Consider the following 57,671-nt stretch of genomic DNA (forward strand, 5'->3'; position numbering starts at 1 on the left):
CGGGGCGGAGGTGTCTGCCGCCGAGTTCCGTCTCCCGTGTCACGGTGCGGAACAGGCCCTGGACGGGGGACTCGTAGCGCAGGGTCTCCTCGACCATCGTTTCGGCGGATGCCTGGCCGCTGCGCAGGGCGGCGAGCTGGGCCGGGTTCTCCAGGAGGGTGACGAGGCCGTTGCCGATGGCGCGGGTGACGGTGACGTGGCCCGCGATGATCAGGTTCATCACGATGCGCATGAGTTCCACGTGGTCGAGGCGTTGCTCGATGCCGTACCGCGCCAGGGAGGAGACGAGCGAGTCCTCGCCGGCCCGGTGCGGGTCGTCCAGCAGTGCCATCACGTAGTGCTGCATGGCGACGACGTCGCGGGCCCAGTCGACGCGTTCGGCGGGTTCTCCGGTGCCGACGGACAGCTTGAGCCAGTTGGAGCTCCACTGCCGCAGCAGCGGTACGTCGCGGGGCGGTACGCCGAGGATCCGCGCCATGACCATCAGGGGCAGGGGCCAGGCGTAGCTCTCGATGATGTCGGTGGAGCCGTCCTCGGCGAACCGGGCGATCAGGTCTTCGGCGGTGTCCCGGACGAACGGTTCGAGCGCTGCCACGCGCCGTGGTGTGAAGACGCGGTTCACCGCCACCCTCAGCCGGGTGTGTTCCTCGCCGTCGCTCTCGGTCAGGTTCGGTGTCAGTGACCAGCCTTCGGCCAGGACCTGTTTCACTTCGTCGGATTCGGGTCCGGCGGTGATCCGTACGGCGCTCTCGGAGGAGAACGTCTCGGGGTCGTGGACGACGCGCACCACGTCCTCGTGGCGGGTGAGGATCCAGATGTCCCGGTCCTGGTCGTGGAGGACCGGGCACTGGGCGCGCAGCCGCGCGTAGAGGGGGTAGGGGTCGGCCAGCTGGTCGTCGGAGGTGGGGTCGAAGGTGGGTGTGGCGGTCATCGGGGGCCCTTCGGCTGCGGCCTTCCGGTGGTGCCGCGCGGTGGCGGCCCGCCCGTGCGGCCGGGGTCGCGGCGGTTGGCGCACATCGGTGTTCTCCCTCGTGGTGTGGGGGCCCGGGTCACTCGGCGGCGGCCAGGGCGGGCACCGCGCTCCGGAGCTGCCCGGGTCCGGCGGCCAGTGGCCGGGCCGGGCCCGCGTGGTCCGGGCCCGCCGGGTGGGCCAGGGGGGTCACCGGCTCGGACAGGAAGGTGTCGTGGACGATCTGGGTCGCCGCGGCCAGGTCGCCGCTGCCGGTGAGCACGCTGAGCCGGTTGGAGGTGACGTGGAGGTCGGTGCGGGCGGCGCCGGCCGAGCGCAGGGCTTCGAGGAGGCGCAGCGGCGCGTACGGGTGCCTGCCGATGCCCAGGCCGACGACGCAGAGCCGGGCCAGGTTGGTCGTCCAGTGCGCTTCGTCGAGGCGGATGCCGTGGTCGGTGTCGGCCAGCAGTTCCCGCATGTCCTCCACGCTGTCCTCGGGGAGGGTGAGCGCGATGTCGCCGGCGTCCTCGGTGCCGAGGTTGCCGTAGCGGCGCAGTTCGACCTCGGTCTCGCGTTCGGCGAGTTCGCCGAGCAGGCGCAGGACGTGGTCGGTGGTGATGCGCCGCAGTACGCAGCGGACGAGGCCGGAGCGGCCCGCGACCCCGGCGATGGGGCGGCTGCGGCCGGCGGGGGTCCAGGGCTGCCCGGTTGCCGCGCCCGCTGTCCGGCGGCCGTCGCTCACCCAGGTCTGGGGGCCGGTCGCGGCACTGTTGGAGCGCACCTTGAGGTCGACGCCGTGGGTGCGGGCGTAGTCGACCGAGTCGGATGCGAGGACCTTGGCGCCGCTGACGGCCAGTTCGGCCATCTCTTCGTAGAGCAGGGCGGTGTGCCGGCGGGCGCCGACGACGGTGCGGGGGTCGGCGGTGTAGACGCCGGCGACGTCGGTGACGATTTCGCAGTGGTCCGCGCCGAGTGCGGCGGCGAGGGCGACGCCGGTGGTGTCGGAGCCGCCCCGGCCCAGGGTGGTGCGGGCCCCGGTGGTGATCGACCGGCCCTGGAAGCCGGCGACGACGGGGATGCTTCCGCCCGCGAGTTCTTCCCGCAGCCTGTGCGGGTCCACCGCCACGATCGTGGCCCGGCCGTGGCGGTGGTCGGTGCGGATGCCTGCCTCGGGGCCGCTGAACGAGCGGCTGGCGACGCCCTGGTGGTTGAGTGCCAGCGAGAGCAGTCCGGCGGACGCGGCCTCGCCCGTGCAGAGCAGGGCGTCGAGTTCGCGTGCGTCGGGGCGGGCGGTCACCTCGGATGCGAGGCGGAGCAGTTCGTCGGTGGCCCCGCCCATGGCGGACACGACCACGACGACTTGGTTCCCGCCTTCGCGCGCCGCCCGGATCTGCCGTGCCGCTTCGATGACCTTTTCAGGTGTGGCGACCGATGTTCCGCCGTATTTCTGCACTATGAGCGCCATCTCACGCACTCTCTTCCTTCAGATCCGTGGGACGTGGAAGGCGTGGTCCGAGCGCCGCGCCGGCCGCCGGTCCCGGGGCGGCCGGATGGCCGGCTCGGGCTCACTGCTCGTGGAGGAACTCCCGGATGGCGTAGCCGACGTGCCGCTGGTCGGTCATGGTGTGGCCGAGGATGACGTCGCCGGGCCGCAGCTCGGTGAAGTTGTGGACGCTGCCGCCGGGGCCGAGCGCCCGGACGTGCCAGTCGTCCTGGCCGACCATGTCCACGAGCTGGCCGCCGCGGGTACGGGCCTCGATCCGCAGCATCGGGCGGGACTCCATCTTGATCCGGCCGACTACCACGGTGCGCACGCTGCCGTCCGTGCTGACGGCGAGGATCTCCGATCCGCAGTGCAGTTCGGACAGGTACTGGGTGCGGTTGCCGGGCGTCAGGGTGTAGGAGGACAGGGCGGCCGCGTTCACCCGGAACGGGCGGGTGGGCATGTACGGCAGCGGGTGGGTCTCGCTGCTGACGAGCACCAGTCCGGTGGAGTACGAGCCGACGAGGATGCCCTCGTTGGGGCGCAGGTGGGAGCAGGTGTCGACGCAGACCCGGTCGCCGAGGCCGAGGTGGGTGAGCTGGACGATCTCCAGCTCCTCCATCTCCAGTGCGGTGGCCTCGCCCCGGGTGACCTGCACCAGTTCGGTGGCGTCACCGACGCGCTTGGGGGACATCAGCACGGCGTCGGAGCCGCGCTCCAGCACGCCGATGGTGGTGGCCGCGTCCTCGACGTCCTCGACGACGGTGACGATGGAGCCCTTGGCCTTGTCGGCGGCGGCGAGCAGGATCTCCAGCGGGATCTTGCTGGGGTCCTGGCGGAACTCGACGAGGGTCAGCTCCGACTCGTTGGCGATCCGGCAGGCGAGCTCAAGGGTCTGCTCGTCCAGCACCTTGATCAGGACGCCGGAGCGCAGGCCGGGGCGGATGCCCTCGAACTTCTCGGCGATGCTGTGGTCGGCGATCAGGATGTCGACCACGCCGACGAGCTGGTCGATGAGGGTGGTGGGGGTCTCCCCGGTGACGACGGCGGCCTTCTGCACGTTCGGCGGGACCTTGCCGGCCAGTTCGGGGTCGTCCAGCACGATGGTCTCGATGCCGATGTGGGTGCCTTCTTCGACGATGGCGGTGGCGAGTTCGGCGGCGGTGCCGCGGAGGTCGAGCCATGCGGATTTCATGTTCGCACCTTTGGTTGTGGGTTGCGTGCCTGTCGTGGTCGCGCTGCACGTTCCGGCCGGTGACGGGTCGTCACGGTGTGCGGTGGGGGGTCGGCGGGCAGGGGCCGCCGGGGGATCGCCGGGTGGGGATCGCCGGGTGGGCCGCCCGTCAGAAGGTGGCCTCGGACAGTTCCTGGCGCAGGGCGGCCAGGGCTTCCAGGGACCGGGGTCCGGCGTGGACCCGGTGCGCCACCGCGCGGGCCAGTCCGCCCGGGTCCTGGGCCTGGAAGATGTTGCGTCCGACGGCGACGCCGAGCACGCCGGACTCCATCGTGCTGTCGATGCGGCCGAGGAACTCCCCGGTGTCCTCCAGCACGCCGCCGCCGGCGGTGACGACCGGGATCGGGCTGGCCGCGACCACCTCGCGCATCGTCAGGGGCGAGCCGGTGTACGGGAGCTTCACGATGTCGGCTCCGAGGTCCGCCGCGACGTTCGCCGCGTGTGCCAGCAGGACCGGATCGGCCGGATCGGTGATGCGCGGGCCGCGCGGGTAGACCATCGCGAGCAGCGGCAGACCCCAGCGGGCGCAGCTCCCGGCGATGTTGCCGAGGTCGGTGAGCTGGGCGGCCTCGGTGGTCGATCCCAGGTTGATGTGCACGCTGACGCCGTCGGCTCCGAGTGCGACCGCTTCTTCCACGGCGCCCACGAGGATCTTCGCGTCCACGTCCGGGGCGTGCTGCGTGCTTCCGTTCAGGTGGACGATCAGTGCCAGCTCTCCGAGTGCTTCGGTCGGCAGGAACCGGACGCGCCCCTTGTGGACGATGATGCCGTCCACCTCGTTGGTGGCCATCGCCTCGACGAGCCCGGCGAATCCGGCGGCGGAGGCCACCGGTCCGTCGGCCAGGGAGTGGTCGAGCGGAACCAGGAACGTGGTCCCGGAGGCCGAGTGGAGAATGCGCTGGACCCGACGGTCCTTTCCGGCCCAGCCGTATGAATCTGTCATCTCTCAACACCCCGTCCCGAACCCGGATAACCAGATCGGTTGTCCGGTGCGCATTTCGATGCGCTTTCTGTGGAAGTTTTTTTCGGTATTTCCGGTGTTGCTTCAACGACAAAACCAATGAATTCACTGAACCGTCAAGCCCCGCGCTTTTTCTGCCTTTCGGGGTTTACCGCCTGCCGCCTCTGTTCGGCCGGCATCGCCCGGCGCTGGGACAGCCGCGTGGCCAGGTCCTGCCAGGTCTGCACGCTCGCCTGGGCGAGTTCGGTGACGAAGTCGAGGCAGTGGTCGGGCAGGTCGAGGACGAGGCCTTCCTGCGCCTGTGGGTCGATGGCGGCCACCGCGAGGACGCTCAGCAGCAGGCGGCCGGACTGTTTGAAACGTAACGAGGGGTCGGTGCGCAGGGAGCGCAGCAGCGCGGTCGACCTGTCCAGCCCGGCCGGCCCCGGTGGCGCGGCCTGCCCGCCCGGCGTCTCCGTGCTCCGTACGGGTGGGGTGCGCCGGGGCCCGGGGGCCGCCGCCCCGTTCGCCCGGTTGAGCTGGTCGCGTACGTCGCGGACGGTGCCGGTGGACACGCCGGCGACCGCGCTCACCGCTCGCAGGGAGGAGGCGGGTTCCCGCAGGAGCATCTCCTTGGCGCGCTCGCGCCCGGCGGCGGTGCTGACGGGCCGTACGCGGCCGTCCCGGCCGATCCTGGTCTGTCCTCCGGGGCGGCCGACCGCCTCGCGCAGGGCGGCGATCGTCTTGGGCGACAGCCCGACGGCCGACGCGATCGCGCGGTTCGACCAGTCCTCCTGCTCGCACAGGATGCGCGTACCGGCGGCTTTGCGGTCGGCCAGCGACAACGGCAGGCCGTGCCGCACGTTCAGCCGTACCGCCAGGACGAAGGCGCTCGCGTCGTCGCCGTCGAACCAGCGGGCCCGGATGGCCGGTTCGCCCCGGAGCTGGGCGGCGCGGACCCGGTGCACGCCGTCGACCACCCGGCCGGTGCCGCGCTGCACGACGATCGGCGGCAGGTCGGTCTGCGATTCCGCCAGGACCCGTATGTGCTCGCCGCTCTCGCCCGCGGAGCGCGGCGAGTGGGACAGGTCGAGCGTCGTGATCGGGATCCATTCGGCGTCCGCGCCGGCGTCGGGGTCGGTGTACTTCGCCTCAACGTCCAAGCGCTCCGGCGGGTGGACGTGCGCGTCCCGCTGGAGCGTTGTTTCGCTGTTCGTCACGTTCGACCACTCCTCAGCCACACCCGCCGCGTTCGGTCAGGGGCGTCAGAGTCTGCGCGCACTCCGACCGACCCGGCGTAAGAATACCTACGACAAGGTATTTTTCTGCAACCGTCATGCAGCACTCCTCGCGATGTGCAACCGGGGAAATCCCCGGTTGCACATCCGGTGACCGGGCGGACGGCAATCCCGGGGACGCGGCGGTCCCGGGCGGGGCGTCGGTGCGGACGCGTCGTGCGTGTGCGTGGTGCGTGTGCGTCGTGCGGACACATCGTGCGTGATGCGTGTGCGTGGTGCTGTACGGACGCTGGTGCGGTGCGCCGTGGTCCCCGGCGGGAATCCCGTACGGTCCGCGCGGGCGGAATACCGGCCGGAATCGCGCACGCTTTTCCCCCGCCGGTATCCCCCCCCTTTCTTTCCCCGCGATACGCTGGCCGCGCTTTGGCCTCCGGAGCCCTCTGCTCCCATGCGCCGGCCTCGGCCCTTCGCGGCCTTCTTCGGCTTTCGGACGGGCTCATGTGCCGGAAAGAATTCGCGGTCACAGAAAGGCGTGGTCATGGGTAATGACTCACCGGGCACCTCCACGCGAGCGTCCGTGCGGAAAAGCCGGAAGCAGCGTATCGACGCGTTGTTCCGTGCCGAGCCGGAGCTCGCCGGCAGCATGCCGGTGGCCGGCGTCTTCGAGGAGGGCGCCGGGCGCGGGCCGCGCCTGTCCGAGATCGTCAGGCGGACCCTTGCCGCGTACGCCGACCGGCCCGCGCTCGGCGAGCGGGCCAGGCAGTACGTCGACGTGGACGGACGCGTCACCCGGCAGTTGCTGCCCCGGTTCGACACCGTCTCGTACGGCGAGCTGTGGTCGCGGCTGAGCGCGGTCGCGTCCGACTGGTACCACCATCCGCAGCACCCGCTGCGCGAAGGCGACTTCGTGGCGATCCTGGGCTTCGCCGGAACCGACTACACCACGGTCGACCTGGCGTGCGGTCAGATCGGGGCGGTCGCCGTGCCGCTGCACGCCAACGCCTCGGTCGACCACATCCGCCACCTGGTGGCGGAGGCCGCCCCGCGTGTCTTCGCCACCAGCGCCGACCGGCTGGCGACCGTGCTCGAAGCGCTGGCCGGGCAGACCTCCGTGCGCCGGATCCTCGTCTTCGACCACCACCCGGAGCCGGCCGCGCACCGGGAGGCGCTGCCGGCCGCCGGACAGCCGGCGGCCACGACGGGTGCGCCGATGTCGCTGGAGCTGCTGTCCGACGTCATCGGCCGGGCGGGCTCGCTGCCGCCGGTACCCGAACTGCCGCCGGACACCAGCGCCGACGGGGCGCTGTCGGCGCTGGTGTACACCTCCGGCAGCACCGGCACGCCCAAGGGGGTGATGTTCCCGGAACGGACGGTGTCGCTCATGTGGCGCCCGCCCACGGGACCCGACAACGCCTACCCGCTGATCACGGCCAACTTCCTGCCGCAGAGCCACCTGGTCGCCAGGAGGCTGGTGATCAAGACGCTGGCGACCGGCGGCACCGCGCACTTCGTGGCCGACAGCGACCTGTCCACGCTCCTGGACGACCTGGCGCTGATCCGGCCGACCGAGATCGCCATGGTGCCGCGCGTCTGCGAGCTGCTCGCCGAGAGCTACCACGCCCGGCTGGGCCGGGGCGCGGCAGGCGGTGAGCCGGGCGACGCCGACCGCGCCGAGGTGATCGCGCACCTGCGGGACCACGTGCTGGGCGGGCGGATCATCCACGCCCCCTGCGGGTCCGCGACGCTGGCCCCGGAGCTGGCCGAGTTCGTCCGCGACGACCTGGACGTCCCGCTCCTGGACAGTTACGGCACGACCGAGGCCGGTCTGGTGATGCTGGACCACCGCGTGCAGAGCCCTCCGGTGCTGCACTACAAGCTCGTGGACGTGCCCGAACTGGGCTATTCCACCGCCGACTCCCCCCACCCGCGCGGCGAACTGCTGGTCAGGACCGCGCTGATCACCCCCGGTTACTACCGGCGGCCCGAGGACACCGCCGAGGCGTTCGACCGGGACGGCTACTACCGCACCGGCGACATCATGGCCGAGACCGCGCCCGGCGAACTGGCCTACGTGGACCGGCGCAAGAACGTGCTCAAGCTCTCTCAGGGGGAGTTCGTCGCCCTGTCCAGGGTGGAGGCGACGCTCGTCGCCAGCCCGCTGGTGCGGCAGGTCTTCGTGTACGGGAACAGCTCCCGCTCCTACCTGCTCGCCGTGGTCGTGCCGACCCCCGAGGCGGTCGCGCGGGCCGGCGACGGGGCGGCGCTGAAGGCGGCGCTCGGCCGGTCGCTCCAGAGCGTCGCGGCGCAGGCCGGGCTCGCGCCGTACGAGGTCCCGCGCGACCTGATCGTGGAGACCGTGCCGTTCAGCCAGGACAACGGCCTGCTGACCGACTCCACGAAGCAGCTGCGCCGGCGGCTGAAGGAGCGGTACGGCGAACGGCTCGAACAGCGCTACGCCGAACTCGCCGAGGGGCAGGCCGCGGAGCTGCGCGCGGTGTGGCAGGACCGCGACCGCCCGGTCGCCGAAACGGTGGCCCGCGCTGCGCAGGCGCTGCTCGCGGGGCTCGACGCCGAGCCGGGGCCCGAGCAGCGTTTCACCGACCTGGGCGGGGACTCGCTGTCGGCGCTGTCCTTCGCCAACCTGCTGCGGGAGGTCTTCGGCGTCGAGGTCCCGGTCGGAACCATCCTGGGTCCGGCCAACAGCCTGGGCGAGATCGCCGGCCAGGTGGAACGGCTGCGCGGCGCGGCCCCGGCGCGGGCCACCTTCGCCTCCGTCCACGGCGAGGACGCCACGACGGTGCGGGCCGGGGACCTCACTCTGGACAAGTTCATCGACGCCGCCACGCTCGCCGCGAGCACCGCGCTGCCGGGGCCGGCCGGTGAGCCGCGCACGGTGCTGCTCACCGGGGCCAACGGCTACCTCGGCCGGCTGCTGTGCCTGGAGTGGCTGGAGCGGCTGGCCCCGGTGGGCGGCACGCTGGTCTGCCTGGTGCGCGCGGCCGACGACGGCGCCGCGCGGCGCCGTCTTGAGGAGGCTCTGGACAGCGGGGACACCGTGCTCAAGAGCCGGTTCGCCGAGCTCACCGCCGGCGGTGCGCTGCGCGTGCTGGCGGGCGACGTCGGTGCGGCGCGGCTGGGTCTGGGCGAGCGGGACTGGCGGGAGCTGACGGCCTCGGTGGACCTGATCGTGCATCCGGCGGCGCTGGTCAACCACGTGCTGCCGTACCGGCAGTTGTTCGAGCCGAATGTGGCCGGCACCGCCGAGGTCGTCCGGGCCGCCCTGACCACCCGGCTGAAGCCGGTCGTGTACGTGTCCACGGTCGCCACGGCCTCTCACGGGGCGGCCGTGGACGAGAGCACCGACATCAGGGCGGGCATCCCGCAGTACGCGGTCGACGGGGGCCACGCGGGCGGTTACGCCGCCAGCAAGTGGGCCGGTGAGGTGCTGCTGCGTGAGGCGCACGACCTGTGCGGGCTGCCGGTGACCGTGTTCCGTTCCGGCATGATCCTGGCGCACGCCCGGTACACCGGGCAGCTCAATGTGCCGGACACCTTCACCCGTCTGCTGGTGAGCCTGATCGCGACGGGGATCGCGCCCGACTCGTTCTACAGCGAGGCGCGGGGGGAAGGGCCGCGTGCGCACTACGACGGGCTGCCGGGCGACTTCGTCGCCGCCGCGGTGGCCGCGCTGAGCTTCGGCGTTGCCGGGTTCCGTACGTTCAACGTGGTCAACCCGCACGACGACGGTGTCTCGCTGGACACCGTGGTCGACTGGCTGGCCGAAAGCGGGATCGCCGTCCGCCGGGTCGGCGGCCACCGGGAGTGGCGCGAGGAGTTCGAGGCCGCGCTGTCGGCGTTGCCGCGGGCGCGGCGTCCGTACTCCCTGCTGCCGCTGATAGCTGCCTGGCGGGAGCCGCTGGTGCCCAGCACGACGTCGGCGCTGCCCGCCGGGCGGTTCCGGGCGGCGGTGCGTACGGCCGGTGTCGGCGCCGAGCGCGACATCCCGCACCTGACCCGGGCTCTGATCGAGAAGTACGTGGGGGACTTGCGGTCTCTGGATCTGATCTAGTACACCGGGTCTGATCCAGTACCGCACCGTCGCGACCGTGTCGCCCGTCGCCCGATCGGCTCGGGCGACGGGTTCCGGCCCCGAACACCGATGTCCAGTCGTCCCGGAACACATGGGCAGCGGGACGTCGCCATAAAATATACCTTTGCGAAGGTTTTTTCTCTGAACGGAGAATCCGTGTGACTCAGGGGCGTGCAATCCGTACCCGGGAACAGGTGCTCGACGCAGCGGCGGAGGAGTTCGCCGCGCATGGCTACATGGGGACGACGCTGCTCGACGTGATCCAGCACACCGGTATGACCAAGGGTGCGCTGTACGGGCATTTCTCCTCGAAGGAGGATCTGGCGGTGGCGCTGATCGAGGAAGCCGGGGCCGAGCTGAGCGCACGCGCGGCGCGGACCGGCGGGTCCGGCACGGCGGCGGTGCGCACGTTGCGGGAGACCGTGCTCGGTCTTGCCCGGCACCTCCGCCAGGACAGACGGGCCCGGTCCGCGCTGCGGCTGGCGGTGGAGACCCCCCATCTGGACCGGCACGACATTGGGCTCGTCCAGCGGATATGCCTGCCGCTGACCCGGGCCGTCACACAGGCCCAGGCCGGTGACGGGGGCATGGGCGGGTACCCGCCGGAGGCCGTGGCCCGCCTGTTGGTATCGGCCTTCTTCGGGGTCCCCCATCCCGTGCCGCACGACGACGCCGACGCCGGGCGGCGGTTCGACGACCTGTGGGCAGCCGTGTCCGGGCCGCAGAAGGACGAGCACACCTCCAGCCGGCGGGAGCCCTGAAGTGCCGGCCCCCGCCCTGCCGGCCACCCCGCTCCGGCCCGGAAGACGGGCGGGCCCGGCCAAGGACGACGACGGCTGCCCGAACGGCCGGTCAGGAGCTGTCCCCGAGGAGCCCGGCGCCGACCGCCGGCGCGGGCGGGGCCAGGACAGCGGTACGGGGGTGCAGCGCCCGCGCACGCGGCAGCCGCGCCATCAGTTCCGCCGAGCCGCCCACGACGACGGGATGTCCCACCTCCGCCAGCATCGGCAGATCGGAGAGGTGGTCCCCGTACGCGTAACACCGCGCCGGGTCCACGTCGGGACAGCGCCGCAGCGCGTCACGGACCGCCGCCCGCTTCGCCTCCCCGATACAGGGATCGCCCACGAGCCCGCCGGTCAGCACGCCGTCCCGGGTCGCGGGGACCGAGCACAGCAGGCGCGCCGCCCCCACCTCGGCGGCGATGGGCGCGAGCACCGCGGGGAACGATCCGGACACCAGGATCACCGTGTCCCCCGCGTCGCGGTGCAGTTCCAGCGCCCGGCGCACGTCCGCCAGATAGAAGCCCGGCGCCCTCGACCGCTCGGCGTACCAGGCCCGCGCCCACCGGGCCACCCGGGCGGCGGGCTCACCCTCCCAAGTCCGGTAGTACAGGCGGTTCATGGCTTCCCGGGACGCGCCGGCGGCCGTACGGCGGGACAGGTCCCGGCGGACCCGAGCCGCCAGCCGGGCGCCTCGCGCCCCGTCGGTGCCGCCGAAGTAGTACGCGAGAAAGTCGAACATCGACTTCTCCGCGATGAGCGTCTCGTCGACATCGCTGAAGACCAGGCGGGCCGGCCGGTTCACCGCGCCCCCGACGGCACCCGCGCCGCCCATTCGCCCTCGCTCCAGGCGGCGTACGCCCCGGCCGATGCGTCCAGCCGCAGCGCACCGTGCGCCGCCACCGTGTGCGTGTCCCGCCAGGCCCGCTGGACCTCGCTGGTGTCGTCCCTGGCGTGGACACCACCCGTCCTGAACAGCCGCTCGACGGCCTCCACCAGCAACTCGGCCGCCACCGCCGCGTCGCGCCGGTTGACCGCCTCGACGCGTGGCGCGGCGGGCTCGGCGTCGGCGCCGGCCCCCGCCCGCTCCAGCAGCAGCGCCACGGCGTCGATCTCGGCGGCGGAGCGGGCCAGCACCCGCTGGACGGCCGCGTCCCCCAGAGCCGCCGGGCGTCCGGCCGGCGGGGTGGCCGCCCAGCGGGTCCAGGAGCGCAGAGCGAGCCGGGCCGCGCCGAGCGCCGGGGCGCAGAACATCGGGCCGCCGGCCAGATGCGCGGGCGCCCGGCGGGCCGGGGACGCGCCGGGCTCGGCCACGGCGGCCAGCACGTCACCCAGCGGACAGGCGCGCCGGTCGGGGACGAACACCCCGTGTGCCTCGACGGAGTTGCTGCCGGTGCCGCGCAGCCCGGTGCTGCGCCAGGTGTCGCGCACGGTCACCTCGGAGCGCGGCACGGCCAGGACCCATGCCACGCCGTGCGCCGGAGCGGTGACGGGGGCGCCGGATGCGGCCGGGGTGTGGTCGGACAGGGCCGCGAGCAGGATCCACGGGGAGAAGTCCACGCCGCTGACACAGTCCCAGCGGCCGTCCAGCAGCCTGCCGCCCGGTACCGGGCGGGCTGTCGCGGTGGGCGGGGCCAGGGCCGCGGCGATCAGGGTGTCGGGGCCCCTTCCCCACAGTTCGCGCTGTCCTTCCTCGGGCAGCCTGGCGGCGAACCGCCCGTGCGCGGCCCAGAGCATGCCGCACCAGGCGGCCGAGGGGCACTGTCCGGCGATCAGCGCCGTGGCGTTGATCAGGTCGGCGAAGCCGCCTTCCCGGCCGCCCCATCGGCGGGGCACGAAGTGCCGTGCGAATCCGGCCTTTTGGAGCGCGGTCACGACCTCGGGAGCGAGCCGCCGGTCCCGGTCCGCCGCAGGGGCCGCACGCCCCGCCGCCAGGGCGGCCCGCAGTACGGCGTCCTCGTCGAGCGTGCTGTCCGTACGCTCCGGTAAGGAAAGGCCGGATCGCGTCCTTTTTTGCGGCTCAGCATGATTGAGCACATTCAGCTCCTTGTCGAGCCGGACAGAAATGGTAAAAAATACTTTCCCAACGGTTTGCCATTTGGAGGTGCGGATGCCACCAGGACAGGAACACCCCCCGCGTGCACCGGGATTCGGCGGGGCCCCGGCCCCCGCGTACGCCACAGGCCGCGGCCGACGAAGGCCGGCCGGACCGGGCGCCCCGCTACACCGCCGCGCCGGAGCCGACCGCGCCACGGGAGAAGGTGATCCCCCCGGGCGCGGCGGGCCGGGTCCGCAGCAGCCATTCCATGGTGACCGTGGCGACGGTCTCCTCCCGCTGTACGGCCGTGACGCGCATCCGCGTGAGGTCGGGAGCGGTCCCGCGCGGCCGCAACTCGGCGCACAGCCGCACCGGTTCGTCGAGGTCGGCGAAGGCCGGGCAGTCCATCCGGACGGCGCGCAGTACCGCTGCTCCCACGGGGGCGCCGTGGCAGTGGCTGACCAGGCGGTGGCCGAGCTGGCGGGCACCTTCCAGGGTGACCATCAGCGGTATGTGGTCGCCGGGGTGGTCGAAGAGCACGGCATGGTGGAGGTCGACCAGCAGCCGCCACTCCCCCGTCTCGGTGCGGCCCAGGACGCTGTCCTTGGCCCGCAGGCGTCCGACTTCGGCCGCGGGCAGGCGAGTCGCGGCGGTGTGTCCGGCGGGGACGGCCCCGCCGCCGCCCGGTTCCTCGTTCCCCCGCCAGCGCAGTCGCCGGTACAGCCGCTCGTCGACGGCGTACACGCTCAGCCCGGCTCGGGCACACGCCCGTCCGGCCACGGACACCACCACGTCCACCTGCATGCCGAAGCGCCGGGGCGGCCGGTTCGCCACCCACGACCACTGGACGTCCAGGGTGACGTGCAGCGGGGTGTCGCCGACCGCGAGCGCCTCGTGGTCCGTGATCTCGAAGTGCGTGTCACTGCCGACGAAGCGGTGTCCCAGCGGGATTCCGCAGTACTCGTGTCCCAGGTAGACCAAGGCCTGGCGCACCGTCTCGGTCAGCAGCAGCGGGTCGGACACACCCTGGGCGTCGGGGTAATACAGTGCGTGGTCCCGGGGCCACTGGGCTCCCACGAGGAACCGGCTCTCGCTCACCGGCAGCGCGTCCGTGATGAAGACCTCCGCGACCGCGGCCCGGTGGACCAGTTGTCGGGAGACGGGTTGAAGAAACTTCAGCGAGGTATCCACTACTGCCGTGCCCGGTTCACCTGGGACCCTGGTCGACAGTCCATACAACTGGTCCATGGTCTCTCCCCCATTGGGTTCGGAAATACCGTGGTAGCGCGACGTGAAAATATACCTTCGCAGAGGTATCTTGCAAGGGAACTATCTCGTGCGGGCCATTCGCACCAGGCACCGTCGAAGCGTACGGAAAAGGAATCATGAACAACTCGAACAGCGGTCTGCGTACAGCTTCCGGAGCCAAGGCCGTCTCCCCGCGCGAACTCAAGCAGGAACGTGCCGGCCGCACCCGCAGGCAGCTCCTCGACGCCGCCGCCGCGGCCTTCGCCGAGAAGGGGTTCCCCGCCGTCACGCTCCAGGACATCGCCGACCGTGCCGAGGTGACGAAGGGTGCCGTCTACTTCCACTTCACCAACAAGGAGGCGGTGGCCGTCGCGGTCACCGCGGAGTTCTACACCCACCTGCCCACCATCGCCGAATCGGTCACGGCCAGGCGTCTCCCGCCGCTCCACGCGGTCGCCGAACTCCTCCTGCAGACCGCGGTGGCCCTGCGGGACAATCCGGTGATGCAGGCCGGTGCCCGGTTGCAGATCGAGCGGAACCTCGTCGACGCCGATATGCCGACGCCGTTCAGCGAGTTCACCCAGCTGATCGCCGAGCTGCTGGCACAGGCCCAGGAGGAGGGCACTCTGCGGCCCACCGCCAACATCACCTCCATGGCCCGGGTCGTTGTCGCCGCGTTCTTCGGCAGCCAGCACATCTCCTGGATCCAGCACAATCGCGAAGACCTCATGGACCGCGTCCAGGAGATCATCGACGTCACCCTTCCCCTTCACACATGATGTCCGCCCCCTTCCCGGCCTTCGGCGCCACACAAGGAGAGCCCCTGTCATGTCTGCCCTTACTCTCCCCGTCGTTCCCCTCGGCACCAAGGGCCCGTTGGTCGGCGCCCAGGGCCTGGGCTGCATGGGCTTCAGCGAGGCCTACGGGCCCGTCGCGCCGGACGGGGCGCGGGAAACGCTGCGGGCCGCACTCGACGTGGGCGTCACCATGTTCGACACCGCGGACCTGTACGGGGACGGCGGGAACGAGGTGCTGCTCGGCCCGTTCGTCCGCGCCCACCGCGAACGGGTCTTCCTCGCCACGAAGTTCGGCATCGTGCGGGAGCCGGGCCGGCGCACCTGGAACCAGGTCCGCGGCGACCGCGCGTATGTACGCCAGTGCGTCGAGGCGAGCCTGAAGCGGCTCGGTATCGACACGATCGACCTGTACTACGCGCACCGCCGCGACCCGTCGGTCCCCCTGGAGGAGACCGTCGGTGCGATGGCGGAGCTCGTCCAGGAGGGCAAGGTCCGCCACCTGGGGCTCTCCGAGGTCACCGGTGCCGAACTGCGCGCGGCGCACGCCGTCCACCCGATCGCCGCGTTGCAGTCCGAGTGGTCGCTGTTCAGCCGCGATGTCGAGGCGTCGGCGGTCCCCACGGCCGCGGAACTCGGCGTGGCGTTCGTCGCGTACTCGCCGCTCGGGCGCGGCCTGCTCACCGGGGCGTTCTCCGATCCGACCGAACTGACCCCGGGGGACGGCCGGTTGACGATGCCCCGGTTCGCCGACGAGCACGTTCGCGCCAATCACGCGCTCCTGGGGACCGTCCGTGAGATCGCCGCCGGTCACGCGGCGACCCCCGCACAGGTCGCGCTGGCCTGGCTGCACCAGCAGTCCGGCGTCCACGGCCTCACCGTCCTGCCCATCCCCGGCTCCCGCAGGTCCGCCCGGCTGAGGGAGAACGCCGCGGCGGCGGCCCTGACCCTGTCCGCGGCCGAACTCACCGCGCTCGAACCGCTGGCGGCGCGGGTGGCGGGTGCCCGTTACGCGGACATGAGCAGCACGGCGGCGGCCCGCGAGTGACCGACGGCCCCGGTCGGTGGCGTGCGGGGTTACGGCCCCCGGCCGGGGCCCCGCAGCGACGTCACGCGCTCCGGCCGGCCGGCGGGAGCGCCCCGAGGACCGCCGCGAGGCCTCCCGGGTCGTGACGTGCGATGTTGTGGCCGACGGGGATGTCGTGGACCTTCCAGCCCGCGCGGTGGCGCAGCCGTTCGGTCAGGTCCACGAACGGGCTGCCCGGCCAGGCCCCGCCGCTGATGAAGGTGCGGCCGACCGCGTGTGCGGGGTCGTTGCCCGGCCTGAACGACTGGAGGAAGCTGGCCAGTGGGTGGGGCCGCGCACGCGGGTCCGCCCCCTGGGGGACCGCGACCCAGCGGCCGTCTTCGCGGGCCCCGGCCATGAACAGGTGCCGGAACCGGTCGCTGGTCAGGGACCAGCACGAGTCGCCGTCCTCGGGGACGTAGGCGTCGATGAAGACGAGCTGGCCGATGCGGTCGCCGAGCCGGTCCGCGGCTCCGGCGATCACCATGCCGCCGTAGCTGTGCCCGCACAGCGCGAGGGGCGTGTCACCGCCGCGGTCGATGATCCCGGCCACCTGGTCGATGTGGGTGTCGAGGTTGGGCGGCCGGTCCACGTCGAGCGGGCCGTCCGGCTCCAGCCCCGCCAGGGTCACCGCCTCCACCTGGTGACCGTCGCGGCGCAGCTCGGCCGCCACCGCGTCGAACGCCCATCCACCCTGCCAGCCACCTGGCACTATCACGAACTTCACCGCCCCATCGTAGGCGAACCACCACCCCGCGCGTCCGCCCTGTGACGGCACGTCACGACCGGTCCCGGGGGCGGTGGATACGCGCCCTGCCGTCGCGGCGGGCCGCCCTGTGGCGGTGGTGACGGGGCGCCCGGTCATACTGATGCGCGATAGAACAGGGCGGGCCGCAGGCGGCGCATGACGTACGGGGTGGACGGGTGGGTGTGCCGGAGCGCGTTGGCGCTTATGCCGTGGAGCGGGAGCTGGGGGCCGGCGGTATGGGCACGGTCTATCTGGCCCGCTCGCGCGGCGGGCGTCCGGTGGCCGTGAAGGTGGCGCGGCCGGAGCTCGCGACCGATCCGCATTTCCGGGCGCGTTTCCGCGCGGAGGTCGTGGCCGCCCGCCGGGTGGGCGGTTTCCATACGGCTCCGGTGGTGGACGCCGATCCCGAGGCGGAGGCTCCCTGGCTGGCCACGGCCTACATCCCCGGACCCACGCTGTCCGCCCTCCTCGCCTCCGGGGGGCCGATGGACGAGGAGCGGCTGCGGCAGCTGGGGGCGGCGCTGGCCGAGGCGCTGGCGGCGATCCACGGCTGCGGTCTGGTGCACCGGGACCTCAAGCCCGGCAACATCATCATGGCCGCCGACGGCCCGAGGGTCCTGGACTTCGGCATCGCGCGGGCCATGGAGTCGACCCGCCTGACCTCCACCGGTATGGCCTTCGGGACCCCGGGGTTCCTGGCCCCCGAGCAGGCCATGGGCGAGGGGGTCACCGGGGCGGCCGACGTGTTCGCGCTCGGGGCCGTGCTGGTCGCCGCCGCCGGGGGCAGTGCCTTCGGCGGGGGTACGCCGATGGGGCTGATGTATCGCGCGGTGCACGAGTCGGCCGATCTGTCCGCGGTGCCGCCCGGCCTGCGGCCAGCGCTCCTCGCGTGCCTCGCCAAGGACCCCGCCGAGCGGCCCGGCCCGGAAGCGCTGCTGGACCTGTTCGCGCCGATTCCGGGCACGTACGCCCCGGCGGACGCCGTGCCGCCGCCCCCGGTGGATGCCGTGCCGCCGGCTCCGGTGGATGCGTTCCCCGTACAGCCGCCGATGGACGCGGTCCCCCCGTCCCTGCCGCCGACCGCTCTCGCGCCGCCGCCGTTCCCGCCGGCCTATCCCCCGGCCTATCCCGCGGCCGCCCCGGCGCCCGGACCGGTGGACGACGTCGTCTTCACGGCGACGGACGCCACCTCGGCGGTCCTGATCGATGCCGATGGTGTCGCTTTCGAGTCGGACGTGCGGTACTTCCAGTTCGGCTGGGACCGGATCAGCTCGGTGGAATACGGGGCGGCGCCCCAGAAGTACCTCTGGGTGACCGTCCGGCTCCACGACGGCACCTTCCACCAGCAGGCGGTCAGGGCCCGCAGGGCGTCCCTGCTCCGCACGTGGTTGCAGGACCTTCCGCTGATCATCGCCTGCTTCCGGTAGCCGGGCGCGGGAGGCCTGCCGCCGCTCACGCGGGGCTGTTCGTACGGCCCAGGCGCATGGCGGAGACGAGGAAGAAGACGCCGCCGAGGAACGCGTAGCCGGCCAGGTTCGTCAGCGAGGCGTCGCCCTTGCCGGCCTGGGCGATGAACGAGGTTCCGGCCAGGGTGGAGATGGCGCCGCCGGCGATCATCGGCCACTGTCCGCCCATACCGCGCCGCAGGACGCCGACGATCAGCTGGACGAGCCCCGCGGTGATGGCCCAGGCGCCCCAGACCCGCAGCACGGCGGGGATGCCGTGGCCGGCGGCGGCGGCCAGGCCCGCGGCGGTGAGGGTGCTCAGCGCGACGTTGGCGTAGAGCCCCCGCACCGGCCCCCGGCCGGCCTTGGCGGACCTGATGTCCACGACCGCGCACCCGACGTCGAACAGGGGGTAGGCCACCAGCAGCGTGGTGCTCAGGGCGCCCAGACCGAAACGAGGGAGAACGTTCGGTCTCTCCTCCCTTTCCATCTAAGGGAGCCCGCATTCCCCTGTCAAGACCGAACGTTCTCCCTCATCGGGCTGTTACGGTGTCCCCATGAGCGCGCGCACACAGGCCGGGAGCACGTCGGAGGCTCGGTCCCGGCTGCTCGACACAGCGACCAGGATTTTCTACGCGGAGGGGATCCACTCCGTCGGCGTCGACCGGATCATCGCGGAGGCCCAGGTCACCCGCGCGACCCTGTACCGGCATTTCAAGGGGAAGGAGGAGCTGATCCTCTGCTACCTCCAGCAGGCCGACCAGGGCATCCGGGGGCAGGTCGCCGCCATCCGGGCCCAGGGGCTCGCACCGGCCGACACGGTCCGGGCCGTCGGCCGGTCCATCGTGGAGGGCATCCGGTCCTCCGGATTCCGCGGGTGCGCCTTCCTCAACGCGGCTGCCGAGTACCCCGACCCGGAACACCCCGTCCACCGGGCGGTCCTGGCCCACCGGCAGTGGTTCCTGGAAACGGTCACGGAACTGATGGCCGAGGCCGGCCGCACACCGGCCGACGCGGCGGGCCGCCACTTCGTCATGCTCCGGGACGGCGCGATGGCGGCCGGCTGCCTCTCCGATCCGGCGCTGGTCTCCGAGACGTTCCTGCACGGCGTCGACGGCATCCTGGACGCCGGCCCGGGGCCGGCCCCGGGCTGACGGCCGGGGCGCGCGACGCGGTCAGCCGAGGATGAGCGGAAGCCTCGCCGCGCGTGCGCCCAGTTCCGCCGTCTGCGCGGCGGTCGGCGTACGCCGCCCCGTGCCGATCCGCAGCGCGTCGGCGTCCGGGAACGACGCGGGGAACGCGGCACCGGCGAGATCCTCCAGCGCGGTGCGCGCCACCGCCAGCGTCTCGGCGGGCGGCGCGGGGGCCGCCGGCAGATGCGCGACGAGATCGAGGTGGTGCAGGGTCCACTCAAGGACGTACGCCGACAGGTAGTCGCCGACGGTGAGCACCTTGTCCTGGGTGGAGACCCGGGCGGCGGGGTCCGCGAGTACGGCGGCCCGGCCCGCGGCCGAACCGACGTCGTCCAGGTGGAACTTGAGCCACCGCGGCTCGCCGTACGCCGCGGCGAGCCGGGGGATCAGCGCGTCGAGCGGGTCGTCACCGGCCGGGGGTTCGGCGAGGAGGTCCCAGTAGCCGGCCGCGTCGGCCGTGGGTTCCGCTTCGGCCGGGGTGACCAGGGTGATCAGGACGTCCTGGGCGTCGATGACCAGATGGCACACCAGATCCCGTACGAGCCAGCCCGCACAGCCCGAGGGCTGCGCGAAGTCCTCGTCCGGGAGACCGGCGACGGCGGCGAGCAGCGCCGCCCAGGAGCGTGAGAAGGGATGCACGTCCTCACGGTAGGGGACGTGCCGCGCGAGCGGGGCGGGGGTCACGCGTGATGGCGTGGTTCCGGCTGCCTGGTGCCCGGACGCGGCGGAGGTACTGGCGCGGGTGGGCAGCGCGTAGTCGAGCACGTCCGGGTCGTTGGTGTCGGTGTCAGCGGTGCAGGTAGTACGTGAGCGCCGTGTCCAGGTCACGGTGCCACTGCTCGACGCGGGAGGCCCGGCGGGCGTTGATCTCGCCCTCGAAGGTGGAGCCGTCGTGCAGCGTGAGCGTGACGTGCATCCGGGACTTGCGGACGGTGCGATGGCGGACGTCGGCGATCTCCGGCCAGGACCATTCGACCTCCGTACCCCCGCGGTCCAGGTCCTCGTCGGTCTCGATCTCGTCCAGCGGCAGCCCGTGGAGCGTCAGCAGTACCCCACCCGCGTCGACCACGACGTGGGAATCGGAGTCCGCCGCGATGAACGCCTCGTCGTCGGCGGCGGCGGGCTCCCCGCCGGGGCCCCGGCCGGGTGCGGCGTCGGCGACCGTGGGCACGTACGAGGGCATGGGCGGCTGCGGAGGCTCCAGGCGGTACGACGTCGCCGCTTCCGTCAGTTCATCGAACCGGTCGAGGAGCCGGGCCGGGTCCGGCCGGCTGCCGGGGTTCTTGTCCAGACAGTCCGCCACCAGTCCCCGCAGCCGGGGCGGGACGGCGGTCAGGTCGGGTGCCTCGTGCACCGCGCGGTACATCAGGCCCATCGGCGTACCCCCGCCGAACGCGCTGCCGCCCGCCGCCGCCACCAGGACCGCACCCAGCGCGAACACGTCGGCGGCTGCCGTGACGTCGGCGGCTCCCGTCGCCTGCTCGGGTGCGAGGAATCCGGGTGTTCCGAAGGCGTGGCCGGTGGCCGTCAGGCGCGTGGACTCCACGGCCCGTGCGATCCCGAAATCCAGCACGCGGGGCCCGTCCGCGGCCATGATGATGTTGCCGGGCTTCAGATCGCGGTGGACCAGGCCGCAGCCGTGGATCGCCACCAGGGCCTCCGCGAGCGCCGCGCCGAGCCCCTTCAACTCCTGTGTGTCCATGGGGCCCTGGGAGTGGATGCGTTCGGCGAGTGTCGGTCCCGGCACATACGCGGTCGCCAGCCAGGGAGGGGTCGCGTCCGGGTCCGCGTCCACGACCTGGGCGGTGTGGAAGCCGCCGACGGCCCGCGCCGCGGTCACCTCCGCACGGAACCGGGCGCGGAAGTGGGCGTCGCCGGCGAGCTCGGCCCGCGCGACCTTGACCGCCACGGCGCGTCCGCCGCGCGACCGGGCCAGATACACCGTCCCCATGCCGCCCTCGCCGAGCCGGCGCTCGATCACGTAGGGGCCTATACGCGCCCCGTGTACCGTCTGCCCGTCGGCTCCTCGCCGCCCCGTCGCGCTCACTCGATCCCCCGGGCCTCTTCGGTCGACCATCCTGCCGGAGGGATCATCTCACTCACGGATTCACGGTCCGGCTGTCACGCGCACGGGCGTGGTTCGGACCCCGTCGCGCCCCACGGGTGGCGGGGGTCCGTGCGGGCGTGGATATGGCCGCCCCACACCCTGGCCCCTGTACGGCTCAGGCGCGTTCATGGTGCTGCGCGGCCGGGCCAGGCCAGGTCGTCCACCGCGAGGAACGGTTCGCGGGCCACGGTCGCGGGGGTGGAACCGGTGAACGCCATGACGTCGCGGTGCAGGTGGGACTGGTCGGCGTAGCCGGTGTCGGCGGCCACCCGGGCCGCGGCCTCGCCCGCGACCAGGCGGTGGGCGGCGTGGTCGAAGCGGACCAGTTTCGCGGCGCGCTTGGGCGGCAGGCCCAGCTGCGAGCGGAAGCGGGACCACAGGCGCTTGCGGCTCCATCCGACCTCGGCGGCGAGATCCTCGACCCGGACCAGGCCGTGGCCGGTGAGGGTGCGGTGCCAGGCTCGGGCGACTTCCGGGTCCACCGCCGGCCCCGCCGCGAAGCGGCGGGTCAGCAGCGCGTCCGCCAGCGCGAAGCGGGCCTGCCAGCCGGGGAGTTCACCGAGCCGCTCGCATATCCGCGACGCCTCGCGGCCCCACAGGTCGCCGAGCGGTACGACGGCGCCGTCGAGTTCGGCGGGCGAGACGCCGAGCACGGCGCGGGCGATGACCGGCGAGAGGCGCACCTGTACGCACTCGACGTTCTCTCCGCGCACCCGGACCGCGCCCCCGGAACCGAGCCCGGGGCCCGCGACGAGGCTTCCGCGCCGCTGTTCTCCGGGGGCGGAGTCCAAAACCGGGGAACCGGCGCCGAATTCGAGGAGCAGGGTCACGTTCGGGTGGGGGACCATGCGCAGCGTGTCCAGGTCGTGCACGCGGAACCCGGCCATGGTGACTCCGGCCACCCGGCTGGGCCGTCGCGGGCAGGCGACGTCCCACTCGGCCGTTCCGTGCGTGAACGTGTGCACGCTTCCATGCTACGAGAACCACGAGAGCGCCGGGCGCCGGGAACATTCGTCCAATACCTCGCCGCGGGCGGCGGTGACAGTGGGTCCATGACTGCTTCCGAGACCTCCGTGTTCTCGTCGCCGGCGCCCGGCGACGGCGACATCCATGTGTGCCAGGACGGGCCGCGTGACGCCCCGGCGCTTCTGCTCATCCACGGGTCCGCGTCCTCGGCGCGCTCGTGGGACGCGCTGGTTCCGTTGCTGGCCGGGGCCCATCGCGTCGTACGGATCGATCTGCTCGGGCACGGCCGGTCGGCCAAACCGGACGACGGCCGTTACACGATCCCGGACCAGGCGCGCCGGGCCGGTGAGGTGCTGGACCGGCTCGGTGTCGGGCGGGCCGTGGTGGTGGGGCACTCCAGCGGCGGGGTGGCCGCCACCGCGCTCGCCGAGCAGCGGCCCGAGCTGGTGTCCGGCCTGGTCCTGATCAACACCGGGCCCGGCCTGGGCGCGTTCATCGCCCAGGGGTCCGGCGCGGCCGGGCCCGCGCAGTGGCCGCCGAGCGACGAGCAGCTGCGGCAGTTCGCGGGCACGGGCTTCAGCCGGCCGGGGTACCAAGTGCCGGACGCGCTGCTGGACGAGGTGCGCGCCATGACCTTCCATACGTTCACGGCGACAATGGCGGGCACCCGTGCGTATCTGGAGCAGCGGGCGTTGCCGGACCGGCTGGCGGTGCTCGGCGTGCCGTTGCTGGTCCTCTTCGGTGCGGACGACCGCCGGTGGCGTTCCTCGTCCGCCGCCGATTACCGCGTCGTTCCGGGTGCGGAGGTGGAGCTGCTGCCGGGGCTGGGGCACTCCCCCATCCTTGAGGACCCGCCGCGGGTCGCCGCGCCTCTGCTCGCCTTCGCCGCGCGCCACGGCGTACGGGCCGGCTGAAAGGCGTCGAGCCGGCCGCGGGCGGTCGCGGAGGGGACCTCGTGGACGTGGGGGTGCGACAGATCCGCACGGCACAGCCCGCCCGGGCAGGACCGGGCGGGCTGTAGAGGGGGACCCCGGTCGTCATGACCCGTGTGTCGTGGGTCCGAGGATGCCGTACGTCGGCATGAACATCGCCACAGAGCCGCCGGAGCGCGGGTGGAGCGGCGGCGCGGGGGCCGCTCCCGCCTTCGCCTCCATCCAGCGTTCTGGCAACATCGGCGGGCCCGCACGGCCTCTCCGTAACCACCCCGACCTGCGACTAAGGCGAGACTCAAGCCGGTCCGGAGAGTCTTTCGAGCGTTTTCTGCCAACGTCTTGGCAATGTCTTGCCAAGACGGAAGCCGCTGTCGAAGGAGTGCGCCAACGATGTCCCTCTCCGGTCTCATCGAACAGCAGGTCGCCGCACGCCCCGACGCGATCGCCGTTCACGCCCCCGGACACCCGGGTGACCAGGTCTCCCTGACCTACCGTGAGCTGAGCCGGGCGGCCGACCGGCTCGCCCGGACCCTCGTGGCGCGGGGCATCGGCCGGGGCGACCGGGTGGCGACGGGTCTGCGCCCCGGTCCCCGGCTCGTGACGGCGCTGCTGGCCGTCCTGCGGTCCGGGGCGGCGTACGTGGCGCTCGACCCGGCCGATCCGCTCGCGCACCGCCGGTTCGTCGTACGCGACAGCGCGGCCCGTGCCGTGCTGGCCGAGGCCGCGGACGCCTCCGACTACGCGGGGCTGCCGGCCGCCGTCCTCGGCCCGCGCCCGGCGGGCTCCGACAGCGGTGCGCCGGCCGGTGGCGGCGGCCCGTGCTCCGGGGACGACCCGGCGTACGTCTGTTACGCCTCCGGGCCCGGTGGCGGACCGGCGGCCGGGGTCGTCGTACCGCATCGGGCGCTGGACGAACTGCTGCGGCCCGGGGCGGCGTTCCGGCCCGGCCGGGACGAGGTCGTCGCACAGGCCGCGAGCCCCGCGTCCGCCGCGAGCGCGGCCGAGATCTGGCCGACGCTGGCCGCGGGCGCCCGCCTGACCGTCCCGCCCCCGGCCGCCCACGCCACCCTGCCCGCGCCGGGGCCGGCGGCGGGCGCGTCGCGCGGGACGCCTCCGGGCACACCGGTCCAGGAGATCGTGCGGGACCTGTTCGCCGAGGTGCTGGGGCTGCCGCGCGGGCTGATCGGCGCCGACTGCGACTTCTTCGGCATGGGCGGGCACACACCGGCGGCGGCCCGGCTGCTGGACCGGGTGCGCGAGACCCTGGGCAGCGGCCCGGCCGATCCGGCCGCGCTCCACGCCGCGCCGACCCCGGCCGCGCTGTCCGCGCTGCTGGGCGAGGACCCCGCCACCGCGATCGGACCGGACCCGTCCGCGTCGGAGTCGGAAACGGGCGCGTCCGGCACGGAAAGCGTCGAGCTGGTGTTCCGGCTGCGCGGGCCGCTGGACGTACGGACGCTGGACAGGGCGCTGACCGTCCTGGGCCGGCGGTACGGGGCGCTGCGCAACTCCCTTACCGGGAACGCCGGGACCAGGCTGAGGTCCCTGGGACCGGACGACCACCGGCTGGAGCTGGCGCTGCCCGCCGCCGATGTGGATCTGTGGTCGCAGTTGCCGCTCGCGGCCGATCTGGCGTGCGTCTACCAGGAGTTGGCCGCCGGCGGCACCCCCTCGCCGGTCCGGGACATCGTGCGGTACGCGCCTCGTGCCCCGTACGGCGACCGGGCACCGACCCAGCTGCCCGGCAGCGGCTCCACGGGCTTCGACACGGCCCCCGGCCGCCTGGACCTCGACCTGGACGAGGCCCTGCACGCGCGGCTCACCCGGTTCGCTGCCGCGCGGGGGGCCACGGTCTTCATGGTGGTGCACGCCGCGCTCACCGCCGTACTGCACCAGCTGGGCACGGCCGGTGAGATCACCGTCGCCGCCCCGGTCCCGGCCCGCGACAACGTCACCCTGCGGGGCGCGGTGGGCGCGTACGGGCGGGTGCTGGCGCTGACCGTGGACGCCTCGGGCGACCCGGCGTTCAGCGAGCTGGTGCGCCGGGTGCGCAAGCGGGACCTGGCGGCCTACCGCAGCGCCGACGCCCCTCTCGCGGGCGTGGGGGGCGTCGCTCTCGCCGTCCTCCAGGACACGACGGCCGGCCGGTTCGCTTCGGGTCCGCTCACGGTGCAGCCGGAACGCGCCGGTCTCGCCCTGCCGGCCACCGATGTCGGCTTCACCCTGACGGAGCGGCAGAGCCGGGAGGGCGCGCCGGCGGGCATCACCCTGACGACCACGTACCGGCGCAAGGCGGTCGGCGAGACGGTGGCCGCCACGCTGACGGGCCGGCTGGTCTCGCTGCTCGCGGCGGCCCTGGACCGTCCGGACGCGGTGCTGAGCGCGCTGGTGCCGGCCGGGCGGCCGGCGGACCGGGGCGGGGTGTGGGAGGCGGGCCGCCACGAGCTGCCCGCGACGACGGTGCCCGAGCTGTTCGCGGAGCGGGTGCGGTGCGCGCCGAAGGCCGTGGCGCTGTCGGGTGCGATCGGGGCGGGCGGGGTGAGCGGCGCGGATGACACGGACGGTGCCCCGCCCGGTTCCGACGGATCCGGTGAGCCGGGCGGGCCGGCCGTCCCGGTCATGGACTACGCGGAGCTGGACTCGCGTTCCGACCTGCTGGCGCACGCCCTGGTCGCCCATGGCGCGGGCCCCGGGGCCACGGTCGTGACCGCGCTGTCCTCGCCGACCGGGTTCGCGGTGGCCGTGCTCGCCATCGCGAAGACCGGGGCGGCGTGCGTGCCGGTCGATCCCGCGCAGCGGCTGCCCGGTTCGGTGCGGCCGGTGGCGGTGCTGCTGGACGAGACCGCCGACCTGCTGCTGGGCCGGACACCGGGTGCCGCCCGCCTGGTGCGTGACGAGGCCGCCGATCTGCTGCCCGCCGACGGGAAGTGGCCGCTGCTGGACACGGACCGTACGCGCCCGCTGAGCACGGCCGACCCGGTGCTGTGGGCGGTCGGTGCGGCGGGTTCGCCGGGCGGGGGCGGTGCGACGGTGGTGGGCGGCGGGCCGGTCGTCGCGGCGACGCTGGCCGAGCCGGTCGACGCCGCCTGGCTGGTACGCGGCTACCCGGACGCCGACGCCACGATCGGCCTGCTGGGCGCGCTGGTGCGGGGTGCCCGGGTGCACGTCCCGGACCGTTCCCTGCGGCACGCCGTACCGCAGGAGTTGCTGCGCTGGCTGCGCGAGCGCGACGCCCGGATGCTGCTCGGCGGCAGTGACGAGGTGCTCGTGGCGCTGGTCGCGCTCGCCCGCGAGGAGCGGTTGCCGCTGATCACCAGCGGCGGCTGGGCCGAGGGCCACCTGGTGGTCGAGCACCGGGGCACGGGAGCGGCCAGGCCCGCCCCGGGCTACCGGGCCTATGTCCTGAACGCCCGGCTGCGGCCGGTGGCTCCGGGCACGGTCGGTGCGTTGTACGTGGCGGGGGCGGGCGTGGCCCTCGGTTACGCCGGTTCCCCGGCCGCGACCGGTGAACGCTTCCTGCCCGATCCGTTCGCCGGCCCGTCCCGGGCCCCCGCCCGCATGTGGCGCACGGGCCGGGCGGCCCGGCTGGACGCGGACGGCAGCCTCATGGTCCTCGAAGGCCCGGCCCCCGACGACCCGTTCGCCGGTGCCCCGGTCACGTTCGTCGTCCTCTGCGACCCCTCGGGCCGCCGCGCCCTGTGGCCGGCGGCGGCCCCGGTGCCGGCGGGCTGGTCGAAGGTCCACGCGGAGAGCGGGTACGAGTTGTGCGTGGACCGGCTGGACGAGTTGCCGTGAGGACGGGGGCGCGGCAGAGGCGGGCCGCGCCCGTCCCGGAGAACGGCGGGGCACGGAGGCGGGAGGTCGCCCCCGGATATCGGGAGGACATCGGGCGGACCGGTCGGCCACAATGCGGCAATGGCCGATCACGTGCGACATGCTCCCCGTCCGGACTTCCTCAAGAAGCCGTCGCTGAGAGGGGAGCAGGTGCTGCTCCGGCCCGTCACGGTGGATGACATCGCCGCGCTGATGCCGATGTTCCTGGACGCCGAGGCGTCACGGTTGACCGGCAGCCATCCCGACGGCAGGCTCGACGAGGCGCGGTTGCGTGCCTGGTACGGCAGCCGCGCGGAGCAGGACGACCGGCTGGACCTCGCGGTGGTCGAGCGGGTGACGGGCAACGTCGTCGGCGAGGTCGTCCTGAACGGCTGGGACCCGGGTAACGAGAGCTGCAACTTCCGCATCTTCCTGGTGCCCGGCAGCTACGGACGCGGTCTGGGGACGGAGGCAACTCGTCTGATCGTCGGGTACGGCTTCGAGGCGCTGGGGCTGCACCGCGTCTCGCTGGAGGTCTACGCGTTCAATCCGCGGGCCCGCCGCGCCTACGAGAAGGCGGGGTTCGTCGCCGAGGGGGTGCTGCGTGACGCGCTGCTCTGGGAGGGCGAGCGGGTGGACGCGACGGTGATGTCGGTCCTGGCGCCGGAGTGGTTCCGGCACGGCGGACGTCCGTAGTCCCTCCGGAGGCCGCCGGCGGTCCTTCTCCGGCTCACCGTGCGGAGAAGCGCGACGCCTTGCGTGAGCGCCGGTGAACCGTTCCGGTGAGGCGGGCCGACCGGCCGGGCAGCCCACGAGCGCTGTCTGGCGCGGGCGGGCGTCCCCTAATCTGCTCCGCATGCCCGAAACCACCACGCCCGCGCCTCGCGACGACAGCCCGGAGGACTCCCTGCGGGAACGTCTGCGACAGACGTTCGACGAGGACGCGGAGCTGTACGACCGGGCCAGGCCCGGGTACCCGCCGGCGCTCTACGACGACCTCGCGGAACTCGCCGGGGCCCGTCCCGGCAGTCGCGTACTGGAGCTGGGCTGCGGAACCGGCCGGGCCACGGTTCCCCTGGCCGGCCGGGGCTGCCGGATCACGGCGGTCGAGGCGGGAGCGAACATGGCCGCGGTCGCCCGGCGCAACCTTGCGGGAGCCTCGGCCGTGGAAGTGGTGACGGCCGAGTTCGAGAGCTGGCCGCTGCCGGCGGAGCCGTTCGACACGGTTCTCGCGGCGACGGCGTTCCACTGGATCGACCCGGCGACGCGCGTGCCCAAGGCCGCCGATGCCCTGCGTCCCGGCGGGGCACTCGCCGTGGTGCGTACCCAGCATGTGAGGGGCGGCACCGAGGAGTTCTTCGTCGAGGTCCAGCGCTGCTACGAACGCTTCGACCCGGGCACGAAGCCCGGGACGCGGCCTCCCGCCACCGCCGATGTCGACAACGCAGACCATGCCCGGGAGGTGGCGCGAAGCGGCCGCTTCGCGCCCACGGTCTTCCGCCGCTACGAGCAGGACCTCACGTACACCACCCGGGAGTATCTGGACGTGCTGCGGACCTACTCGGGCCACCGGGCCCTGCCGGAAGCCGCCCGGCACGGGCTGCTGGCGTCCATCGCCGACCTGATCGACGGGGGTTACGGCGGCCGGGTGACCAAGCGCTACCTCATCGAGCTGGGAGTCTCCCGCAGGCGGTGAAGGGGCTACGGGACGAAGACGAGGCGTTCGTCGGTCCGGTGGTCGTTCCACGCCTCGGCGATCCCGGACGGGGACACGGGCCGGGCCCGGATGTCGAGGGCGCCCTCGGTCACCGCCTCGGCCAGCTCCGGGAGTTCGGCGAGGATGTCGCGGGGGGAGAGTGATCCGATGCCGCTGCCCACGATCTGGAGCCGGGCCGCGCGCAGCGCCGCCGAGGGCACCGGGGCCGACGCGCCCGCCATGGAGCCGATCTGCACCCAGGTCAGCGGCACCGAGCGGTCGGCGCGGGCGGTGAGGAGGGGGATCATGGCGTCCGCCGCGGGCGCGCCCCACACGAAGTCGAGGACGACGTCGACGTCGGCGGCTGCGGCGATCGAGTCGAAGGTGAGGACGCGGTCCGCGCCGAGGCCGGTCAGCGGTTCCAGCCTGGCGGCGTCCCGCCCGGCGGCGAAGACCTCCGCCGCGCCGAACCGCTTGGCGATCTGGATGGCCATGCGTCCGGCGCTGCCGGTGGCGCCGAGGATGAGGACGCGCTGCCCCTTCTCGAAGGCGATGCGGCGGCGCAGGGCGACCCAGGAGGACATGCCCGGGTTCATCGCGGCGGCGATCCGCACCGGGTCCGCGTCGTCGGGCAGGACGACGCTGCGGCGTACGTCGATCACGGTGCGCTCGGCGAAGCTGCCCAGGTCCGTGTCGTCCAGGGCCGCGTAGCGCAGGCGGCCCGAGGGGTCGCGTACGACACCGTCGGCGCCGGGCACGATCGGGAAGACGCCGGAGGCCGAGTAGTGGGTGCCGTTGGCCTTGGAGCGGGTGAGGTGGTGCAGGCCCGCCGCGAGGACGTCCACCACCATCTCGTGCTCGCCCCGGGCCACGGGTTCGGGGTGCTCGCGGTAGACGGGCGGGGTGCCGTACGCCGTGATGACTGCTGCGTGCATGGGAAACTCCCTGGTCGGACGGTTGGTTTGCATTACCAATCAATACCAGAGTTGTTTGTAATGCCAACAATGTCAAGTAGGGTGGTCGCCATGGCTCCCGATGACTCCACAGACGCCCTGCTGGACGCCCTGGGCCGCAGCGCCTTTCAGATCATGGGGGTGCTCACGCGGATCGGCGCCGAGCACGATCTCTCCCTCACCCAGCTGCGCGTGCTCGGCATCCTGCGCGACCGGCAGCCCCGCATGAGCGACCTGGCGACCTTCCTCGGCCTGGACAAGTCGACCCTGTCCGGCCTCATCGCCCGCGCCGAGCGCCGGGGCCTGCTGGCCCGCGGCGCCAGCCCCGAGGACAAGCGCGCCGTGATCGTCCTGATCACCGACGCGGGACGCGAACTCACCGAGCGGCTGTACGCGGAGGCCCGGGACGCCATGGCCCCGGCCACCGACCGGCTCGAACCGCATCAACGCCGGCAGCTCGCGCAGCTCCTGGAGCCCGTCCTCACCCCGCCCCTGCCGCTCGCGCCCCGTCGCCTCGCCCACTGAGCGGACGGGGCCGCGGCGCCTGGCGCGGCTGCCGCGTCAGAGGGAGCCGACGGCGGTACGGGCCGGGTGCCGGGGGCCGAGGAGGACCACGATGCCGGTGCCGTCGCCGGCGGGGTGAACGGCCTGGACCCAGCCCGCACGCCGGTAGAAGCCGATCGCGTCACGGGCCCGGCCGGAGGTCAGCAGCCGGCACCGGCCCCCGGGGGCGTCCGCGGCCACCGAATCCAGAAGGGCCGCGCCCGCTCCCTGCCCGCGCGCCGCCGTGGCGAGGGCGAGCTCGTCGACTTCGAGGCTCCCGCACAGCCACCGCGCCGTACGTCCGGCCCCGAAGGCCGCCGCGACCTGCGCGTAGGAGCGGTCGGCGGGGAACGGCGCGGGCGTGGTCCAGGCGGTGGCCAGCCCGACCAGGGTGTCGCCCCGGAACGCACCGGCCGCCGTGAAGCCGTCCCGGGTGACGTCGTCGGTCAGCCGGCGGATGAACCCGTCGGCCGCCGAGGCGTCCTCGAACCAGGGCGGGCCGGCGAACGCCTCCGCGTACACCCGGCGCACGTCCTGCGGCCGGGCGAGGAGTTCGGCGCCGGTCAGGCGGCGTATCACCGCGCCGCTCATGCGGCGGCCCTCCTGGGGTCGACGGCAGGGCGCGGGACGGCGGTGGCCGGTTCGGCGAGCGCGTGCATGGCACAGAACCTATCGCTCGGACAATTGTGCGCATGCCTTTTCGCGGCAGGCCGATGCGTCCGACAGGGCCGGGGGGAGGGGCCGTTCAGCGCGGGAGCGCCCAGTCCGGGACCCAGGTCCCTGCCGCGTCGTGGCCGGCCGTCGTCGCGGCGAGGTGGGTACGCAGGGCGGTCAGCGCGGGGTGGGGGTTGTCGCGGTGCCAGAGGAGCGAGTGCGGGTAGACCGGTGTCGGGCCGGTCACCGGGATGCGGCGCAGGCCGTGGCCGGCGGGCCAGATGAGGCGGGAGCGCTCGCCCATGAAGGTGGCCAGGGCGGGGGTGTCCGCGATGGTGTCCAGGAGCGCGTCGGAGCCGAAGTTCGGGCCGGTCGCCTCGATGGTGAGGCCGAACTCGGCGACGAGGTCGTCGTAGTAGGCGCCCCACTCGGTGCCGGGGGCGATGCCGGGCATCCAGACGCGGTGGCCGACGAGGCCGGCGAGGGTGACCGAGGGGGCGTCCGCCAGGGCGTGGGCGGGGCCGGTGAGGAGCTGGAGAGGTTCGTCCAGGACCCGTACGGACTCGATGCCGTCGGGCAGGGGGCGGCCGGGGGCCGCGACCGCGCGGAACGTCGCGTCGAGTTCGCCGGAGAGGAGGGCGGTGACGGCCGTGTCCATGCTGACCAGCATCATCACGTCGAGGACGATCTCGGGATGCGCGCCGTGGAACCCGCGCATCAGGCTCGACTGCGCGGTGCGCGAGGCGATCACATCGACGCGCAGGGGACGGCGGCCGGGTGACACGGACGCGCTCGCGCGCTCGGCCGCGCGCAGCAGTTCGCGTGCGTGGGGCAGGAACGCCCGGCCGTCGATGGTGAGCCCGGCGCCGCGCGGGGCGCGGGTGAACAGCCGGACGCCGAGGGTCTGCTCCAGCGTGGCGATCCGCTTGGAGACGGCCTGCTGGGTGACCGACAGGTCTGCGGCGGCCTTGTGGAAGCCGCCCGCTTCCGTGACGGCGACGAAGGTTCGTACTGCTTGGAGGTCCACGGGGAGCGAGCTTAGTGAACAACTCCTGGTTGTGGGCAGTGGCCTCTCTGGTTGTTTGACCTGGTGTTCTTCCGAGCGATTAGCTCTCCCCGGTCAATTTCCGGTTGTTCTGGTGGGGTGTGGTGGGCAGAAGAGCGTTGGGCCGGGAGTTCGGCTGGCTGTGGGCGGCGTACGCGGCGAGCGCGTACGGGTCCGGGCTGGGGTTCGGGGCCCTGCCGCTGATCGCCGTCATGGTGCTGCACGCCGGTCCCGCCGAGGTGTCCGCGCTGTCCGCGGTGGGCCCGGCGGTGGGGGCGCTGATCGCGGTGCCGCTCGCGCCGTGGGTGGAGTTCCGGCGCAAGCGCCCGGTCATGATCGGGATGGACCTGGTCCGGTTCGCGGCCATGGCGTCGATCCCGGTGGCCTATGCCTTCGGCCGGCTCGGTTTCGTCCAGCTGCTGGTGATCTCGGCCCTGGTCGCCGCGGCGAAAATCGCGTTCGGCGCGGCCAGTGGCGCGTATCTCAAGGCCCTGGTCCGGCCGGAGGACCTGCTCGTCGCCAACGCGCGGTTCGAGTCCACGAACTGGAGCTCCATCGCGGTGGGGCCGCCGCTGGGCGGGGCGGCGATCGGTGTGTTCGGGCCGGTCACCACCGTCGTGGCCGACGCCCTCGGCTACCTCCTGTCCGCGCTGGGCGTCACCGCGATCCGCGGCGAGGAGGAAGCGCCGGAGCGGGCCGGCCGGGGTCCGGTCCGGGCGGGCGCGCTGCTCGACGGCTGGCGGCACATCATGGGCCACCCCGGCCTACGGTCGCTCTACCTCAACCAGATCCTCGTCGCGGGTCTGATCATGGCCACCGAACCGCTGCTCGCCGTGCTCCTGCTCCGCCGGCTCGGCTTCCCGCCCTGGCAGTACGGGCTCGCCTTCGCCGCCCCCTGCCTCGGCGGACTCATCGGCTCCCGGCTGGCCCGCCGTGTCGTCGCCCGCTACGGCCGGGACCGGATCTTCCGGACCGTCGGCACGCTGCGCGCCGTCTGGCTGATCGGTCTGGCCTTCGTCCGCCCCGGCGTCGTCGGCCTCGTCACCGTGATGGCCGTCGAACTGGCCATCATCGTCAGCATGAGCCTGTACAGCCCGGTGCTCGCCACGTACCGCCTGGAACAGACTCCCGGGCACCTCGTCGCCCGCACCCTGACGGCCTGGTCGATCGGACAGCAGGCGTCCGTCGCCGTCCTCACCGCGCTGGCCGGGCTGCTCGCCGGCGCCACCGGCCCGCGTACCGCGCTCATGGCCGCGGGCCTGCTCATCCTGGCCACTCCGCTCCTGCTCCCCCGGCAGGACCGGGCCTCGCGGCGCGAGCCGGAGGAGGCGTCCCCCAGCCCCTCATGACGGAACGTGCCCGGCCCCGGCTCGGCTCGGCGGGGGGCGTGCCCGGCCCGTACGGGCGGGGCACGCGACGCCCCATCAGGCGATCCGGGCCTCGATGTGGTCCAGGTGGGCGGCGAGGATCTCCTCGAACGCGGCGCCGCGGTCCGCTCCGAGCGGGCGGACATCGCGGGCGAAGTGGGCCAGGGCGGGGAAGCGTTCGGGGTCGGCGCCGAGCACAGCGACGCGGAACTGCTCCTGGCCCTGTTCGTACTCCGTGGGGGTGATGGTGCCGATGCCGCCCTCGGAGGCGAGCAGTGCGGCGAGGAGGATCACGAGGCGGTGGTAGCGCACCGGGATCTCCTCGTCGGGCAGGCCGGACGCGCGCAATGCCTGCAACACCTCCTCCATGACCAGCCGGGCCCCGGTGCCGCCGGAGGCGTAGCGCCCCCACACGGCGGCGAGCTGGGGCTGCTCGCCGAACGCCTCGCGCAGGCGCAGGGCCAGGGCCATGACGCGCTGCCGCCAGTCGCCCTCGGGGCGGTAGCCGTCCATGGCGGCCAGCAGGACGCGGTCGGCGACCGAGCGCAGCAGTTCGGTCTTGTTGCGGAAGTGCCGGTAGAGGCTGGACGAGTCGGTCCCGAGCGCCGCGGCGAGCCTGCGCACGCTGAACGACTCGGCGTCGCCCGTGCGCAGCAGTTCCTCGGCCGTGTCCAGGATCTCCTCGGTCGACCATCGCCGTCGGCCAGTCATCGCGCCCCTCTCGTCCGGGCTCACCCTAACTCATGCACTTGATGATGCACCCACTCATGCACTTGTCGTTGCACGCGGTGCGTGCATAATGAGGGCATTGCGCTGTCCGGTCATACGACACACCCGGCATGCCGCCGGGAGGGGAGAAGGACACATGAGTGAGAGCACCGCCGCGGCACGGCCGCCCGAGCCGGACTTCTCGGCGATCACGACCGAGGAACTGCTCGCCTACCGCGAGGCGGAGAACCGCTTCCGGGCCTCCAGCGGGGCGCGGGCGTTCCTGGGAGAGCCGGACGCCGGCGCCGAGATCTCCTGGCAGACGGTCGAACTGCCGGGCCGCGACCTGCCCGTCCGGGTCCACCGCCCGGCCCCGGCGGGAGACGACGGCACCGAGGCCCGAACCGGCCCGCTGCCGCTCGTGGTCCATGTCCACGGAGGCAGCTTCGTGGGCACGGCGGTGCAGTGCGACTGGACCAACAGCCACCTCGCCGCCCGGCTGCCCGCCCTCGTCGTCTCCGTCGAGCACCGCCTCCTCGCTCCCGGCACGCCGCTGTCGGACGCCGCCGACGACGGCTGGGACGTGCTCCGGCACGTGGTGGCGCACGCGGAGGAGTGGGGCGTCGACCCCGCACGCGTGGCCGTATTCGGCGAGAGCTGCGGTGCGCTGATCAGCGCGCTGACGGCCGTCCGGGCCCGGGAGGCGGGGGTGGAGCTCAGGGCGCAGGTGCTGGTCAACCCGGCCGTCGATGTGACCGGGACGATGTTCGACTACCCCTCGGTCGCCGAGTACGCGTACAGCCCGACCCCGGTTCTGCCGCAGCTGGAGCTGTTCCAGCGGCTCGCCGTCCCGCCCGGGGCCGACGCCCGCGCGGTCTCGCCGCTGTACGCCGACGACCTGAGCGGGCTCGCCCCGGCGCTCGTGGTGGTGCCGACCCTGGACGCGGCGGCCGACCACGGCCGCCGCTACGCCGAGCGGCTGCACGAGGCGGGGACCTCGGTGCGGCTCTCCGAATACTCCGGAGCGCAGCACGCGTTCCTCACCCTGCCCGGCGTCGAACCGCAGGCGCACGCCGCTCAGGCGGAGATCCTCGCCTTCCTCCGTACGACGCTGGCGCAGTGACTCGGGAACCCACGAGAGAGGCACCCTGATGACCCGTCCACTCCCCGCACGAGGGACGCTCGCGGCGATGTACGCGGGCCTCGCCCTCACCGTCCTCGCGACAATCGCCCCGTACGCCGACCGCGGCACCACCCACCTGCTGGCCGATCACATCCGCGCGGGCTACCCCGACTACTCCCAGGCACAGGTCGACTCGGCCGTCACCACCTACCTGGTCGTCTCGACCGTCATCGGGGCTCTCGGCGTCCTGGCCTGGCTCACGACGGCCTGGACCGTCAAGGCGGGCAAACGGTGGGCCCCCGCCCTGGCGGCGGCGGTCTTCGTGACCGCCGCCGCGATCGGACTGACCGGGCTGCTGATCAAGGACACCTCCGGCGCGACCGGCCTTCCGCCGGAGCTGGGCTGGGCCGGGCTGATCCCGTGTCTGGCGGGCGCTGTCGCGGTCACGCTGCTGTGGAGGAGAACGCGCCCGGCGTGACGCCGGCCCCGCTCGGGCCACGTGATCGCCTTCAGCCGCAGTGCGCCGTGGCGGTGCGCGGCATCGGCGAACGCCTCGTACAGGCGACGTCCGAGGCCGGTGCCCCGGACGTCGTCCCGGGTGGCGCGTGCGACACGGCCTAGTACCAGGGCCGGTCGGCCGGTGTCGGCAGGGGGCGCAGTCCGGGCCAGCGTTCGAGGAGGCGGTCGGCGAGGGCGGAGCTGAGGCGGCCGGTGGCGTGGAGGTGGTCGTGGTCGCGGGTCAGGCCGGCGACCACGCCCAGGCGGTGGACGAGTCGCTCGCGGGCGGATATGTAGCCCCACTCGAAGTCCTCGGTGGGGACCCGGGCGAGCTGGTCGGCCGTCCCCCGGTGGGCCCGCTCGACCAGGGCGTCGCCCTGGATCAGCCAGCCCGCGCACGCGTCGGCGAGGTCACCCGGTACGTCCTTGCCGGTGAGGCCGCGCCAGGTGCTGCGGTAGATGTCCTCGACCTCGGCGAGCGGGGCCGTGGGGACCGACATAGCGCACCAGCAGGTGGGGAAGCCGATGCGGAAGTAGGCGAGTTCGAGCAGGCCGTTGCCGAGCGAGGCCCGCTCGAAGTCGACGAAGCGGACGCCGTCCGGGGTGCGCAGGTCATTGCCGGGGCAGGGGTCGCCGTGCAGCAGCGCGTGGTGGCCGCTGGGGTCCAACCGTTCCAGGAGACCGGCGAGTTCGTCCGGAACGGTGGACGGTACGGGCACGTCGAGCGCCCTTGCCAGGGTGAGGAAGGACTCCGCGTCGGCGGCCGTGGGCCCCGACGAGGCCGGGAGGGCGCCCGCGTCGGCGGGCCCGGTCAGGGCGTGCAGCCGGGCGAGCGACTCGGCGTATCCGGGCATCCAGTCGGCCGTTTCGCCGAGGTCCTCCACGTACTCCAGGACCATCACCCGCGCGGACGGGTCCGTGCCGAGCAGTGCGGGGGCCACGGCGGGCCCGGTGGCCCGGCCGGCCAGGCGCAGCCCGGCGAGTTCGCGTGCAAAGCGCGTGTCCGCGTCGGCGCTCGCGTCCCCGTCGTCGGTGATCTGCTTGACGATCACCGCCGGGCGGTCGTCGGGCCGCACCCGCCACACCCGTGACCGGGGGCTGCTGTCGAGCAGTTCGGCCTGGTCGGGGCTGCCTATGGCGGAGCGCAGGGCATCGTTCAACGGGATGTGGTTCAGCATGCCGAGGAGCGTAGTCGCGGACCTCGGCGAAGCGCTCGCCCCTTTCCGGGTTCGCCGAGCGGTCAGGACGGGGCGGGCCCGTCGTCGGCCGCCGTGCGCCGGCGCCGGTAGTGGCGGGCCGCGCGGGCGCGGTTGCCGCAGGACGGCTTGCACCACTCCTGGCGACCGTGGCTCTTGACGAAGTAGCGCACGCAGCGCGGCGCGGTGCAGGAGCGCAGCCGCGTGCTCTGCGGGCCGCTGAGGAAGTCGATGGCCGCGCGGGCCAGGGCCGCGACGAGCCGGACGTACGGGTCCTCCTCCCCGGTCAGCAGGCGGGCTGCGGGGGCTCGGCCGTCGGGCCAGTACAGCTGCGGGGCGACCGGTTCCCGCGCGGCAGCCGTGTTGAGGCGGTCCATCGCGCGGTCGGCGGGCATCAGGCGGTGGGCGTCCGCCGGGCTGGGGGGAGCGGGGCTGACCAGCCGGGCGAACAGTGCTCGGACCGCCTGCCGGAGGTCGATGATCCCGAGCCGGAGGTCCTCGTCCGCCGTGAGCCCTTCGGCCGGAACGTGTCCGGCCAGCAGAGGCCCCTGCTTCCGGATCCAGTCCGTCGTTCCCCGGACCGTGGCGAGGTCGTCGGCGACACCGCCGTCTCCGTCGTGGCGGATCGTGCTCGCCAGTTCCAGTGCCAGCCATTGCTCCACGGCGTCGTTCCCTTCTCGCCCGGCCAGGTCGGCGACCACTTGATCACATCTCTCGCACACCCTATGGTCCCCTAACGGTAAAAGAAAAATTTCCGTTAGAAGCCGGCTCGGTGGCGACACCGGCCGGCACAGGGGGGCGGCCTGACTCCGCCTCAGGAGGAGACCTCGGAATGACACTGCTGCTTGCGCACATCAGCGACCTGCACCTGGACGGCGGCGAGCGGGCGACCCTGCGCGCCACCCGGGTCATGGACTACGTACGAGCCCTCCCCCGCCCGGTCGACGCGCTCCTGGTCACCGGGGACATCGCGGACCACGGCGAGGAGGCCGAGTACGAGGAGGCGGCTCGGATCCTGGCCGCCGACTTCCCCGTACTCATGTGCCCCGGGAACCACGACGCGCGGCCGGCCTACCGCAAGGCCCTGCTCGGGGAGGCCCCCGGACCCGGCCCCGTCAACCGGGCCCACGACATCAGCGGCACCACCATCCTGATGTGCGACTCCACCATCCCGGGGCGTGACGAGGGGCGCCTCGACGCGGAGACGCTCGCCTGGATCGACAGCACGCTCACCGCGCTTCCGCAGGACCGGCCGGCGCTGATCGCCTTCCACCAGCCGCCGGTCGCGCTCCACCACCCGCTGCCCGACTCGTACATGCTCGAAGAGCCCGGACAGCTGGCCGGGCTGCTCGACGCACACCCCCGGGTCGCCGCCGTCCTCACGGGCCACGTCCACACCGCTGCCGCCTCGACCTTCGCCGGGCGTCCCCTGATCGTCGGGCCGGCCACCACCTGGACGCTGCGCATGCCCTGGGAGGGCGACGAGGCCGCGGACCGCGACCAGCCGCCCGGCCTCGCCTTCCACGTCCTGGACGACGACCGGCGCCTGACCACCCACTACCGCGTCGTGCTCTGATCCCTCCCGCGCGTACGAACCGGAGGCACCGTGGTCCATCCCTACGCCGTCGCCGGGTTCCTGGTGGCACTCCTCCCCCTGATCGCCACCCCCGGAGCCAGCCTGGCGCTGCTGGTCCAGCACGTCACCGACAGCGGCCGCCGCCAGGCCCTTCCCGTCGTCCTCGGCACCGTCACCGGCCTGTACATCCACGCCGCCCTGGCCGTGGCCGGCCTCTCGGCCCTGGTCATGCGGTCCAGCGTGGCCTTCACCGCCGTCAAGGTCGTCGGCGCCGTCTACCTCATCGGTCTGGGCCTGTGGACGTGGCGGGGTGCCGGAGCGAACGCCCCCGCCCCCGCCCGGCGACGCCTGCCGAAAGGAGCGGACTCCGTCTTCACCCAGGCGCTGCTCGCCAACGTCCTCAACCCGAAGGCGGCAGCCATCTACCTGACCCTGGTCCCCCAGTTCATCGCGCCCCACCAGCCGTTCGGCGGCCAGATCCTCACCCTGGCCACCGCCCACGCCCTGCTGATCGCGCTCTGGCTCACCGCCTGGACCTTTCTGATCCTGCGCGCCTCGCACGCACTGCGCCGGCCCCGCTTCAAGCGAACCGCCGCCAGGGCCACGGCGGCGGTCCTCATCACCGTGGGCATCCGGAGCGCCGTGACGTAGCGGGCGGAGCCGTTCGGCCCGTGCGGAACGGGCCGGTGGATTCCGGCGGTGTCCGGTAGGGTGCCGGCATGCATCTTTCGTCGTGTCTGAGCTGGTGGCGCTCCTCGTAGGAGCGGCCACCACTCACGCACGCAGACGGGCCGTTCGGACGGACGGCCCGTTTTCCGTGTCCCCTGGATCAGGGCCGTGCCGTCGTGACGGCGACATTCGACCCGCCAGGAGATACCGATGAACACCACCGCCCACCGGACCGTAGCCACCGAGGACCACACCGCCGCATGCGCCGACCCGCTCGGGGTGTCCGCGGCTCAGGACCGCGGTGCGCTGCTCGAAGAGCAGATCGCCGGGGACCCCGGGCGATTCCGGGTGCTGACCGGAGACCGCCCGACCGGGCGCCTGCATCTCGGCCACTACTTCGGCACGCTGCACAACCGGGTACGGCTCCAGAACCTCGGCGTGGAGATGTACGTGATCATCGCCGACTACCAGGTGCTGACCGACCGCGACGTCGCGGACAACCTGAGCGAGCACGTCGAGGATCTGGTCCTGGACTATCTGGCCATCGGCGTGGACCCGGCACGCAGCACGATCTTCACGCACAGCGCCGTCCCGGCACTCAACCAACTGCTGCTGCCCTTCCTCAGCCTGGTCTCCGTCGCCGAGCTCGAACGCAATCCCACGGTGAAGGACGAGATCGCCCACTCGCGGCAGTCCTCCGTGAGCGGCCTGATGTTCACCTACCCGGCTCACCAGGCCGCCGACATCCTCTTCTGCAAGGCCAACCTGGTGCCGGTCGGCAGGGACCAGCTCCCGCACCTGGAACTCACCCGGACCATCGCCCGCCGTTTCAACGACCGTTACGGCTCCGGCTCCGTCGTCCTCCCCCGGCCCGATGCCCTGCTGTCGAACGCGCCGCTCCTGCTCGGCACGGACGGCGGCAAGATGGGCAAGAGCCGCGGCAACGCCATCACGCTGGCCGCCGGTGCCGATGAGACCGCCCGCCTGATCAAGGGGGCCAGGACCGACTCCGAGCGCCATATCGCCTACGACCCGGCCGGCCGCCCGGAGGTGTCCTCCCTGCTGCTCCTGGCGGCCCTGTGCCAGGACCGGACGCCCGAGGAGGTCGCCGCCGGCATCGGCTCCGCCGGGTCCGCCGCGTTGAAGAGGACCGTGACCGAGGCGGTCAACGAGTACCTGGCGCCCATCCGCTCCCGCCGGAAGGCGTACGCGGCCGACCGCGGCCACCTCCGCGCGATTCTGCGCGAGGGCAATGAGCGGGCCAACGCCGTTGCCGACCGCACGCTCGGAGAGGTGCGTGCCGCGATGAACAGCGACTACTGACCCGGCTCAGCTCCGCCCCGACACCCCCGTGAGCAGCGTGTTCAGCATGTCCGTCATCTCGGTCCGGGTGCGGGCGGCGCCGTAGACGTGGAAGTCGGGGCGGATCAGGGCGGCGGGTGCCCGGACCTCCTCGGTCAGCCAGGCGGTGTACGTGCCGTCGATGTCGACCTCGGGGGTCAGGTGGACGATCGAGCCGCCCAGCGCGGTCAGGCGGTCCGCCAGCGCCGGGTCCACCAGGGTTCCCGGGTCCTCGGTGCTGAGCAGCACGAGGGTGTCGCCGCACAGTTCGCCGGCCTGCGGACGGTTGGTACGGGCCTGGGGGACGATCCGGCTGTCCGCTCCGGTGAAAAGGCCGTCCGCGCCCGCGTGGAACAGGCCGTGCTTCAGCGCGTCGTCCCCGGGCCGGGCGAACGCCTCCGGGTCGCGGGACGGGGCGTCGTCCGAGCCGCGCACGGCGAGCAGGGCGCCGTCGCGGTAGCCGGCGGTGGAGCGGTCGACCATGCCGATCAGCTGGGCGAGGTTCACCGACATGTCGATGGTCCGCTGGGCGTCGGGGCGGCGCTCCGCCTCGTACGAGTCGAGCAGGGTCTCATCGGCCGAACCGGCGAGGACCAGGTGGAGCTTCCACGCCAGGTTCGCCACGTCCCGGATGCCGGTGCACATGCCCTGGCCGGCGTGCGGGGGCATCACATGGGCGGCGTCGCCCGCGAGGAAGACCCGGCCCGGTCCCCCGGAGCGCCACTGGTCGGCGTTGCGGGCCAGGCAGGTGTAGGCGACATAGCGTTGCAGCGTCGCGTTGTCCCGGCTGACCCCGAAGTGGGTCAGCAGGCGCCAGGCGTTCTCGACCGTGTCGAAGTCCTCGAAGGACTGGCCGGGCAGCCGGATGAACTCCCAGCGGCTGTGCGAGGGTCCGGCCGAGAGGTCGACGCGGGGCTGCGCCGGGTCGGCGACCTGGATGTTCTGCGAGGGGAATTCCTCGGGGTCGTGCGGCATGACGTCGCAGGCCATCCAGTCGGCCGCGTAGTCGGAGGCCGAGACCGGGACGCCCAGGTGGTTGCGTACGAAGCTGTTGGCGCCGTCGCAGCCGACCAGCCAGCGGGCGGTCAGGACCTGCTCACCGGCCTCCCCCCGGACCGTCAGGTGGACCGAGTCGTCCTTCTCGGTCAGGCCGACGGCCTCGTAGCCGCGCAGCACGCGCAGGTCGCTCAGCTGGTCGCCGCGCCCGACGAGGGCGGACTCCAGGCCCGGCTGGTAGAAGGAGGTCGCCTCCGGCCAGCGGTAGCGCTCGTCCTGGTTCAGCTCGAAGTGCATCAGCGTCTGGCCCTCGCCGTTGACCACGACGTAGTCCTTGGTCGGCTCGCTGACCGGGAAGAGCGCGTCGGCCACGCCGATCGTGCCGAGTATGCGGCCGGCGTGACGGTCGAAGGAGACCGCCCGGGGCAGGTTGTAGGGCTCCAGGTACTTCTCCACGACGGTGACCCGCCAGCCGTGCTGGGCCAGCAGGATCGACAGGACCTGCCCCACGGGGCCGTATCCGACTACAAGGACGTCCGAGTCCGCTGCATCTTCAGTCACGGCCCGACCGTAAACCGGCGCGGGGCGCGGCAGGCGCGGCTCCGGCGGGGACAGGGGCAAGCACCAGAATGCGCGGCTGCGGGTTGACGGGAGCGGGGCGGGTACTCCCGGTGCCGGGGCGTCAGAGGCGGTGGTAGAGGCCGGCCATCGTGTGGAAGACCTTCTTGGGTTCCCAGCGGACGTCGTCGAGCATGCGGACCACGCCGTAGGAGGTGATGTCCAGCTCCCCGGGTTTGTCGTAGCCGGCGAACGAGAACCACAGCGCGGTGTCCACCCCCTCCTCCTCGAAGACCGTCAGCAGCTCGGTGAGGTAGCGGACCTGCTCGTCCTCGTCCGGTACGAGACCGCCCGGCGGCGGGGCCCAGGCCATGCCCCCGAGGTCGCCCGCGCCCCGGTAGGCGCAGGTGCCGTACTCGGTGACGGCGACGGGCTTGCCGTGGCGGAAGGACTCGCGCAGCCGGGCGCGGAAGGTGTCCGCGTTGTCGGCGGCGCGGTAGGCGTCGGTGGCGACGAGGTCGAAGGGGGTCCAGTCGACCGACTCCCAGGGGCCGGAGGCGTAGGTGACCGGGCCGCCGAAGTGGGCGCGGACGGTGGCGACGGCTTCGGCGAGGAGTTCGTTGAGACGCGCCGAGACCCGGTCGAGCGTGGACCACCAGCCCGGGTCGGTGCCCATGGTGTGGATGCGGTGGCCGAAGGTGTCACCGGGGAAGAAGCCGCCGCAGAAGACGCTGATCTCGCACCCGGTCACGAACACCACCTCGGCACCGCCGCGCCGTACGGCTTCGGCGCGGCGGGCGCAGTCCGCGAAGTACGGCAGCAGCCGCTCGGCGGGCAGGTCGACGGGGAAGGGCGCGAACCAGACCTCCAGGCCGGCCTCGGCGGCGTACCGGGCGGCCGTGCTCAGCCGTCCGGGTTCGCGGCCCGAGACGCGTACGACGTCGCAGTGCAGTTCGCCGGCGATCACCGCCATCTCGCGCCGGACCGCCTCCGGGTGGAAGGTCTTCCGGGTGAACTGCTCTCCGGGAAGGAAACCGGTGTCGTAGTTGATGCCGCGTGCGCGCACGTCACTGCCCCTCGTCGGTCCATGGTCCCGTCACACGTACGGGCCCATGGTCCGGCACGTCGGGGGTGGTGCGCCGGGGTGAGCGCCTGCCGGGGGCGGGCCGGCTCAGCCGAACCAGCCCGCCAGCGCGCGGCGCAGGCCGTCCCGGGCCTCGTCGGAGGTCTCGTCGGGGTTGGCCGCCCAGGCGACGTAGCCGTCGGGGCGGACGAGCAGCGCGGTCGCGGGCGGCTCGGGGCAGGTGGCGGCGACGATGTCGACCCGGTCCTTCCAGTCCGCCGCCGCCTGGGCCGGGTACGGTTCGCCGCCGAGGTCGAGCAGGACCGGACGGCCGGTCCGCATGAGTTCGGCGAGGCGTGCGGGGCCGCCACCGGTCTCCAGGGCGAGGTCCGGGGCGAAGTGGCCCGCGAGCGGGTGCGCCGAGGTCGTCGGGTAGCGGAGGTCGTCGCCGGACAGCAGGTCGGCGATGCGCCGGATGTTGTCCGTGGAGTACAGGAGTTCGCCGAACAGGTCGCGCAGTGCGGTGACTTCGGGCCCCGGGGTCATGAGCGCCGTCTGTGCCTGGGTGTGCATGAAGACGCGGAGGCCGGCCGCGTGGCGCTCGGTGTGGTAGCTGTCGAGCAGGCCGGGCGGCGCCCAGCCCTGGAGGTGTGCGGCCAGCTTCCAGCCGAGGTTGGCGGCGTCCTGGAGGCCGAGGTTCAGCCCGGGGCCGCCGACGGCGGAGTGGACGTGCGCGGCGTCCCCGGCGACGAACACCCGGCCGCTGCGGTAGCGCTCCGCCAGCCGGGTGTTGCGGCCGACGAGGCGGCGCAGCATGTGCGGGCCGGACCCGGACGGCGCGGTCAGAGGCACGTCGGTGCCGAGGACGCGGCGCACGCTGTCCCGCATGTCCTCGATCGTCAACGGCCGTTCGTCGCCCTCCGGCGGGGCGCCCCATTCGAGGGTGAGCAGGCGGTGGTTGCCGTCCGGCAGGGCGGCGAAGGCGAAGATGCCGTGCGGGGTGCGGTTGAAGGTGAACACCGGGCTCAGCCGGCCGTGTCCCGGCACCTCCAGCTCGCCGGTCTCCGGGTCCAGCATCGACGCGGGCAGGGTGGCGTACGCGGCGCGGGAGACCAGGTCGTGGCCGATTTCGCCGACGAAGTCGATGCCGGACCGTTTGCGGACGGTGCTCCGGCCGCCGTCGCAGCCGACGAGATGGCGGGCGCGCAGCTCGTAGGTGCCGTCCGCGTGGCGGACCTGGGCGGTCACCCGCTCCTCGTCCTGTCGCAGGTCGGTGAGTTCGTGGCCGGCGCGGATCTCCACGCCGAGTTCGTGGGCGCGTGCGCGCAGGACCTGCTCGATGCGCTGCTGGGTCGCCGGCAGGACCGTCATCGGGTTGGTCTCCAGCGCGGCCAGGTTCAGCGGGATGGCCCCGAAGAGGTAGCCCGGGACCGGCTGGGGCGCGTCGGCGACGCCGTCGAACCGCTCGTACAGGCCGCGGTGATCGAGGAACCGGACCACCTGGCCGATCAGGCCGTTGGCCTTGATCTCCGGGCTGGGTTCGGGCAGCCGCTCCAGGACGACGGGCCGCACCCCCGCCATGCCCAGCTCACACGCCAGCAGCAGTCCCACGGGGCCGCCGCCGACGATGACGACATCGGCGGTCTCGGTCTCGGCAGCCATCATTGCTCTCCTCGAAGGGGGCGCTCCAGGGGCACGCACAAGGGCACACTAGGCACCCCGCCGAAGGCCTGGTCACGCTGCGCGGCCGCACTAGGGAATCCCCTATCAGGTCCCCGCAGATACTGCCGTCATGTCGGTGACAATGAGTACGGAAGAGTCGCGGTCGCTGACCGATGGCTGGTTGGCCCAGGATCTGGACGAGTGGACGCGGCGCGTGCTGCGGCGCCATTTCGACCCCGAACACGGCTCCCCCTACTGGCTCAAACGCCGTGCGGAGCTGGACTTCGATCCGCTCGCGCTCACCGGCTACGACGACCTGGCCGCGTTCGGCCACTTCGAACTCGCCGTCCTGCGGGACCTGGACCCGGCCGACCTCGTCCCCGGTGCTGTGGCCCGTCCGCTGGCGGGCCGGGTCTGGGAGTCCGGCGGCACCACCGGCAGGCCCTCGCGGATCCTGTACACCGATGCCATGGAGGCGCACTGGGCCGCCTGGCGTCTCCACGGCTCGCGGACGGCGGGGTTCCGTACCGGCGCCACCTGGATCGACGCCTGCCCCTCCGGGCCGCACATCGTCGGTGAGGAGGCGGACTACCTCGCCGACATGTGCGCGGCCACGGTGTACTCCATCGACCTCGACACCCGGTGGATCAAGCACCTCATCCGCAACGGGCGGCTGATCGAGATGGAGGAGTACGTCGATCACGTCGTCGAGCAGATCACGGACATCCTCGAAAGCACCCACGTCGACTACCTGCGCAGCACCCCGGCGACCGTGCACGCCCTGATCAACCGCCGCCCGGACCTGATGTCCGGCCTCTCGGGGGTCTATCTCGGCGGCACCCAGTTCAGCGCCGACGCGTACCGCAGGTTCGCCGAGGCCATGCCCGGCGGCATCATCGCCACCACGTACGGCAACACCCTCGGCTGCGCCAACGGCGTCGAGTCGCCGGACGGGGGCGCCACCCTCCCGTACGTGCCGAACTTCCCGCAGATCACCATGGCCGTGGTCGACAGGACGGACCCCGGCCGGGTCGTGGAGTACGGCGAGGTGGGCCGGGTGCGGCTGACCGTGCTGCACGAGGACCTTTTCCTGCCCAACATCCTCGAACGGGACCAGGCGATCCGCTTCCGGACCTCCGGGGAGTGGCCGTGTGATGGCGTGGCCAACGTACAGCCGCTCCAGATCAGCTCCCAGACGCCCGAGGGCCTGTACTGAGCAGCCGTCCGACCATGGAACAGCGACCCGGAGAGGCTGACCAGCAGATGCTGCGCGCCGAGCTCATCAAGCCCGTCCACGAGCTGCTGGCGGCCCATGCCGAACGCCTCGGCGGCAAGGTCGCGTTCCGTGACGCGCGGCGGGACGTCAGCTACGCGGAACTCGACCTGCGCACCCGCCGACTCGCCGGCCATCTGGCCCACCTGGGTCTGGGCCGTGGGCAGACCGTCGCGCTCCTGCTCGGCAACTGCCTGGAGATGGTGGAGAGTTACCTCGCCGTCGCGCGGGCCGCCGCCGTGGGCGCGCCGTTCAACCCGCACGCCACCGACGACGAGCTAGGGCATCTGCTGAGCGACAGCGGCGCCGTGCTGCTGATCACCGACCCCATGCACCTGGAGCAGGTGCTGCGGCTGCGGGACGGGTATCCGCGGCTGCGGATCGTGGTGACCGGGGACCGCGCGGCGCCGCCGGGCGTCGAGCTGTTCGACGCCCTGGCCGGTGGCGAACCGCCGGTCCCGGCCCGGGACGACGCCGGCCTGGACGACGTCGCCTGGATGCTGTACACCTCCGGCACCACCGGCAAGCCCAAGGGGGTGCTCTCCACCCATCGGATGGCCCTGTGGGGCGTGGCCGCCTGCTACGCGCCCGTGCTCGGCCTGGAGGAGGCGGACCGGGTCCTGTGGCCGCTGCCGCTGGCGCACACGGTGGCCCACAATCTGTGCGTGCTCGGGGTGCTCGCCGTCGGCGCCACCGCGCACATCGTGGACGGTCTGGCGGCCGACGACATCGTCACCGCTCTGCGCGAGGACCGGACGACCTTCTTCTGTGCCGTACCCACGGTCTACCAGCAGCTGCTGGGGGCGGCCCGGGAGACCGGCCTGGGCGCTTCGGAGCTGCGCGTGGGCATGGTCGCCGGCGCCGCCTGCCCGGCCGGGCTGCACGAGGAGTTCGAAGAGGCCTTCGGGATACGGCTCCTGGACAGTTACGGCAGCACCGAGACGGGCGGCCCCATCGCGTCCAACTCCCCCACCGGGCCTCGGGTCCCCGGCTCCTGCGGGCTGCCCGTCCCCGGCCTCACCCTCCATCTGCTCGAACCGGCCACCGGCCGGGTGGTGGCGCCCGGCGCCGAGGGCGAGGTGTGGGTCGAGAGCCCGGCCGTGATGCTCGGCTACCACGGCCATCCCGAGGCCACCGCCGAGGTGCTGCGCGACGGCCGGTACCGCACCGGCGACCTGGCCCGCATCGACGGGGAGGGCTTCCTGACCATCACCGGCCGGGTCAAGGAACTGATCATCCGCGGCGGGGAGAACATCCACCCGGGCGAGGTGGAGGCGGCCATCTCCCCGCTGCCCGGGGTCGCCGAGGTGGCCGTGGCGGGCAGGCCGCACCCGCTGCTGGGCGAGATCCCGGCCGCGTACGTGGTGGCGGGTCCCGGGGGTTTCGACGCCGAGGGGCTCATCGACGCCTGCCGTGCGCAGCTGTCCTACTACAAGGTCCCGCACGAGGTGTGGGAGGTGGACCGCCTCCCGCGCACCGCGCTGGGCAAGGTCATGCGGCCCGCCCTGGCGAAGGCGCCGGGGCGGCTGGTGCTGTCGCGCCCGGAGGAGGAGAGCGGTCCGCGGGAGGCGGGGGGCGAGGCCGGCCGGTGGGTGCGGCGGCTCACCGAGGCGCCGGAGGACCGGCGCGACGAGGTGCTGCTCGGTCTGGTCCGGGACGAGGTCGGCACCGTGCTCGGGCGGGCGGCGGCCGCTTCGGCGGATGTCGCCTTCCGGGAGCTGGGGGTCGACTCGGTGCTGGCCGTGCGGCTGCGCGACCGGCTGGCCGCCGCCTGCGGTCTGCGCCTCCCGGCGACGCTGGTCTACGACTACCCGACACCGGCGGCCGTCGCCGCCCATCTCGGTGCGAGGCTTTCCGGCGCCACCGGCCCGTCGGACGCGCGGGACCCGGCGGCCACGGGCGGGGACCCGGCGGACACCGCGATCGCCGTCGTCGGGATCGCCTGCCGTTTCCCGGGCGGGGTCACCTCGCCGGAGGAGCTGTGGCGGCTGGTGGCCGAGGAGGGGGACGCCGTCGGTCCCTACCCCGGCGACCGGGGCTGGGACCTGAGCCGCCCCCTCGAAGGGGACACGGACAGCGGCCCCGGCTACGCCCGCACCGGGGGGTTCCTGGACGGCGCCGACCGCTTCGACCCCGCCTTCTTCGGCATCAGCCCCCGCGAGGCCCTGGCCATGGACCCGCAGCAGCGGCTGCTGCTGGAGTGCGCCTGGGAGGCGTGCGAACGCGCGGGCATCGCCCCGACCTCGCTGAAGGGAACCCGCACCGGGGTCTTCGCCGGGGCGATGGCCGGCGAATACGGGGCGCGGCTGCTGGGCCGCCCCGCCCCCGAGGGCCTGGAGGGCTATCTCGGCAACGGCAGCGCGGGCAGCGTCGCGTCGGGCCGGCTCGCGTACACGCTGGGGCTCGAAGGGCCCGCGATGACAGTGGACACGGCGTGCTCGTCGTCGCTGGTCGCGCTCCATCTCGCCGCGCGTTCACTGCGGGAGGGCGAGTGCTCGATGGCCCTGGCCGGCGGGGTGACGGTGATGTCCACCCCCTCGCCGTTCATCGAGTTCGGCCGCCAGCAGGCGCTGTCGGTCAGCGGCCGGTGCCACCCGTTCTCGGCCGACGCCGACGGGACGACGTTCGGCGAGGGCGTCGGGCTGCTGCTGCTGGAACGGCTGTCGGACGCGCGGCGCGACGGCCACCGGGTGTGGGCCGTGCTGAAGGGCTCCGCCGTGAACCAGGACGGCGCCTCCAACGGGCTGACCGCGCCGAGCGGCCCCGCGCAGCAGCGGGTGATCCGCCAGGCCCTGGCCGACGCCCGGCTCTCGGCGGCGGATGTCGACGTGGTCGAGGCGCACGGTACGGGCACCACGCTCGGCGACCCGATCGAGGCGCAGGCGATCATCGCCACGTACGGGGAGGAACGCACGGGGCACGAGCCCCTGTGGCTGGGCACCGTCAAGTCGAACATCGGGCATGCCCAGGCCGCGGCCGGGGTCGCGGGCGTCATCAAGATGGTGATGGCTATGCGTCACCGGGTGCTGCCGAGGACGCTGCACGTGGACGAGGCCTCGCCGCTCGTGGACTGGTCGGCGGGTACGGTCGAGCTGCTGACGGAGGCCCGGCCGTGGCCCGCGACGGACGAACGGCCCCGGCGGGCGGGTGTGTCGGCGTTCGGCGCGAGCGGCACCAACGCGCACCTGATTCTGGAACAGGCGCCCGAGGAGCCCCTTGAGGACGATCCGGGCGGCCGGCCGGCCGGTCCGGGCGTGGTCCCGTGGGTGCTGTCGGCGCGGACCGAACCGGCGCTGCGCGCGCAGGCGGCCGCCCTCGTGGCGCGGGCCGGTGCCGGCGGGGCCGACGCGGTGGATGTGGGCTGGTCGCTGACGGCCGGCCGGGCGCGGTTCGAGCACCGGGCCGTGGTGGTCGGGGACTTCGCCTCGGGACTTGAGGCGCTGGCCGCGGGCGAACGGGCGGACCACGTGGTCACCGCCGCGGTGGCGGACACGGCGGGCGGCGGCAGGCCGGTGTTCGTCTTCCCCGGGCAGGGCGCGCAGTGGGCGGGCATGGGCACGGCGCTGGCCGACGCGTCCCCGGTGTTCGCGGCGCGGCTGGCCGAGTGCGAGAGCGCGCTGTCGGAGTTCGTGGACTGGTCGCTGGCCGATGTGCTGCGCGGGGCGGAGGGTGCGCCGCCGCTGGAGCGGGTCGATGTCGTGCAGCCCGCCTCGTTCGCCGTGATGGTGTCGCTGGCCGGGCTCTGGGGCTCCTTCGGGGTGGAGCCGGCCGCGGTGGTGGGCCACTCCCAGGGGGAGATCGCCGCCGCCTGCGTCGCCGGGGTGCTGTCCTTGCGGGACGCGGCCCGGGTGGTGTGCCTGCGCAGCAAGGCGATAGCGGAGCTGGCCGGGCCCGGGGCCATGGCGCTGGTGACGGCGCCGGTGGAGCGGGTGACGGGACTGCTGGCCGGGGGCGTGTCGGTGGCGGCGGTCAACGGCCCCTCGCAGGTGGTGGTCTCGGGCGAGGTGCCCGCCGTGGAGGCGCTGCTGGCGCGGTGCGGCCAGGAGGGCGTACGGGCCCGGCGGATCGCCGTCGACTACGCCTCGCACTCCCCCGCGATGGAGGTACTGGCCGAGCGGCTGACGGCCGACCTCGCCGGCATCGAGCCACGGGCGGGCCGGATACCGATGGTGTCCACGGTGACCGGGGAACCGGCCGATCCGCTGACGATGGACGCCGGTTACTGGCTGCGGAACCTGTGCCGGCCGGTGCGGTTCGCCGACGCCGCGCGGACTCTGGCCGGGCAGGGGCACACCGCGTTCGTCGAGGTCTCCTCGCACCCGGTGCTGACGGCCGCCGTCGCCGACGTGGCGCAGGACGCGGCCGTGGTGACGGGTTCGCTGCGGCGGGACGACGGCGGGTGGGACCGCTTCCTGACGAGCGTCGGCGAAGCATGGGTGCGGGGCGTGGGCGTGGAGTGGACGGCCGCCTTCGACGGCCTGCGCCCCCGGACCGTGGACCTGCCGACATATCCCTTCCAGCGGCAACGGCACTGGCTCCAGGCCCCTGTCTCGTCCGGCGATCCCGCCGCGTGGGGCCAGCGTTCGGCCGCCCACCCGCTGCTCGGGGCCGTCGTGCCGCTCGCGGACGGCGACGGTGTCGTCCTGACCGGTGTGCTCTCGCCCCGGTCGCAGACCTGGCTCGCCGACCACGTGGTGGGCGGGTCCGTCCTCTTCCCGGGCACCGGGTTCGTGGAGCTGGCGCTGCGCGCGGGCGACGAGGTCGGCATGGACGTCCTGGACGACCTCGTCATCGAGGCGCCGCTCGTGCTGCCGGAGTCCGAGAACGGTGAGGTGCGGGTCCAGGTACGCGTCGGGGAACCGGACGGGACCGGGCGGCGGCCGCTCGGTGTCCACGCCTGCGTGGCCGGGGCCGGCGACGCGGACGACGGCGACGACCCGCTGTGGACCAGGCATGCCACCGGCTTCCTCACCACGGGCCCGGCGGGCGACACCGCAGGCCACGAGGACGCGCCGGCCTGGCCGCCCGCCGGCGCCGAACGCGTCGAACTGGACGGAATCTACGAGCGGCTGGCGGACGACGGCCTCGGTTACGGCCCCGCGTTCCAGGGGCTGCGCGCCATGTGGCGGCGCGAGGACGAGGTGTACGCCGAGATCGCGCTGCCGGCCGAGGCGGGCCGCGACAAGGGCTTCGGAATCCACCCGGCGCTGCTGGACGCCAGTCTGCACCCGGACGTCATCGCCGCGAGCGGCGGGCAGCTGCGGCTCCCGTTCGCCTGGGCCGGGGTACGGCTGCACCTGGCCGGGGCCACCGTCCTGCGGGTGCGGCTGCGCCGGGGCGCCGACGGCGACGTGGCCCTCACCGCGACCGACGAGTCCGGCACCCCCGTGGTGACGGTCGGAGCGCTCAGGACCCGGCCGGCGCAGCCCCGGATCGCGAAGTCCGGCATCGCGCGCGACGCCCTGCTGCGGGTCGAGTGGAGCCGCCTGCCCGCCCCGGACCGGAACGCGGACGGCCGCCGCTGGGCCGTGGTGGGGCGCGGGGTGTCCGCCGGGACCTACCCGGACGTGGCGGCGCTGGCCGCCGCGGTGGCCGGGGGCGACGCCATGCCGGACTACGTCCTGGCGCCGTGCACGCAGGCCCCGCGCCTCCCACTGGCCGAGGCGGTGCGCCGGGCGACCGGCGAGGCGCTGCGGCTGATCCAGGAGTGGCTGGCCGAGGAGAGCCTGTCCTCGTCGCGGCTGGTGCTCGCCACCCGGGGCGCGGTGGTCGGTACCGGGGTCGGGAAGGTGACCGACCCGGTGCACGCCGCCGTGTGGGGGCTTGCCCGCTCGGCCCAGTCGGAGCACCCGGGGCGGATCGTCCTCGCGGACTTCGACCTCGCCTCCTCGCAGGAGGACTGGCGGATGCTGGCGGCGGCCATGGCGTCGGCGCCCGGTGAGGAGCAGTTCGCGCTGCGCGCGGGCGCCGTGCTGACGCCCCGTCTGGTGCGGGCGGCTGCCGGGGCCCCCGTCCCGCCGCCGCCCCCGCTCGACCCGGACGGCGTGGTCCTGATCACCGGTGGCACCGGGATGATCGGCCGGGTCGTCGCCCGGCACCTGGTCACCGAACACGGCGTCCGGCACGTGGTGCTGGCGGGCCGTCGCGGTGACGCGGGCGGCCTGCCGGAGGAACTCGCCGCCCGGGGCGCCGAGGTGCGGGCCGTCGCCTGTGACGTGGCCGACCGCGCGTCCCTGGCCACGCTGCTGAAGGAGCTGGACCGTCCTCTGACCGCGGTGATCCACGCCGCCGGTGTCCTGGACGACGGCGTGATCACGTCGCTCACTCCCGAACGGCTCGCGGCGACGCTGCGGCCCAAGGCCGACGCCGTGGCGCACCTGGCCGACCTGGTCCGCGAACGGGGCGACGAGCTTGCCGCGTTCGTCACGTTCTCCTCCCTGGCCGGGGTCCTCGGCGGCTCCGGGCAGGGCAACTACGCGGCGGCCAACGCCTTCCTGGACGCCCTGATGCAGCAGCGGCGCGGCCAGGGCCTGCCGGGGGTCTCGGTGGCCTGGGGGCTGTGGGAGCAGCCGGACGCCGGCCAGGGGCTCGCGGCCGGTCTGGCCACGGCCGACCGCCGCAGGCTCGCCGCGGGCGCCGTGCGCCCGCTCTCCCCGGAGCAGGGCGCGGCGTTGTTCGACGCGGCGCTCGGCCTGGCCGGGGCGCACGACGACGCCGTTCTCGTGGCCGCACGCTTCGACCGGGGCCGCCTGCGCGACACCCCGGCCACGCTGCTGCGGGGGCTGGCGCGCGGTCCCGCGCGGCGCGCCGCCTCGGCCGGGACGGACCGGGCGTCGCTGCGCCGGCGCCTGACCGGCCGGCCGCCGGCCGAACAGCACGAGATCCTGGTGGAGTTGGTGCGCCAGGAGGTCGCCTCCGTGCTGGGGTTCGCCGGACCCGGATCGGTCACCCCCTCCCAGTCGCTGGCCGAGGCCGGATTCGACTCCCTGACCGCCGTGGAGCTGCGCAACCGGCTGGGCGAGGCCACCGCGCTGCGGCTGCCCACCACCCTGGTCTTCGACCACCCCACGGCCACCGCGCTCGCCGCCCATCTGGCCGAACGGATCGCGGACGGCGGCGACGGCGGGGCCGCAACCGACGGGGCGGACACCGGGCCGGACGTCTTCGGTGCGCTGTTCCAGCGGGCCTGCGCGGACGGCCGCGGTGACGAGGCCTTCGCCTTCCTCCACGGCGCCGCCCTGCTCCGGCCCCGGGGCATCGCCCCGGTCGAGCCGGTGCGGCTCGGCTCGGGAGGTTCCGGGCCCGCGCTGGTGTGCATGAGCTCCCATGTGGCGCTGGGCGGTGCGCACGAATACGCCCGCATCGCCGCGTCGTTCCGTGGGCAGCACCCCGTATGGGCTGTGCCCAACCCCGGATTCGACCCGTCCGCTCCGCTGCCGCCGACCAGGCAGGCGCTGATCGAGGCGCAGGCGGAGCACGTACTGAAGTGCGCGGACGGGAAGCCGTTCGTCCTGGCCGGGTCCTCGTCCGGCGGGGTGATCGCCCACGCGGTGGCCGGTCTGCTGGAGGCGGCCGGCACTCCCCCGGCCGCGGTCGTCCTGCTGGACAGCTACGCGCCCGCCGCCCTGAACTCCTCGCCCGGGGCGGCCGCGTTCCGCGACGCGCTGGTCGGGGGGCTCCACGAGCGGCAGAGCCCGTTCGCGCGGCTCGACTTCACCCGGCTGACGGCGATGAGCTGGTACGGGGAGCTGTTCGCGGGGTGGAGCGCGGAGCCGCTGGGTGTCCCGGTGCTGCTGGTACGGGCGTCGGAGCCGCTCGCCCCCTCGCTCGAAGGGGAGGACTGGCGGACGGTGTGGAAGACGGCGCACACCACCCTGGACGTGGCGGGCAGCCATTTCACCCTGATGGAGAACCACGCGGAGAGCACGGCCGGTGCGGTGAGGGAATGGCTGGAGGCGGTGGCGGGGTAGGGCGGCGGGCGGACGCGGTGACGTCCTCCACACGTCGGGGCGTCGGCGGCTCAGGAGGTGCGCGGGGTGCGCAGGAGCGTGCGGAGACCGGCGACGCGGGCCGGGACGCCGTCGGCCCCGTCCGGGGTCACGGGCGCTGCGGATTCCGTTGGCTGGTGCGCGGTGCGGCAGGGGCGGCAGAGGCCGTCCGGAAGGGCTTCGGCGGGGCCGGGGTGGCCGCACTCGGCGCACTCGACCTGGAGGCCGCGTACGGACGTGCCGTGGTGTGCCGGGGCGTCGGGCAGGCGGGGCGGCATCTTGTCGATGAGGCGGCGGCGCGCCAGGCCCGCGGGAAAGGCGACGCGCTCGGGAAGCCCGGAGGTGAGCGCCGATGTCAGGTGGTCGGCGCCGACACCGCGTGCGAGCCAGGCGGCGGCGAGCGGTTCCAGGGCGGCGCAGTCGGCGGCGGAGAGCGCCATGCGGGGTTCGCGGCGGCCGAGTTCGGCGAGTGCGAGGTAGGCGGCGGTGTACGCCGGGACGGGCTCGGGGGCGGGGGCGGCGCCCGCGTCCGGCCGGTGTCCCGGCTTCGGGGGCGCGGGCGGTTCCGGGGCGGATCGCCGCGCGGTGCGCTGCGGGGGTACGTCGGCCGGCTCGGCGCAGGGGGCGGGTACCGGTGCCGGGGCGGTGGTGGCCGCGCCCCGGAGTGCGGCGGTCCACCACTCGTTGTCGTGGGCGGTGCGGGACCAGTAGGTGAGCGTCACCCAGCGGCACGTGCCTTCTGCTTCGACCTGGCACCGTACGCGGCGCAGATGCCCGGCCACGGCAAGCGCGCGCAGGGCGGTGCCGATGGCCATCTGACCGTAGAGGGGCAGGTCCTTGGCCAGCGACTTGATGTCCATGGCGGCCCCGTCGGGCAGGCGGTCGAGGTATCCGGCGACATACCGCTCGCGCTCGGGCAGGCAGTCGAAGGCGTCGGGGCGGGCGGGCTCCCGGCCGGGGAGGGACCGCTTGCCGTAGCCGGAGTGGGCCGTGCGGAACGGGCGGCGGGCTTCGGCGGTGGGAAGAGCGGGGCTAGAGTGCTGTGCAGCCATGAGATCGGATTCTTTCTGTTGGCGATCTTGTGTCAGACCCCGGCCGGTGCTTCAACGCCGCGTCGGGGTCGTTTCGTTGGGGGCACCGTAGGCAGGCGCGACTCTCCGCTGCGACTTGCTCACTATTAGTCATATTTGCTGGTTGCGAGGGGGGTAGGGGAGGGTGGGAGGCCTAAATCCCCTACCTACCCTCCATCTGCGCCGGATGAAAAACAGGGCTCGAATCTCGAAGCTCGAACGTCGGGCGGGGCGCCGCCCGGGACCCCCCGAACGGGTGAATGTGTGCTCCTCGGGATTCGAGACCCGAGCTTCGAAGCCACCGCCTCGCGGATCAATCGCGGCGGGCGTCGCACACCAGAGAGAGGAAAAATCCTGAGAGACTTGCGCCGACGCTGACGGCGACGGCAATCGCCGGGTGGAGCTCGGGGAGAAAGTCGGCGAGCACTCTCTGACCGGCAAGCGAGCCGAAGATCAGATCACACAGCAGGATCGGGGTGAGCATGACCCCGGCGCACCCGATGACGAAGCAACAGCCCGAGAGGATGTTCCAGATGCGCGCACGGACCGCTCCCGGGCCTTGGTGCCGGATGGGCTTCAGGGCTTCCTGGACTTCCAGCGGCCATCGCGTCACGAAGATGTCATTGCTGTAGTCCGGGTCGTAGGTGGTGTGGCGGAACTCGATGCTGCATCCGACGAGTTTGTGGCCGCTGCCGGCCCCCAGCGGGCGGGGGACATGCCGGTGGATGAAGCCGTGACCCTGGATGTCGGCGCTGATGACGAGGGTCTCGGGGCCGGGTGCGTCGTGACCGGGGTCCTCGGTGGCGCCATAGATGATTCCGACCGCGTGGTGCCCCTCGGCGAACTCCTTCTTGCTGGGAGTCGGGCGCGGTTCCGGCGGCGGAGTGAACTCGTCGAGGGCCTTCCGGATCCTTCGGAGCAGAGAAGGTTTCACCTGCCCGGTGGTCTCCTCAGCGCTCATGTCACGAACCTCCACTTCGAGTCTCGGGGGGGGCGGATGAGCGGTCGAGTTGGCGAACCGGGGTTCGTCCGGACCGCCCGAGCCGAGGGAGGCCGCGCCCCCACGCTACCGGCGGCGCAGCGGCACGCCGTGCTCGAAGACCGCGGCGACCGCCCTCGGGACCGCGTCCGGGTGGTCGACGCAGACCACGGGGAAGGGGAAGTACATCGCGTCCAGGCTGGGCGAGGGTCCCATGATCAGTCCCAGCCGGGCGCCCTGCCGCTTCATCTCCTGGGTCAGGTGCACCAGGCTGATGGGCGAGACGGCGTTCTCCGTGAACATCTCGCGCACCTCCTCGGCGCGGGTGAGGACCTTCTCCTCCAGCGCCGAGCAGAGCGGCAGTTCGGGGTCGGTGAAGGGCATCGTCGCGATGTGCTCGCGGGTCGCCTCCTGGGACCGCTCGCGCAGCGGGCTGTGCTCCGCCACGTCGGTGCCCTCGGTGACGCTGACCAGGCCGCCGGTGTCGGCGCTGAGCTTCTCCAGCGCGTCCCGGTAGCCGCTGAGCATGGCGACCCGCACCCTGCGGTCCTTGTCCCAGCCGAAGTCGCAGCTCAGATAGACGCCCTCACGGCCCTCGCACAGGTGCGCCGGGTCGTCGTCCGGGCCCAGGTAGGCGGAGGCGAGGGCCTCCTCCCGCTGCGGCTCCGGCGACGCCGTCTCCGTCCCCGGCCGGAGCTCGCCACGCATCAGCAGGCCCATGAGTTCGCGGCGGTCGCAGGCTCCGGCGACGCAGGAGGCGGTCATCCCGCCCAGGCTCATGCCGCCGGCCAGATGCGGGCGCAGCCCCTTCTCGACGAGCACGTCCTGGATGCCGAGCTGGGCGGCGGCCAGCCCGACGGGCACCGCGATCCGCCGGATCTCGTCGTCGTACTCACCGTTCTGCCGCACCAGGCCCTCGACATCGAGTCCGGTCCACGCCGCGGCCTGGGCGAAGGACTCGCGCACTGCCGCGTACCGGTCGTAGAACTCGATGACCCCGCCGGGTTCGTAGCGGAACTGATTCGTACCGAAAATGGATGCCAGAGCCACGTGTGTCACCTCCATGACGTGGCAACGCTAGAGGAGGAAGTACCAGGATTCTTTCCAGAGTTGAGGCGGATATGATCGCGGGCATGCCTATGGGATACGTGGCGTCCACCGCACTCTTGACCTGGTGCACCTTCTTTGCCGTTGTGGCGCCGCGGCGGCCCCGGTCGCTGGCGACCCTGAGCTTCTGGTTCGGCATGGTCCTCAACGAGGTGCCCGTCATCGGCATTCTCGCCGTGCTGGCCTCCACGGCACTGGCCGCGGCCCAGGGCGATCTGGACTCCACGGGCAGCAGGGTGACGGCCGTGATCGCCCTCGCCACCATCCCGTTCATGGCGGTGGCCGTCTGGCGTGGCCTGCGGGCGGGCGGGGTGGTCATGCGCGCCGTCGACGAGGGGCTGGGGGCCGGCTGGCGAAGCCACGTGGCCGAGCCGCAGCGCCGACCCTGGCCGCGCCTTCTGCTGCTGCGTCGCTGGACGCGGCACCTCGACGTGAAGCGGGTCGCCAACCTCAGCTACGGGGACGCGGGCCGCCGCAATCTGCTGGACGTCTACCACCGCCGCGACACCCCGCCGAACGGGCCGGTCCTGATCTACTTCCACG

General features: G+C 73.4%; 45 protein-coding genes and 1 pseudogene (2 of these 46 cut by a window edge). 20 read left to right on the plus strand and 26 right to left on the minus strand.

What is annotated here, in order from left to right; translation table 11 throughout:
* The 5 genes from P8A18_RS33340 to P8A18_RS33360 form a co-directional block, all read right to left on the minus strand.
* Positions 1-931: the 5' portion of a cytochrome P450 gene (locus P8A18_RS33340; RefSeq protein WP_306061420.1), read on the minus strand. The gene continues 314 nt to the left of window position 1, outside the view; 931 of the gene's 1,245 nt are visible here — the first part of the coding sequence; the start codon lies at positions 929-931; its stop codon lies off the left edge, out of view.
* A gap of 118 nt (positions 932-1,049) precedes the next feature.
* On the minus strand, positions 1,050-2,414 hold the full coding sequence (locus tag P8A18_RS33345; protein WP_306061422.1) for an aspartate kinase: 1,365 nt from the start codon (positions 2,412-2,414) through the stop codon (positions 1,050-1,052).
* A gap of 100 nt (positions 2,415-2,514) precedes the next feature.
* Positions 2,515-3,627 carry a 3-dehydroquinate synthase II family protein gene (locus P8A18_RS33350; RefSeq protein ID WP_306061424.1) on the minus strand — a complete coding sequence of 371 codons (1,113 nt, stop codon included), beginning with the start codon at positions 3,625-3,627 and terminating at the stop codon, positions 2,515-2,517.
* Between the two features lie 148 nt (positions 3,628-3,775).
* Positions 3,776-4,609 (minus strand): 2-amino-3,7-dideoxy-D-threo-hept-6-ulosonate synthase, encoded by an 834-nt coding sequence (locus tag P8A18_RS33355; protein WP_306061426.1) that lies wholly within the window; start codon positions 4,607-4,609, stop codon positions 3,776-3,778.
* A gap of 134 nt (positions 4,610-4,743) precedes the next feature.
* Positions 4,744-5,826 carry a ParB/RepB/Spo0J family partition protein gene (locus P8A18_RS33360; protein WP_306061428.1) on the minus strand — a complete coding sequence of 361 codons (1,083 nt, stop codon included), beginning with the start codon at positions 5,824-5,826 and terminating at the stop codon, positions 4,744-4,746.
* Between the two features lie 556 nt (positions 5,827-6,382).
* Between P8A18_RS33360 and car the strand changes: the two genes are divergently transcribed.
* Both car and P8A18_RS33370 read left to right on the plus strand, forming a co-directional pair.
* Entirely contained in the window at positions 6,383-9,913 is a 3,531-nt protein-coding gene (gene car / locus P8A18_RS33365) for a carboxylic acid reductase (RefSeq protein WP_371933809.1), read from the plus strand.
* A 215-nt stretch (positions 9,914-10,128) separates the two neighbouring features.
* Positions 10,129-10,695: a TetR family transcriptional regulator gene (locus tag P8A18_RS33370; RefSeq protein WP_306061432.1), complete on the plus strand. Its 567-nt coding sequence runs from the start codon at positions 10,129-10,131 to the stop codon at positions 10,693-10,695.
* A gap of 91 nt (positions 10,696-10,786) precedes the next feature.
* Here the strand turns inward: P8A18_RS33370 and P8A18_RS33375 are convergent, their stop codons facing one another.
* The 3 genes from P8A18_RS33375 to P8A18_RS33385 all read right to left on the minus strand — a co-directional run bounded on the left by P8A18_RS33375 (position 10,787) and on the right by P8A18_RS33385 (position 13,999).
* Positions 10,787-11,548 (minus strand): HAD family hydrolase, encoded by a 762-nt coding sequence (locus P8A18_RS33375; RefSeq protein ID WP_306061434.1) that lies wholly within the window; start codon positions 11,546-11,548, stop codon positions 10,787-10,789.
* The gene (locus tag P8A18_RS33380; RefSeq protein ID WP_306061436.1) at positions 11,515-12,588 is read right to left on the minus strand and encodes an acyl-CoA dehydrogenase family protein; all 1,074 of its coding nucleotides are present in this window, start codon (positions 12,586-12,588) and stop codon (positions 11,515-11,517) included. Before P8A18_RS33380 ends, P8A18_RS33375 begins: the two co-directional genes overlap by 34 nt.
* A gap of 346 nt (positions 12,589-12,934) precedes the next feature.
* Positions 12,935-13,999, minus strand: a complete 1,065-nt coding sequence (locus P8A18_RS33385; protein WP_306061438.1) for a ScbA/BarX family gamma-butyrolactone biosynthesis protein — start codon at positions 13,997-13,999, stop codon at positions 12,935-12,937.
* A 137-nt stretch (positions 14,000-14,136) separates the two neighbouring features.
* Here P8A18_RS33385 and P8A18_RS33390 point away from each other — a divergent pair, with 137 nt between their 5' ends.
* Positions 14,137-14,778, plus strand: coding sequence for a ScbR family autoregulator-binding transcription factor (locus tag P8A18_RS33390; RefSeq protein WP_306061440.1), 642 nt, complete (start codon positions 14,137-14,139; stop codon positions 14,776-14,778).
* Between the two features lie 49 nt (positions 14,779-14,827).
* Positions 14,828-15,841 (plus strand): aldo/keto reductase, encoded by a 1,014-nt coding sequence (locus P8A18_RS33395; protein ID WP_306061442.1) that lies wholly within the window; start codon positions 14,828-14,830, stop codon positions 15,839-15,841.
* Between the two features lie 61 nt (positions 15,842-15,902).
* Here P8A18_RS33395 and P8A18_RS33400 read toward each other — a convergent pair whose 3' ends face one another.
* Entirely contained in the window at positions 15,903-16,586 is a 684-nt protein-coding gene (locus tag P8A18_RS33400; protein WP_306061443.1) for an alpha/beta fold hydrolase, read from the minus strand.
* 203 nt (positions 16,587-16,789) lie between these two features.
* On the opposite strand from P8A18_RS33400, the gene P8A18_RS33405 reads away from it, so the two are divergent.
* A complete protein-coding gene (locus P8A18_RS33405) occupies positions 16,790-18,034 on the plus strand; it encodes a serine/threonine-protein kinase (RefSeq protein ID WP_371933810.1) in 1,245 nt (414 codons plus the stop codon).
* Positions 18,035-18,059: 25 nt separating this feature from the next.
* Here P8A18_RS33405 and P8A18_RS33410 read toward each other — a convergent pair whose 3' ends face one another.
* A complete protein-coding gene (locus P8A18_RS33410; protein ID WP_306061445.1) occupies positions 18,060-18,542 on the minus strand; it encodes a hypothetical protein in 483 nt (160 codons plus the stop codon).
* Between the two features lie 67 nt (positions 18,543-18,609).
* On the opposite strand from P8A18_RS33410, the gene P8A18_RS33415 reads away from it, so the two are divergent.
* A complete protein-coding gene (locus P8A18_RS33415) occupies positions 18,610-19,206 on the plus strand; it encodes a TetR/AcrR family transcriptional regulator (protein WP_306061447.1) in 597 nt (198 codons plus the stop codon).
* A gap of 21 nt (positions 19,207-19,227) precedes the next feature.
* On the opposite strand, the gene P8A18_RS33420 is transcribed toward P8A18_RS33415, so the two are convergent.
* The 3 genes from P8A18_RS33420 to P8A18_RS33430 form a co-directional block, all read right to left on the minus strand.
* Positions 19,228-19,884, minus strand: a complete 657-nt coding sequence (locus tag P8A18_RS33420; RefSeq protein WP_306061449.1) for a maleylpyruvate isomerase N-terminal domain-containing protein — start codon at positions 19,882-19,884, stop codon at positions 19,228-19,230.
* A 148-nt stretch (positions 19,885-20,032) separates the two neighbouring features.
* Complete coding sequence (locus P8A18_RS33425; protein WP_306061451.1) at positions 20,033-21,226, minus strand: serine/threonine-protein kinase; 1,194 nt, start codon at positions 21,224-21,226, stop codon at positions 20,033-20,035.
* A gap of 251 nt (positions 21,227-21,477) precedes the next feature.
* Positions 21,478-22,317: an AraC family transcriptional regulator gene (locus P8A18_RS33430; protein ID WP_306061453.1), complete on the minus strand. Its 840-nt coding sequence runs from the start codon at positions 22,315-22,317 to the stop codon at positions 21,478-21,480.
* Between the two features lie 87 nt (positions 22,318-22,404).
* Between P8A18_RS33430 and P8A18_RS33435 the strand changes: the two genes are divergently transcribed.
* The 4 genes from P8A18_RS33435 (at position 22,405) to P8A18_RS33450 (ending at position 28,759) form a co-directional block, all read left to right on the plus strand.
* The gene (locus P8A18_RS33435; protein WP_306061455.1) at positions 22,405-23,232 is read left to right on the plus strand and encodes an alpha/beta fold hydrolase; all 828 of its coding nucleotides are present in this window, start codon (positions 22,405-22,407) and stop codon (positions 23,230-23,232) included.
* Positions 23,233-23,640: 408 nt separating this feature from the next.
* Complete coding sequence (locus tag P8A18_RS33440) at positions 23,641-27,045, plus strand: AMP-binding protein (RefSeq protein WP_306061458.1); 3,405 nt, start codon at positions 23,641-23,643, stop codon at positions 27,043-27,045.
* 120 nt (positions 27,046-27,165) lie between these two features.
* Entirely contained in the window at positions 27,166-27,759 is a 594-nt protein-coding gene (locus P8A18_RS33445; protein WP_306061460.1) for a GNAT family N-acetyltransferase, read from the plus strand.
* A gap of 160 nt (positions 27,760-27,919) precedes the next feature.
* A complete protein-coding gene (locus P8A18_RS33450; RefSeq protein ID WP_306061462.1) occupies positions 27,920-28,759 on the plus strand; it encodes a class I SAM-dependent methyltransferase in 840 nt (279 codons plus the stop codon).
* A 5-nt stretch (positions 28,760-28,764) separates the two neighbouring features.
* Here P8A18_RS33450 and P8A18_RS33455 read toward each other — a convergent pair whose 3' ends face one another.
* The gene (locus tag P8A18_RS33455; RefSeq protein ID WP_306061464.1) at positions 28,765-29,694 is read right to left on the minus strand and encodes a quinone oxidoreductase family protein; all 930 of its coding nucleotides are present in this window, start codon (positions 29,692-29,694) and stop codon (positions 28,765-28,767) included.
* A gap of 90 nt (positions 29,695-29,784) precedes the next feature.
* On the opposite strand from P8A18_RS33455, the gene P8A18_RS33460 reads away from it, so the two are divergent.
* Positions 29,785-30,237: a MarR family winged helix-turn-helix transcriptional regulator gene (locus P8A18_RS33460; RefSeq protein ID WP_026250133.1), complete on the plus strand. Its 453-nt coding sequence runs from the start codon at positions 29,785-29,787 to the stop codon at positions 30,235-30,237.
* A 36-nt stretch (positions 30,238-30,273) separates the two neighbouring features.
* Here P8A18_RS33460 and P8A18_RS33465 read toward each other — a convergent pair whose 3' ends face one another.
* Together P8A18_RS33465 and P8A18_RS33470 are read right to left on the minus strand one after the other, a co-directional pair.
* Positions 30,274-30,846, minus strand: coding sequence for a GNAT family N-acetyltransferase (locus P8A18_RS33465; protein ID WP_306061466.1), 573 nt, complete (start codon positions 30,844-30,846; stop codon positions 30,274-30,276).
* A 154-nt stretch (positions 30,847-31,000) separates the two neighbouring features.
* Positions 31,001-31,936: a LysR family transcriptional regulator gene (locus P8A18_RS33470; protein WP_306061468.1), complete on the minus strand. Its 936-nt coding sequence runs from the start codon at positions 31,934-31,936 to the stop codon at positions 31,001-31,003.
* Positions 31,937-32,055: 119 nt separating this feature from the next.
* On the opposite strand from P8A18_RS33470, the gene P8A18_RS33475 reads away from it, so the two are divergent.
* Positions 32,056-33,303, plus strand: a complete 1,248-nt coding sequence (locus P8A18_RS33475) for an MFS transporter (protein ID WP_306061470.1) — start codon at positions 32,056-32,058, stop codon at positions 33,301-33,303.
* Between the two features lie 75 nt (positions 33,304-33,378).
* Here P8A18_RS33475 and P8A18_RS33480 read toward each other — a convergent pair whose 3' ends face one another.
* Complete coding sequence (locus tag P8A18_RS33480; protein WP_306061472.1) at positions 33,379-34,032, minus strand: TetR/AcrR family transcriptional regulator; 654 nt, start codon at positions 34,030-34,032, stop codon at positions 33,379-33,381.
* Between the two features lie 154 nt (positions 34,033-34,186).
* On the opposite strand from P8A18_RS33480, the gene P8A18_RS33485 reads away from it, so the two are divergent.
* Both P8A18_RS33485 and P8A18_RS33490 read left to right on the plus strand, forming a co-directional pair.
* The gene (locus P8A18_RS33485) at positions 34,187-35,152 is read left to right on the plus strand and encodes an alpha/beta hydrolase (protein WP_306061474.1); all 966 of its coding nucleotides are present in this window, start codon (positions 34,187-34,189) and stop codon (positions 35,150-35,152) included.
* 28 nt (positions 35,153-35,180) lie between these two features.
* On the plus strand, positions 35,181-35,630 hold the full coding sequence (locus P8A18_RS33490; RefSeq protein ID WP_306061476.1) for a hypothetical protein: 450 nt from the start codon (positions 35,181-35,183) through the stop codon (positions 35,628-35,630).
* Between the two features lie 20 nt (positions 35,631-35,650).
* On the opposite strand, the pseudogene P8A18_RS33495 reads toward P8A18_RS33490, so the two are convergent.
* The 3 genes and pseudogenes from P8A18_RS33495 to P8A18_RS33505 all read right to left on the minus strand — a co-directional run.
* Positions 35,651-35,755: pseudogene (locus tag P8A18_RS33495) on the minus strand (GNAT family N-acetyltransferase); the annotation flags it as partial.
* Between the two features lie 14 nt (positions 35,756-35,769).
* Complete coding sequence (locus P8A18_RS33500; protein WP_306061478.1) at positions 35,770-36,828, minus strand: phosphotransferase family protein; 1,059 nt, start codon at positions 36,826-36,828, stop codon at positions 35,770-35,772.
* Positions 36,829-36,890: 62 nt separating this feature from the next.
* Positions 36,891-37,508 carry a CGNR zinc finger domain-containing protein gene (locus P8A18_RS33505; protein ID WP_306061480.1) on the minus strand — a complete coding sequence of 206 codons (618 nt, stop codon included), beginning with the start codon at positions 37,506-37,508 and terminating at the stop codon, positions 36,891-36,893.
* Between the two features lie 170 nt (positions 37,509-37,678).
* Between P8A18_RS33505 and P8A18_RS33510 the strand changes: the two genes are divergently transcribed.
* From P8A18_RS33510 to trpS, 3 genes are all read left to right on the plus strand, one after another.
* Positions 37,679-38,422, plus strand: a complete 744-nt coding sequence (locus P8A18_RS33510; RefSeq protein ID WP_306061482.1) for a metallophosphoesterase — start codon at positions 37,679-37,681, stop codon at positions 38,420-38,422.
* Positions 38,423-38,452: 30 nt separating this feature from the next.
* Positions 38,453-39,073, plus strand: coding sequence for a LysE family translocator (locus P8A18_RS33515; protein WP_018554304.1), 621 nt, complete (start codon positions 38,453-38,455; stop codon positions 39,071-39,073).
* A gap of 228 nt (positions 39,074-39,301) precedes the next feature.
* Entirely contained in the window at positions 39,302-40,414 is a 1,113-nt protein-coding gene (gene trpS / locus P8A18_RS33520; RefSeq protein ID WP_306061484.1) for a tryptophan--tRNA ligase, read from the plus strand.
* Positions 40,415-40,420: 6 nt separating this feature from the next.
* On the opposite strand, the gene P8A18_RS33525 is transcribed toward trpS, so the two are convergent.
* The 3 genes from P8A18_RS33525 to P8A18_RS33535 form a co-directional block, all read right to left on the minus strand.
* Positions 40,421-41,989: a bifunctional 3-(3-hydroxy-phenyl)propionate/3-hydroxycinnamic acid hydroxylase gene (locus P8A18_RS33525; RefSeq protein ID WP_306061486.1), complete on the minus strand. Its 1,569-nt coding sequence runs from the start codon at positions 41,987-41,989 to the stop codon at positions 40,421-40,423.
* Positions 41,990-42,110: 121 nt separating this feature from the next.
* Positions 42,111-43,052, minus strand: a complete 942-nt coding sequence (locus P8A18_RS33530) for a glycoside hydrolase family 113 protein (protein WP_306061487.1) — start codon at positions 43,050-43,052, stop codon at positions 42,111-42,113.
* Between the two features lie 105 nt (positions 43,053-43,157).
* Positions 43,158-44,714: an FAD-dependent monooxygenase gene (locus tag P8A18_RS33535; protein ID WP_371933811.1), complete on the minus strand. Its 1,557-nt coding sequence runs from the start codon at positions 44,712-44,714 to the stop codon at positions 43,158-43,160.
* Between the two features lie 127 nt (positions 44,715-44,841).
* Here P8A18_RS33535 and P8A18_RS33540 point away from each other — a divergent pair, with 127 nt between their 5' ends.
* Together P8A18_RS33540 and P8A18_RS33545 are read left to right on the plus strand one after the other, a co-directional pair.
* The gene (locus P8A18_RS33540) at positions 44,842-45,927 is read left to right on the plus strand and encodes an arylcarboxylate reductase (RefSeq protein WP_306061491.1); all 1,086 of its coding nucleotides are present in this window, start codon (positions 44,842-44,844) and stop codon (positions 45,925-45,927) included.
* 14 nt (positions 45,928-45,941) lie between these two features.
* Positions 45,942-53,954, plus strand: coding sequence for a type I polyketide synthase (locus P8A18_RS33545; protein WP_306061493.1), 8,013 nt, complete (start codon positions 45,942-45,944; stop codon positions 53,952-53,954).
* Positions 53,955-54,004: 50 nt separating this feature from the next.
* Here P8A18_RS33545 and P8A18_RS33550 read toward each other — a convergent pair whose 3' ends face one another.
* From P8A18_RS33550 to P8A18_RS33560, 3 genes are all read right to left on the minus strand, one after another.
* Positions 54,005-55,024 (minus strand): MarR family transcriptional regulator, encoded by a 1,020-nt coding sequence (locus P8A18_RS33550; protein ID WP_306061495.1) that lies wholly within the window; start codon positions 55,022-55,024, stop codon positions 54,005-54,007.
* Between the two features lie 331 nt (positions 55,025-55,355).
* Complete coding sequence (locus P8A18_RS33555) at positions 55,356-56,003, minus strand: hypothetical protein (RefSeq protein WP_306061497.1); 648 nt, start codon at positions 56,001-56,003, stop codon at positions 55,356-55,358.
* A gap of 105 nt (positions 56,004-56,108) precedes the next feature.
* Positions 56,109-57,071, minus strand: coding sequence for an ACP S-malonyltransferase (locus tag P8A18_RS33560; protein WP_037710758.1), 963 nt, complete (start codon positions 57,069-57,071; stop codon positions 56,109-56,111).
* 83 nt (positions 57,072-57,154) lie between these two features.
* Between P8A18_RS33560 and P8A18_RS33565 the strand changes: the two genes are divergently transcribed.
* Positions 57,155-57,671 carry the start of an alpha/beta hydrolase gene (locus tag P8A18_RS33565; RefSeq protein ID WP_306061499.1) on the plus strand. Its footprint extends 668 nt past the window's final position, so 517 of the gene's 1,185 nt are visible here — the first part of the coding sequence; the start codon lies at positions 57,155-57,157; the stop codon falls past the right edge of the window.

The sequence above is a fragment of the Streptomyces sp. Mut1 genome (assembly GCF_030719295.1).
Classification (GTDB): Bacteria; Actinomycetota; Actinomycetes; order Streptomycetales; family Streptomycetaceae; genus Streptomyces; species Streptomyces castrisilvae.

What these genes read in the sequence shown, in the direction of transcription:
- P8A18_RS33490 (WP_306061476.1), top strand. Translation starts at nt 35,181, where the DNA reads ATGACCCGTCCACTCCCCGCACGAGGGACGCTCGCGGCGATGTACGCG.
- P8A18_RS33450 (WP_306061462.1), top strand. Translation starts at nt 27,920, where the DNA reads ATGCCCGAAACCACCACGCCCGCGCCTCGCGACGACAGCCCGGAGGAC.
- P8A18_RS33480 (WP_306061472.1), bottom strand. Translation starts at nt 34,032, where the DNA reads ATGACTGGCCGACGGCGATGGTCGACCGAGGAGATCCTGGACACGGCC.
- P8A18_RS33535 (WP_371933811.1), bottom strand. Translation starts at nt 44,714, where the DNA reads ATGATGGCTGCCGAGACCGAGACCGCCGATGTCGTCATCGTCGGCGGC.
- P8A18_RS33510 (WP_306061482.1), top strand. Translation starts at nt 37,679, where the DNA reads ATGACACTGCTGCTTGCGCACATCAGCGACCTGCACCTGGACGGCGGC.
- P8A18_RS33385 (WP_306061438.1), bottom strand. Translation starts at nt 13,999, where the DNA reads ATGGACCAGTTGTATGGACTGTCGACCAGGGTCCCAGGTGAACCGGGC.
- P8A18_RS33465 (WP_306061466.1), bottom strand. Translation starts at nt 30,846, where the DNA reads ATGAGCGGCGCGGTGATACGCCGCCTGACCGGCGCCGAACTCCTCGCC.
- P8A18_RS33540 (WP_306061491.1), top strand. Translation starts at nt 44,842, where the DNA reads ATGTCGGTGACAATGAGTACGGAAGAGTCGCGGTCGCTGACCGATGGC.
- P8A18_RS33460 (WP_026250133.1), top strand. Translation starts at nt 29,785, where the DNA reads ATGGCTCCCGATGACTCCACAGACGCCCTGCTGGACGCCCTGGGCCGC.
- P8A18_RS33355 (WP_306061426.1), bottom strand. Translation starts at nt 4,609, where the DNA reads ATGACAGATTCATACGGCTGGGCCGGAAAGGACCGTCGGGTCCAGCGC.
- P8A18_RS33410 (WP_306061445.1), bottom strand. Translation starts at nt 18,542, where the DNA reads ATGGAAAGGGAGGAGAGACCGAACGTTCTCCCTCGTTTCGGTCTGGGC.
- P8A18_RS33445 (WP_306061460.1), top strand. Translation starts at nt 27,166, where the DNA reads ATGGCCGATCACGTGCGACATGCTCCCCGTCCGGACTTCCTCAAGAAG.
- P8A18_RS33415 (WP_306061447.1), top strand. Translation starts at nt 18,610, where the DNA reads ATGAGCGCGCGCACACAGGCCGGGAGCACGTCGGAGGCTCGGTCCCGG.
- P8A18_RS33350 (WP_306061424.1), bottom strand. Translation starts at nt 3,627, where the DNA reads ATGAAATCCGCATGGCTCGACCTCCGCGGCACCGCCGCCGAACTCGCC.
- P8A18_RS33485 (WP_306061474.1), top strand. Translation starts at nt 34,187, where the DNA reads ATGAGTGAGAGCACCGCCGCGGCACGGCCGCCCGAGCCGGACTTCTCG.
- P8A18_RS33500 (WP_306061478.1), bottom strand. Translation starts at nt 36,828, where the DNA reads ATGCTGAACCACATCCCGTTGAACGATGCCCTGCGCTCCGCCATAGGC.
- trpS (WP_306061484.1), top strand. Translation starts at nt 39,302, where the DNA reads ATGAACACCACCGCCCACCGGACCGTAGCCACCGAGGACCACACCGCC.
- P8A18_RS33550 (WP_306061495.1), bottom strand. Translation starts at nt 55,024, where the DNA reads ATGGCTGCACAGCACTCTAGCCCCGCTCTTCCCACCGCCGAAGCCCGC.
- P8A18_RS33455 (WP_306061464.1), bottom strand. Translation starts at nt 29,694, where the DNA reads ATGCACGCAGCAGTCATCACGGCGTACGGCACCCCGCCCGTCTACCGC.
- car (WP_371933809.1), top strand. Translation starts at nt 6,383, where the DNA reads ATGGGTAATGACTCACCGGGCACCTCCACGCGAGCGTCCGTGCGGAAA.
- P8A18_RS33545 (WP_306061493.1), top strand. Translation starts at nt 45,942, where the DNA reads ATGGAACAGCGACCCGGAGAGGCTGACCAGCAGATGCTGCGCGCCGAG.
- P8A18_RS33435 (WP_306061455.1), top strand. Translation starts at nt 22,405, where the DNA reads ATGACTGCTTCCGAGACCTCCGTGTTCTCGTCGCCGGCGCCCGGCGAC.
- P8A18_RS33375 (WP_306061434.1), bottom strand. Translation starts at nt 11,548, where the DNA reads ATGGGCGGCGCGGGTGCCGTCGGGGGCGCGGTGAACCGGCCGGCCCGC.
- P8A18_RS33555 (WP_306061497.1), bottom strand. Translation starts at nt 56,003, where the DNA reads ATGAGCGCTGAGGAGACCACCGGGCAGGTGAAACCTTCTCTGCTCCGA.
- P8A18_RS33440 (WP_306061458.1), top strand. Translation starts at nt 23,641, where the DNA reads ATGTCCCTCTCCGGTCTCATCGAACAGCAGGTCGCCGCACGCCCCGAC.
- P8A18_RS33395 (WP_306061442.1), top strand. Translation starts at nt 14,828, where the DNA reads ATGTCTGCCCTTACTCTCCCCGTCGTTCCCCTCGGCACCAAGGGCCCG.
- P8A18_RS33345 (WP_306061422.1), bottom strand. Translation starts at nt 2,414, where the DNA reads ATGGCGCTCATAGTGCAGAAATACGGCGGAACATCGGTCGCCACACCT.
- P8A18_RS33390 (WP_306061440.1), top strand. Translation starts at nt 14,137, where the DNA reads ATGAACAACTCGAACAGCGGTCTGCGTACAGCTTCCGGAGCCAAGGCC.